At 69.5% G+C, this 56,138-nt stretch carries 53 protein-coding genes (1 of these 53 running past the window's edge); 22 read left to right on the top strand and 31 right to left on the bottom strand.

The window, feature by feature from the left end; genetic code table 11:
- Nucleotides 1-155, bottom strand: partial view of an MFS transporter gene (locus ACQKQD_RS10820; protein WP_427508341.1) — the beginning only. 2,380 nt of this gene lie to the left of the window's left edge; only the first 155 of its 2,535 coding nucleotides appear in the window; the start codon lies at nt 153-155; its stop codon lies beyond the left edge, outside the window.
- 317 nt (nt 156-472) lie between these two features.
- Here ACQKQD_RS10820 and ACQKQD_RS10815 point away from each other — a divergent pair, with 317 nt between their 5' ends.
- The 5 genes from ACQKQD_RS10815 to ACQKQD_RS10795 all read left to right on the top strand — a co-directional run bounded on the left by ACQKQD_RS10815 (nt 473) and on the right by ACQKQD_RS10795 (nt 3,672).
- Complete coding sequence (locus ACQKQD_RS10815) at nt 473-1,135, top strand: response regulator transcription factor (RefSeq protein WP_427508340.1); 663 nt, start codon at nt 473-475, stop codon at nt 1,133-1,135.
- Nucleotides 1,136-1,466: 331 nt separating this feature from the next.
- Nucleotides 1,467-1,838, top strand: coding sequence for a response regulator transcription factor (locus ACQKQD_RS10810; protein WP_056526640.1), 372 nt, complete (start codon nt 1,467-1,469; stop codon nt 1,836-1,838).
- Nucleotides 1,839-2,049: 211 nt separating this feature from the next.
- Complete coding sequence (locus ACQKQD_RS10805) at nt 2,050-2,787, top strand: sensor histidine kinase (RefSeq protein ID WP_427508339.1); 738 nt, start codon at nt 2,050-2,052, stop codon at nt 2,785-2,787.
- A gap of 271 nt (nt 2,788-3,058) precedes the next feature.
- Nucleotides 3,059-3,325 carry a hypothetical protein gene (locus tag ACQKQD_RS10800; RefSeq protein ID WP_427508338.1) on the top strand — a complete coding sequence of 89 codons (267 nt, stop codon included), beginning with the start codon at nt 3,059-3,061 and terminating at the stop codon, nt 3,323-3,325.
- Nucleotides 3,326-3,396: 71 nt separating this feature from the next.
- Complete coding sequence (locus ACQKQD_RS10795) at nt 3,397-3,672, top strand: hypothetical protein (RefSeq protein WP_427508337.1); 276 nt, start codon at nt 3,397-3,399, stop codon at nt 3,670-3,672.
- 24 nt (nt 3,673-3,696) lie between these two features.
- On the opposite strand, the gene ACQKQD_RS10790 is transcribed toward ACQKQD_RS10795, so the two are convergent.
- The 3 genes from ACQKQD_RS10790 to ACQKQD_RS10780 form a co-directional block, all read right to left on the bottom strand.
- Nucleotides 3,697-3,909, bottom strand: a complete 213-nt coding sequence (locus ACQKQD_RS10790; protein ID WP_427508336.1) for a hypothetical protein — start codon at nt 3,907-3,909, stop codon at nt 3,697-3,699.
- A 65-nt stretch (nt 3,910-3,974) separates the two neighbouring features.
- Nucleotides 3,975-4,823 (bottom strand): methyltransferase domain-containing protein, encoded by an 849-nt coding sequence (locus ACQKQD_RS10785; protein ID WP_427508335.1) that lies wholly within the window; start codon nt 4,821-4,823, stop codon nt 3,975-3,977.
- Between the two features lie 185 nt (nt 4,824-5,008).
- Nucleotides 5,009-5,350: a hypothetical protein gene (locus tag ACQKQD_RS10780; protein WP_427508334.1), complete on the bottom strand. Its 342-nt coding sequence runs from the start codon at nt 5,348-5,350 to the stop codon at nt 5,009-5,011.
- Nucleotides 5,351-5,414: 64 nt separating this feature from the next.
- Between ACQKQD_RS10780 and ACQKQD_RS10775 the strand changes: the two genes are divergently transcribed.
- Nucleotides 5,415-5,747 (top strand): hypothetical protein, encoded by a 333-nt coding sequence (locus tag ACQKQD_RS10775; RefSeq protein WP_205833488.1) that lies wholly within the window; start codon nt 5,415-5,417, stop codon nt 5,745-5,747.
- Here ACQKQD_RS10775 and ACQKQD_RS10770 read toward each other — a convergent pair.
- From ACQKQD_RS10770 to ACQKQD_RS10730, 9 genes are all read right to left on the bottom strand, one after another.
- Nucleotides 5,732-6,178 carry a hypothetical protein gene (locus ACQKQD_RS10770; RefSeq protein ID WP_427508333.1) on the bottom strand — a complete coding sequence of 149 codons (447 nt, stop codon included), beginning with the start codon at nt 6,176-6,178 and terminating at the stop codon, nt 5,732-5,734. The genes ACQKQD_RS10775 and ACQKQD_RS10770 overlap by 16 nt on opposite strands.
- Nucleotides 6,179-6,304: 126 nt before the next feature.
- Complete coding sequence (locus ACQKQD_RS10765) at nt 6,305-6,637, bottom strand: hydroxyisourate hydrolase (protein WP_354454994.1); 333 nt, start codon at nt 6,635-6,637, stop codon at nt 6,305-6,307.
- Nucleotides 6,634-8,067 carry an amidase gene (locus tag ACQKQD_RS10760; RefSeq protein ID WP_427508332.1) on the bottom strand — a complete coding sequence of 478 codons (1,434 nt, stop codon included), beginning with the start codon at nt 8,065-8,067 and terminating at the stop codon, nt 6,634-6,636. The genes ACQKQD_RS10765 and ACQKQD_RS10760 overlap by 4 nt, the downstream gene beginning before the upstream one ends.
- Nucleotides 8,064-8,816 (bottom strand): aspartate/glutamate racemase family protein, encoded by a 753-nt coding sequence (locus ACQKQD_RS10755; protein WP_427508331.1) that lies wholly within the window; start codon nt 8,814-8,816, stop codon nt 8,064-8,066. Before ACQKQD_RS10755 ends, ACQKQD_RS10760 begins: the two co-directional genes overlap by 4 nt.
- An 18-nt stretch (nt 8,817-8,834) precedes the next feature.
- Nucleotides 8,835-9,653, bottom strand: a complete 819-nt coding sequence (locus ACQKQD_RS10750; protein WP_427508330.1) for an ABC transporter permease — start codon at nt 9,651-9,653, stop codon at nt 8,835-8,837.
- 29 nt (nt 9,654-9,682) lie between these two features.
- Complete coding sequence (locus ACQKQD_RS10745) at nt 9,683-10,582, bottom strand: ABC transporter permease (protein WP_427508329.1); 900 nt, start codon at nt 10,580-10,582, stop codon at nt 9,683-9,685.
- Entirely contained in the window at nt 10,579-11,622 is a 1,044-nt protein-coding gene (locus ACQKQD_RS10740) for an ABC transporter substrate-binding protein (protein ID WP_427508328.1), read from the bottom strand. The genes ACQKQD_RS10745 and ACQKQD_RS10740 overlap by 4 nt, the downstream gene beginning before the upstream one ends.
- A gap of 37 nt (nt 11,623-11,659) precedes the next feature.
- Entirely contained in the window at nt 11,660-12,754 is a 1,095-nt protein-coding gene (locus ACQKQD_RS10735; RefSeq protein WP_427508327.1) for an ABC transporter ATP-binding protein, read from the bottom strand.
- Nucleotides 12,751-13,509 (bottom strand): maleate cis-trans isomerase family protein, encoded by a 759-nt coding sequence (locus ACQKQD_RS10730; RefSeq protein WP_427508326.1) that lies wholly within the window; start codon nt 13,507-13,509, stop codon nt 12,751-12,753. The genes ACQKQD_RS10735 and ACQKQD_RS10730 overlap by 4 nt, the downstream gene beginning before the upstream one ends.
- 167 nt (nt 13,510-13,676) lie before the next feature.
- Here ACQKQD_RS10730 and ACQKQD_RS10725 point away from each other — a divergent pair, with 167 nt between their 5' ends.
- Nucleotides 13,677-14,405 carry a GntR family transcriptional regulator gene (locus tag ACQKQD_RS10725; protein ID WP_427508325.1) on the top strand — a complete coding sequence of 243 codons (729 nt, stop codon included), beginning with the start codon at nt 13,677-13,679 and terminating at the stop codon, nt 14,403-14,405.
- A 114-nt stretch (nt 14,406-14,519) separates the two neighbouring features.
- Here the strand turns inward: ACQKQD_RS10725 and ACQKQD_RS10720 are convergent, their stop codons facing one another.
- Together ACQKQD_RS10720 and ACQKQD_RS10715 are read right to left on the bottom strand one after the other, a co-directional pair.
- Nucleotides 14,520-14,768 (bottom strand): PilZ domain-containing protein, encoded by a 249-nt coding sequence (locus tag ACQKQD_RS10720; RefSeq protein WP_091981398.1) that lies wholly within the window; start codon nt 14,766-14,768, stop codon nt 14,520-14,522.
- Nucleotides 14,769-14,973: 205 nt separating this feature from the next.
- On the bottom strand, nt 14,974-16,506 hold the full coding sequence (locus tag ACQKQD_RS10715) for a diguanylate cyclase (protein ID WP_427508324.1): 1,533 nt from the start codon (nt 16,504-16,506) through the stop codon (nt 14,974-14,976).
- Between the two features lie 174 nt (nt 16,507-16,680).
- On the opposite strand from ACQKQD_RS10715, the gene ACQKQD_RS10710 reads away from it, so the two are divergent.
- Nucleotides 16,681-16,941: a hypothetical protein gene (locus tag ACQKQD_RS10710; protein ID WP_427508323.1), complete on the top strand. Its 261-nt coding sequence runs from the start codon at nt 16,681-16,683 to the stop codon at nt 16,939-16,941.
- 55 nt (nt 16,942-16,996) lie between these two features.
- Nucleotides 16,997-17,224 (top strand): hypothetical protein, encoded by a 228-nt coding sequence (locus tag ACQKQD_RS10705; protein WP_042675635.1) that lies wholly within the window; start codon nt 16,997-16,999, stop codon nt 17,222-17,224.
- Nucleotides 17,225-17,244: 20 nt separating this feature from the next.
- On the opposite strand, the gene ACQKQD_RS10700 is transcribed toward ACQKQD_RS10705, so the two are convergent.
- Nucleotides 17,245-17,520: a hypothetical protein gene (locus tag ACQKQD_RS10700; protein WP_354455014.1), complete on the bottom strand. Its 276-nt coding sequence runs from the start codon at nt 17,518-17,520 to the stop codon at nt 17,245-17,247.
- A gap of 207 nt (nt 17,521-17,727) precedes the next feature.
- Here ACQKQD_RS10700 and ACQKQD_RS10695 point away from each other — a divergent pair, with 207 nt between their 5' ends.
- A complete protein-coding gene (locus tag ACQKQD_RS10695) occupies nt 17,728-18,018 on the top strand; it encodes a hypothetical protein (protein WP_427508322.1) in 291 nt (96 codons plus the stop codon).
- A 114-nt stretch (nt 18,019-18,132) separates the two neighbouring features.
- Here the strand turns inward: ACQKQD_RS10695 and ACQKQD_RS10690 are convergent, their stop codons facing one another.
- Nucleotides 18,133-19,542, bottom strand: a complete 1,410-nt coding sequence (locus ACQKQD_RS10690; protein WP_427508321.1) for a phosphomannomutase — start codon at nt 19,540-19,542, stop codon at nt 18,133-18,135.
- Nucleotides 19,543-19,904: 362 nt separating this feature from the next.
- Between ACQKQD_RS10690 and ACQKQD_RS10685 the strand changes: the two genes are divergently transcribed.
- The 5 genes from ACQKQD_RS10685 to ACQKQD_RS10665 all read left to right on the top strand — a co-directional run bounded on the left by ACQKQD_RS10685 (nt 19,905) and on the right by ACQKQD_RS10665 (nt 24,506).
- Nucleotides 19,905-20,333, top strand: a complete 429-nt coding sequence (locus ACQKQD_RS10685) for a DUF4214 domain-containing protein (RefSeq protein ID WP_427508320.1) — start codon at nt 19,905-19,907, stop codon at nt 20,331-20,333.
- 258 nt (nt 20,334-20,591) lie between these two features.
- Nucleotides 20,592-21,593 carry a GHMP kinase gene (locus ACQKQD_RS10680; RefSeq protein WP_427508319.1) on the top strand — a complete coding sequence of 334 codons (1,002 nt, stop codon included), beginning with the start codon at nt 20,592-20,594 and terminating at the stop codon, nt 21,591-21,593.
- Nucleotides 21,594-21,660: 67 nt separating this feature from the next.
- The gene (locus ACQKQD_RS10675; RefSeq protein WP_427508318.1) at nt 21,661-22,593 is read left to right on the top strand and encodes an NAD-dependent epimerase/dehydratase family protein; all 933 of its coding nucleotides are present in this window, start codon (nt 21,661-21,663) and stop codon (nt 22,591-22,593) included.
- A gap of 82 nt (nt 22,594-22,675) precedes the next feature.
- On the top strand, nt 22,676-23,263 hold the full coding sequence (locus ACQKQD_RS10670; protein WP_427508317.1) for a D-sedoheptulose 7-phosphate isomerase: 588 nt from the start codon (nt 22,676-22,678) through the stop codon (nt 23,261-23,263).
- A gap of 10 nt (nt 23,264-23,273) precedes the next feature.
- Nucleotides 23,274-24,506, top strand: coding sequence for an HAD-IIIA family hydrolase (locus ACQKQD_RS10665; protein ID WP_427508316.1), 1,233 nt, complete (start codon nt 23,274-23,276; stop codon nt 24,504-24,506).
- A 122-nt stretch (nt 24,507-24,628) separates the two neighbouring features.
- Here the strand turns inward: ACQKQD_RS10665 and ACQKQD_RS10660 are convergent, their stop codons facing one another.
- Nucleotides 24,629-24,778, bottom strand: coding sequence for a hypothetical protein (locus tag ACQKQD_RS10660; protein ID WP_331291329.1), 150 nt, complete (start codon nt 24,776-24,778; stop codon nt 24,629-24,631).
- A gap of 86 nt (nt 24,779-24,864) precedes the next feature.
- Nucleotides 24,865-25,407, bottom strand: a complete 543-nt coding sequence (locus tag ACQKQD_RS10655) for an NUDIX hydrolase (protein WP_427508315.1) — start codon at nt 25,405-25,407, stop codon at nt 24,865-24,867.
- A gap of 236 nt (nt 25,408-25,643) precedes the next feature.
- Here ACQKQD_RS10655 and ACQKQD_RS10650 point away from each other — a divergent pair, with 236 nt between their 5' ends.
- The 5 genes from ACQKQD_RS10650 (at nt 25,644) to ACQKQD_RS10630 (ending at nt 33,870) form a co-directional block, all read left to right on the top strand.
- Nucleotides 25,644-26,882, top strand: coding sequence for a class I SAM-dependent methyltransferase (locus ACQKQD_RS10650; RefSeq protein WP_427508314.1), 1,239 nt, complete (start codon nt 25,644-25,646; stop codon nt 26,880-26,882).
- A gap of 26 nt (nt 26,883-26,908) precedes the next feature.
- On the top strand, nt 26,909-27,862 hold the full coding sequence (locus tag ACQKQD_RS10645; protein ID WP_427508313.1) for an NAD-dependent epimerase/dehydratase family protein: 954 nt from the start codon (nt 26,909-26,911) through the stop codon (nt 27,860-27,862).
- Nucleotides 27,849-28,775 (top strand): NAD-dependent epimerase/dehydratase family protein, encoded by a 927-nt coding sequence (locus ACQKQD_RS10640; RefSeq protein ID WP_427508312.1) that lies wholly within the window; start codon nt 27,849-27,851, stop codon nt 28,773-28,775. Before ACQKQD_RS10645 ends, ACQKQD_RS10640 begins: the two co-directional genes overlap by 14 nt.
- Nucleotides 28,776-28,812: 37 nt before the next feature.
- Nucleotides 28,813-29,583 (top strand): hypothetical protein, encoded by a 771-nt coding sequence (locus tag ACQKQD_RS10635; protein ID WP_427508311.1) that lies wholly within the window; start codon nt 28,813-28,815, stop codon nt 29,581-29,583.
- A 132-nt stretch (nt 29,584-29,715) separates the two neighbouring features.
- Entirely contained in the window at nt 29,716-33,870 is a 4,155-nt protein-coding gene (locus tag ACQKQD_RS10630) for a glycosyltransferase (RefSeq protein WP_427508310.1), read from the top strand.
- Between the two features lie 126 nt (nt 33,871-33,996).
- On the opposite strand, the gene ACQKQD_RS10625 is transcribed toward ACQKQD_RS10630, so the two are convergent.
- From ACQKQD_RS10625 to ACQKQD_RS10610, 4 genes are read right to left on the bottom strand one after another with little or no spacing between them, the layout of a single operon-like run.
- Nucleotides 33,997-34,872, bottom strand: a complete 876-nt coding sequence (locus ACQKQD_RS10625) for a hypothetical protein (protein ID WP_427508309.1) — start codon at nt 34,870-34,872, stop codon at nt 33,997-33,999.
- Nucleotides 34,869-36,914 carry a glycosyltransferase gene (locus ACQKQD_RS10620; RefSeq protein ID WP_427508308.1) on the bottom strand — a complete coding sequence of 682 codons (2,046 nt, stop codon included), beginning with the start codon at nt 36,912-36,914 and terminating at the stop codon, nt 34,869-34,871. The genes ACQKQD_RS10625 and ACQKQD_RS10620 overlap by 4 nt, the downstream gene beginning before the upstream one ends.
- The gene (locus tag ACQKQD_RS10615) at nt 36,914-38,821 is read right to left on the bottom strand and encodes a glycosyltransferase (protein WP_427508307.1); all 1,908 of its coding nucleotides are present in this window, start codon (nt 38,819-38,821) and stop codon (nt 36,914-36,916) included. Before ACQKQD_RS10615 ends, ACQKQD_RS10620 begins: the two co-directional genes overlap by 1 nt.
- 4 nt (nt 38,822-38,825) lie before the next feature.
- Entirely contained in the window at nt 38,826-39,515 is a 690-nt protein-coding gene (locus ACQKQD_RS10610) for a hypothetical protein (protein ID WP_427508306.1), read from the bottom strand.
- 572 nt (nt 39,516-40,087) lie between these two features.
- On the opposite strand from ACQKQD_RS10610, the gene ACQKQD_RS10605 reads away from it, so the two are divergent.
- Both ACQKQD_RS10605 and ACQKQD_RS10600 read left to right on the top strand, forming a co-directional pair.
- Nucleotides 40,088-41,494: an FkbM family methyltransferase gene (locus ACQKQD_RS10605; protein WP_427508305.1), complete on the top strand. Its 1,407-nt coding sequence runs from the start codon at nt 40,088-40,090 to the stop codon at nt 41,492-41,494.
- A gap of 959 nt (nt 41,495-42,453) precedes the next feature.
- Entirely contained in the window at nt 42,454-45,399 is a 2,946-nt protein-coding gene (locus ACQKQD_RS10600) for a hypothetical protein (RefSeq protein WP_427508304.1), read from the top strand.
- Between the two features lie 120 nt (nt 45,400-45,519).
- On the opposite strand, the gene ACQKQD_RS10595 is transcribed toward ACQKQD_RS10600, so the two are convergent.
- The 8 genes from ACQKQD_RS10595 to ACQKQD_RS10560 all read right to left on the bottom strand — a co-directional run.
- Nucleotides 45,520-46,689: a glycosyltransferase gene (locus ACQKQD_RS10595; protein WP_427508303.1), complete on the bottom strand. Its 1,170-nt coding sequence runs from the start codon at nt 46,687-46,689 to the stop codon at nt 45,520-45,522.
- The gene (locus ACQKQD_RS10590) at nt 46,686-49,751 is read right to left on the bottom strand and encodes a hypothetical protein (RefSeq protein WP_427508302.1); all 3,066 of its coding nucleotides are present in this window, start codon (nt 49,749-49,751) and stop codon (nt 46,686-46,688) included. Before ACQKQD_RS10590 ends, ACQKQD_RS10595 begins: the two co-directional genes overlap by 4 nt.
- 362 nt (nt 49,752-50,113) lie before the next feature.
- A complete protein-coding gene (gene wecB / locus ACQKQD_RS10585) occupies nt 50,114-51,253 on the bottom strand; it encodes a non-hydrolyzing UDP-N-acetylglucosamine 2-epimerase (protein ID WP_427508301.1) in 1,140 nt (379 codons plus the stop codon).
- A 1,014-nt stretch (nt 51,254-52,267) separates the two neighbouring features.
- Nucleotides 52,268-52,588 (bottom strand): hypothetical protein, encoded by a 321-nt coding sequence (locus tag ACQKQD_RS10580; protein ID WP_427508300.1) that lies wholly within the window; start codon nt 52,586-52,588, stop codon nt 52,268-52,270.
- A gap of 12 nt (nt 52,589-52,600) precedes the next feature.
- Nucleotides 52,601-53,353 carry an FkbM family methyltransferase gene (locus tag ACQKQD_RS10575; RefSeq protein ID WP_427508299.1) on the bottom strand — a complete coding sequence of 251 codons (753 nt, stop codon included), beginning with the start codon at nt 53,351-53,353 and terminating at the stop codon, nt 52,601-52,603.
- A 64-nt stretch (nt 53,354-53,417) separates the two neighbouring features.
- Nucleotides 53,418-53,753: a hypothetical protein gene (locus ACQKQD_RS10570; protein ID WP_427508298.1), complete on the bottom strand. Its 336-nt coding sequence runs from the start codon at nt 53,751-53,753 to the stop codon at nt 53,418-53,420.
- A 198-nt stretch (nt 53,754-53,951) separates the two neighbouring features.
- Entirely contained in the window at nt 53,952-54,746 is a 795-nt protein-coding gene (locus ACQKQD_RS10565; protein ID WP_427508297.1) for an ABC transporter permease, read from the bottom strand.
- 81 nt (nt 54,747-54,827) lie between these two features.
- A partial coding sequence (locus ACQKQD_RS10560; RefSeq protein ID WP_427508296.1) for a glycosyltransferase occupies nt 54,828-56,138 on the bottom strand: 1,311 nt, incomplete at its 5' end.

Raw genomic sequence — 56,138 nt, 5'->3', positions numbered from 1 at the left:
TGCAGCGCCGCCGGGAAGAACAGCGGCCCGAAGATCAGGCTCGCCGCCGTGGCGTAGATGTAGAAGTCGTAGAACTCGACCGTCGTGCCGATCAGGCTCGCGAGGAGGACCCGCGCCGTCGTCTGCCTGGGACGCGCGTCGCCCACCGCACTCATCTCCGCGCCTCGCTGCACAGCCTGTCGGACGGGCGCGCGGCCGGAGGAGGCGGGCGGCCGCGAATTCTGGGCCGGGAGGCGCTGACCTCGCCGGAGGTTGAGCCGGTCCCGGGGACAGTGCAACCGCTCATAGCCACAAGCTTGGCCGCGAGTCGATAGGTGCGTCGGGGGCGGTCCAGCGAGCGATCACTCGTGGCGACCCGTGCCGGCGGTCCGCGCCGTCCACAGACGGTCGGCTTGATCGGGCGCGGATACAACCTGTAAGCACTGCCAGTGCGGGCAGCCTGTCAGAGGCGCGCGGGGACTCGTCGATCACGATGTCAGGCAACGTCCGGGGTGGCGCGGCGAAGCCCGGCGCCGACACGGCCTCACCGCTGGTGGTCATCGTCGAGGATGACGAGGGCGTCCGCGAAGGTCTGCAGGACCTCCTGCACTCCGTCGGGCTCGACACCCTCGCCTACGGCGCGACGCGCGACCTCCTCGCGGCGACGCTGCCGGACCGCCCGGGCTGCCTGATCCTCGATGTGCGGCTGCCGGGATCCAGCGGCCTCGACCTGCAGGCGAAGCTCGCCGCGATGGGCAACCGCATGCCGATCATCTTCATGACCGGCCACGGCGACATCCCCATGACCGTCCAGGCCATGAAGGCGGGCGCGCTCGATTTCCTGACCAAGCCGTTCCGCGATCAGGACATGCTCGACGCCATCGCAGTCGCGATCGAGCGGGACAGGACCCGGCGGGCGTCGAGCGCGGGGGTCGCCCAGCTCGAGGCGCTGGCCGCGACCCTGACGGCGCGGGAGGCCGAGGTGATGGCACAGGTCGTCAAGGGGCTGCTCAACAAGCAGATCGCCCACGCCCTCGGCATCAGCGAGATCACGGTCAAGATCCACCGGGGCAACGTCATGCGGAAGATGGCGGCCGGCTCCGTGGCCGACCTCGTGCGCAAGACCGAGCTGCTCAAGGCCCGGGCCGCCGTCTGAGCCCACCCATCGCCCCGTCGCTTCCGCAGACCCGGCCCGGGCCGATCGGCGCGGAACGATGCCGGACATCGCCGCGTTGGCACCCGCACTGGACAGATTCGTCGCGGCGATCGGATCGGGGATCGGCGAAGAAGTCCTGCCTCAACTCGTGAAATCCATGTCTACCGGGTCGCGTCGCGGCGCCCCGGGTCCTGCGTTGCTGTGGCAGGACTCGGTTCATCGGGATGTGAGTCCGTCGCGCGCATCAAACCATCGTATAATTTCGTCGAAGCCGCCGCCGGCCCACAGAGGTGGGATCGATGCGCCTTCGAGAGGCTCCGGAGGGAGATTCGTGCCGGTCGGGAAGAAAGCGGTCGCGGTCGTGGACGACGACGAGGCGGTTCTGGACGCGACGTCCAGCTTCCTCGAGGCGTTGGGCTACGACGCGCGGGCCTTCAACTCGGGCGAGGCCTTCCTGGCCGCGATGGCCGGCAGCGACGTGTCGTGCCTGCTGACGGACGTGAACATGCCGGGGATCAGCGGCATCGAATTGCAGGACCGCGTCCGGGAGCAGCGCCCTGCCCTGCCGGTCATCATGATGACCGCGCTGACCGACGACGCACTCCGGCGCCGGGCCCTCGCCGGGGGCGCCCGCGATCTCCTGCGCAAGCCGCTCGTGGCCGACGAGCTGATCCGCTGCCTGGAAGAGACGATCGGGGCCTGACTCCAGGGCCTGACTCCAGTGCCTTTCCATCCGTGACGGGATCGCCGGCCGGCTCCGGACCGGCATCGCGCGCGTGCGCCGCTGGCACGCCGATCCGAGGCCGGTCCGGTTAGGACATCAAACCTCCGTATGATTCCGGCGCGAACGGCCACGGTCCAAGGTCGCGCCATGGAAGCGGCGCGCCGTCGGCGGGCCGGACGAGGAGGCGGGGATGGGACTGACGATGGCGAGCCCGGGGGCGGCGCCCGACGAGGCCCTGCTGCGCGCGGAGACCGCCCGCAGCGCCATGGCCCGGCTGCTCGCCGTGGCCGGACACGACCTGAAGCAACCCCTGCAGGTGGCCCTCATGGCCATCGACCGCGCGGTCTCGGACGGCGTCGGTCCCCGGGCCGCGGCCCGGCTCGGCCTCGCCAGCGACGCGCTGGTGCGGCTCGGCCGCGAGCTCGACGATCTGGCCCGCTCCTCCCAGGCCGGCAGCGTGGCGCCCCGGCTCGGTCCCGTCGCGGTCGCCCCGCTCCTGGAGGCGGTGGCAGCCGAGTGGGGACCCTACGCCGACGCGGTCGGGGTGCGTGTCCGGGTCTGCGCCACGGCGCTGACGGTCACGAGCGAGGTCGCCATGCTGACGACCATCCTGCGCAACCTCGTCGGGAACGCCGTGAAGTATGCGGGCCCGGGCGGCCGCGTCGTCGTCGGATGCCGCCGCCGGCAGGGGCGCGTCGCGATCGAGGTGCACGACGGCGGTCCCGGCATCGCGCCCGAACGGCTGATGGGCATCTTCGACGCCTTCGACCGCGCCGGACGCCGGGACGGGGCCGGTCTCGGGCTCGGCCTCCATATCGTCCGGCAAACCGCCGCGGCGCTCGATCACCCGGTCGCCGTGCGATCCCGGCGCGACTGGGGCTCGGTCTTCGGCGTGACCGCGCCCCGCCACCGTCCGGCATCCGCGTAGACGCCCCGGGACGATCCCGACGGCACCGCCGCCGTGGAGCAGGTCCGCCGTCCCGGTACCGGAGGCCGCGAAACGCCCGGACCGCGCGCAGGCCGCCGAAATCCGCGGCGTCCACGGCCACGCAGGCGTGCCGCGGCCACACGGCTTGCTCGCCAGGGTTGCTTGTGGAACCGTGTCGGCCTGAGACCCCGAAGAGGCGACGGATGCTCCGCACCGTGCTTTCGCAGACGGAGCGCGACCTGACATGACGGCTGGTGATCCGCCCAACAAAATGGCCGAAGTTGCCGGCCTTGCGGCCGCGATCGCCGATCACATCCTCGCGCAGCACGAGGCCGGGACCACGATCCCGCCGGACCAGTTCCGGATGCTGGTAAGCGCCGCCCGGATGCTCCTGGACAACGGCGTGGCTTGGCCGCCGTCGGTGACCTACCTCGTCATGGAAGTCGCTCGACGGGTCGAGGAGGCCGAGCCGCCGCCCAAGGGCGACGAGGTCGTGACGCACCTGGAGCAGGCGCTCGACGCGGCGAAACCCACCTGAGACACCTTAGACCGACCGTCACGCGGCGGGCGCGCCGACTTCCCGCGGGATCGGCGCCCTATATGGGCCCTATGCCCACACTCGGTCTCAAGCTCCCGCTCCGGATCTGCGTCCTCGAGAACGCCGCCTGCGTCGAGGATGCCGGTGGCCGGCGCACCGGCTACGTCTACTGGGACGAGGGCCGCGGAGGATGCGGTGACAGGCCTTTCACCCGCGCCGAGGCCATCGAGCAGGTCCGGATCATCGCGGGCGCCTGGGCCGGCGCCCTGGTCCACAGCGGCACCCTCGACACCGGCCCGTCGCCCGAGCCGGGTGCCGCCGCCGCCGAGCCGTCTCCGGAAGGCTGACCGCGCCCGGCCGAGCGGGATCCGCTACAGGCCGGTGCCGCTCACGTACGAGACCGGCGCGCCCGGACCCGAACTCGTCGCGGAGGCCGCGACGGTGGCGGCGATCCAGTCGCCGTCGCTGGTCCCGGATGCCCGGCACTCCCGCGCCATGGCCCGCACTCGGCGGCGCCAGAGCCAGAGGCGGAGGGTGTGGATGAGGTCGTACATGGTCGGCCCCGCGCTGTCGCTCCCGTCCATGTGGGGCGCGCGGGCGGACCGCTCAAGCCTGCGGCGCCCGACCGGTCGAGCTCGGAAGCCCCGCCTCAAGCGGAGCGGTGCTTCATCACGAAGTGGAAGCCGAGCTCGGGATTCTTGCTGAAATCGGCGTCGTAGAACGCGTTCTCGTTGCCGGAGCCTCGGCAGAAATCCTTGAACTGAAACATGGTCATCGGGACAAATTCCAGCCCGTGCTGCCGGACAAGCTCGCGCCACCACGTCTCCGGCTTGACCGTCGGGTGGTAGCTCACGCCGTTGGCGACATCGTCGTATGTCGCGGCGGAGCCCACGAAAAGACCGCCGTCCGCCAAGTGGGATTTCACGTTCGCGAACAGCTGAGGAAGCAGCGGTTCCTCAATGTGCTCGAGGACCTCCCACATCGTGATGACGTCAAATTTCGCTTTCGTCCCTGACCTCTGATCCATCAGGGAGAAGGGCTTGGTGATATCGCAGGTCTTCAGATAGTCCGGGATGATGGACCACTCGGCGCGCTGCGCGCGAAGGGAGTAATCGCTCCCCTCGATCCCGAAAGCCGCGTTGCCTCGGATGAGGAAATCGAAGACGAGGCCGCCCCCCGCGCAGCCGAGGTCCAGGGCCCTGACCTTTCGGCCGAAATGGCTCTCGATCGCGTGGCAGAACCGCTGATTGCGCGTATTGTCATCCTTTGTTCCGCGCGGAACCGTGTGATCGTTGCTCTCGTAGGCGATCGGATGATCCGTCACGAGGCAGAAATCGTTCTTCGGCGCGAGCTGAACCACGGCGAGGCGCCGGACATCTTGCATCTGCGCCAGCTGCTGCGCGTGAGCCGTCATGATCTTGCTGTCGAGGGCGGCATAGAGCTGGCGGCCGACGTCGAGGATCTGCTGCGTGATAAATTGCTTGTCCTGGTCGTCCATCACAAATTCCCGACGAGCGATCTCGAGCTGACGCGGTGTGGCCAGCGCCGAATTTATCCGAGATCCTGTATCAAATCTTTACGCGGCGACCCGAATTCGGATCGTGACGCGTCGGCGCGCTGCCCCGACGGCGCACTGCGTTCCGGATCTGCCGCCAGCTCGATCCGGCGAGCCGGCAGGACGCCTCACGCCCCTCCCCCGGGCAGACCCGACCAGGCCTCGCGGACGAGCGCGAGGCGCCGCTCGGCCCGGGCCGCGTCGGCATCCGCGACTTGGTCGAGCACGGCCTCCAGCGCCTCGGATCCGCCGAGCGCGGCGGCCGCCTCGCCCTGGCGGCGCATGGCGGAGCGGTGCGCCCGCATCGCCGGCCCGGCCTTCTGCCCGGCCTCGATCGCCTCCAGGGTGGCGATCAGGGCGGCCGCGAACGGGGCGACGTCGCGCCACGAGGCCGCCGCGGGCGCCGGCTCGGGCGGGTGGGCACGCTCCGGCGGCGGTGCGGAGAAGTTGGTGGTGAGTGGGCGCTTCATGACGAACCTCCACGGGCGCGGTATCAGGGGGCCATCGGCCGGAGCGGAGCTGTACGAGGAGCGCATGGCCGAAAGGCGGAAGGGCACCGGGTCCGGCGAGGATAGCCTGTCGCGCCACATCCTCCCCAATGCCGGCACGATGGTCGGCGTCTGCACCACGCTGATCGGCCTCGTGAAGATCGCCGAGGGCTGGATCGGGCCGAGCCACGTCGACGAGGCCGCCGCCCTGACGGCGATCCTGTTCCTGGTCAGCGCGATCGCGTCCTACCTGTCGATCCGCCTGGACGACGGCGGCGATCTCTCGGTCACCCTGGAGCGCTGCGCCGACATCTGCTTCGTCATCGGGCTGGTCGGCCTGACGCTGATCTCGGTCCTGTTCGCCTACGAGACGATCTGACGGCGCGCGGCGCGGAGCCGGTCGGGCAGGGCCTCGCGGTCGGTCAGCGCCGCCGCCAGGACCGCGAACAGGCCGAGATGCAGGCCGAGCGCCGCCAACCCGGGATCGCGCAGGGACCACAGGCCGGCCGCCCCGAGCGCCATGAGCGGCGGTCCGGCCACGTAGACGGCGCTCCGCCACCCGGCGGGCCGGCCGAGACGCCAGAAGCAGCCGGCCAGCGCCGCCAGGGCGAAGCCGCCCTTGAGCAGTGCCATGAAGCGGATCACCCGCACGAGGTCGGGATCGACGGGCGCCGCGGGGACCCGCGCGGCCGCGACGAAGGCGAGCGGAAGCGCGAGGATCGTCAGCGCGGCGAGCAGCAGGCGCGCCCGTGGGGTGCCGCGCGTCGCGGGCGCGGCCGCGGCCGGGATCGTCATCGCCTGAACCCGCATCGGCTTCCTCCTGCGCGCGCCGCGATCGGGGGCGAGTCTAGGCTCTCCGGAGGCTCCGGTCACCTCGCGGGGGAGGGCGGCCGGGCCGGGCCGTCGCGGGCCGGGTCCGAGGGCGGCGCGTGCGGCTCAACAGCCGCGGAACAGCGCCACCCCGAAGGCGGTGAACTTCAGCGGCAGGTGGCAGTGGCGGTCGGGGTCGTCGATCCGGAAGCGGATCGCGGCCTCCTCCAGGAACCCCTCCCCCGCGGCCCCGACGAAGTCCCCGATGACGAACACGACCTCGTAGAGGCCGGCGGCGAGCCGCGTCCGCACGACCGGATGGTCGAGGGTCCCGTCCGCCCCGAGGCGGCCCTCGGCGATCACCCGCCGCTTTCCCCCGGCGCTCAGGACGCGCACGCGCATCCCCTCGGCCGGCCGGCCCGTGGCGGCGTCGACGGCGTGGAGCGACAGGCCGGTCACGGGGTCCCGTCCTCCCAGACCATCCGCCAGGGATGGGCCGCCTCGTAGGCCGCCGCCATCGCCACCAGGGTCTCGTCGCCGCCCCAGGGCGCCACGAGCTGGAACCCGATCGGAAGCCCGGCGCCCGAGGGTCGGCAGGGGATCGAGATCCCTGGGCAGCCGGCGGCGTTGACGAAGCCCGTGAAGGTCGCCGAGCCGCGGGGGCCCACCGGCACCCCGGCGATGCGCGGCGGATGGGTGTCCTCCGCCGGCCAGGGCAGCGCCGCGGCCGCGGGGGTCATGAGGACGTCGTGGTCGGCGAACAGGGCGGCGAGGTCCCGGCGCAGCGCCAGCGCCATCCGCTGCACGTCGAACAGGTCGGCCGCCGACAGGGCCGCCCCGGCCTCCGCCAGGGCGCGGATGTCCGGGCCTAGGTCGCCGAGCCGGCCGGGATGCGCGCGCATCAGCCACGCGATGCCCGCCTGGCCGAGGACCGGCCACGCCTCCGTGATGGCGCTCGCCGCGTCGAAGCGGCCGGTCTCGACCCGGTGGCCGAGGCCGGCGAGGCGCCCGGCCGCCTCGGCGACGCTGTCGGCGGTCTCGGGATCGACCGGGGCCGTCCCGAAGGCCGGGACGTGGAGGATCCGCAGCGGGCGCTCCGACACCGCGGTGGTCCCGAACGGGCCGAAACCGTGCGACGCAACGGAATCCGGGTCGGCCGCCCCGAGGACACGCATGGCCGCCGCGAGGTCGTCGACGGTGCGCGCCATCGGCCCGACCACCTCGAGGTCGAGCATGATCGGCGGCAGCCCGCCTGTCCGCGGCACCCGGCCGGCGGTGGGTTTCAGGCCGACGAGGCCGGTATGGGAGGCGGGGCGGCGGATCGAGCCACCCGCGTCGGTACCGAGGGCCAGGGGCCCGATCCCGGACGCCACGGCCGCCACGGCGCCGCCGCTGGAGCCCCCCGGCGTCAGCGCCGGATCCCACGGGTTCCGGGTGACGCCGTGGACCGGGTTGCCGGTGTAGCCCTGGACGGTCAGCTCCGGGACGTTGGTCTTGCCCAGGATCACCGCCCCGGCCGCGCGCAGGCGCGCCACCGGCGTCTCGTCGCGGTCGATGGCCTGCCCGGCCCCCTCCCCCCCGTAGAGCCGGCTGCCCCAGCCGGTCGCGAACCCGGTGACGTTCAGGCTGTCCTTGACGGTCAGCGGCACGCCGTCGAGGGGCCCGAGCGGCCGTCCCGCCCGCCAGCGCGCCGTGCTCGCCGCGGCGGCGCGCTCCGCGCCCTCGGGATCGACGGCGGCGAGGGCGTTGAGCACGGGGTTCACCGCCTCGGCCCGCTCCAGGCAGGCGCGGGCGGCCGCGACCGGGCTCGCCGTCCCGGCGGCGTAGCGGCGGCCGAGGGCGGCGGCCGAGAGGGTCCAGAGCGGGCCGTCCGCGTCGATCCGGGTCATGACTCCTCCTCGCGATGGGCGATCCAGCGGGCGAGCGGCCCGGCGAGGCCGGTGGCCGGCTTCGCGGGCGGCCGGGCGAAGCGGCCGGCCCGCGGCGGCCGCGTCCCGAGCCGCACCAGGGCCTGCGCCTGGCCCAGGGCTGCCGCCAGCGGATCGACGAGCGGCACCGGCACCGCGTCCCGCAGGGTCGTGGCGAGGCCGGCGAGCGGCGCGCCGGCCAGGATCACGACGTCGGCCCCCTCCCCCACCGCCCGCTCGGCCAGGGCCAGGATCTCGGGCCGCAGCTCGTCCTGCACCTCGGTCACGGCCTGGAACGGCCGGCGCACCGCGTGGAGGCCGGCGCAGCGCGCCGACAGCCCGGCCAGCGCCACCGCGTCCTCGTACCAGGGCAGCAGGGCGGGCGCGAAGGTGACGACCGCGAACCGCGCCCCGAGCTGGCAGGCGGTCAGCATCGCGGCCTCGGCCATGCCGACCACCGGCAGGTCGAACAGCTCCCGCGCGGCGACCAGCCCGGGATCGCCGTAGGCGGCGATCACCGCGGCGTCGTGGCCGGAATGGTGGGCGGCGAGCGTCTCCAGCACGGCCGCGCCGGCGAGCTGCGCCTCGGCCCGGCTGGCGATGTAGGGCAGGCCCGTCGTGGCGGTGAGCGCGGTGATCCGCGCGTCGGGCGCGAGCGCCGCCTCGGCGGCCCGCGCCATGCGCGCGGTCATCGCCGCCGAGGTGTTGGGATTGAGGAGCAGGATGCGCATGCGAGGGTTCCGGGCGCTTCAGCCCGCCATCCGGCGGGACAGGCCGGCGGCCCGCTCCATCACGGCGGCGAGCACCACGGTCACGAGGATCAGCAGGCTGGAGGCCGCCGCCACCGTGACGTCGAGGCGGCCCTCCAGGTCCTGCCACATGCGGATCGGCAGCATGTCGGTGGCGGCGTCGCGCAGGAACAGCGAGACCGGGACGTTGTCGAAGCTCGCCATGAAGGCGATGAAGCCCCCGGCCAGGATCCCGGGCCGGATCAGCGGCAGGGTCACCCGGCGGAACGTGTAGAGGCGCGAGGCGCCGAGCGAGGTCGAGCTCTCGAGGAGCACCGGATCCATCTGCGACAGGGCCGCCACGGTGGTGCGGACCACGTAGGGCACGCAGACCACGGTGTGGCCGAGGACGAGGGTCAGCGGCGAGACCGGGATGCCGGCGAGGCTGAACAGCATCAGCGCCGCGAGCCCGAAGGCCAGGGCCGGCAGGACCAGCGGCGACAGGAACAGGCTGTCGAGGAGCCGCGCGGAGACTCGCGGCGACCGGGCGATGGCGAGCGCCGCGGCGGTGCCCAGCGCCACCGACAGCAGGGTCGTCCAGCCCGCCACCACGAGGCTGTTCCAGGCGGCGGCCCGGAGCTGCTCGGCCTCCGCGAGCGCCGCGTACCAGCGCAGCGAGTAGCCCGGCGGCGGGAAGCGCAGAGAGAAGCCGCTGGTGAACGACACCACCACGACGATCACGGTGGGCGCCGCCAGCAGGACGAGGCAGAGCCCGGCCAGCAGCAGCACCGCGCCGTGGAAGCTGAACCAGTCGAGATCGCGCCGCAGGCTCGTCCGCATGGTGACCTCCCGGTGATCTCCCGTTGACCTCAGGCGCCTGCGCGGCCGCCCGACAGGCGGCCCGCGAGGTTGAGGAGCGTGACGCAGGCGAGCACCGCCACGAGGAAGACGATCGCGATCGCCGCCGCGAACGGCCAGTTGTTGAGCGAGGAGGCCTGCTGGTACAGGTACATAGGCATGAACAGCATCTGCCCGCCGCCGATCAGCGACTGGGTGATGAAGGCGGTGATCGCCGCCGCGAAGGTCAGCAGGCAGCCCGCCACGATGCCGGGCAGGCAGAGCGGCAGCGTCACCCGGAGGAAGGTGCGCCACGCCCCCGCCCCGAGCGCCGCCGAGGCGTCGGCGAGGTTCGGGTCGATCCGCGACAGGGCGGTGACCAGGGGCAGGACCATCAGCGGCAGTTGCACCTGCGCCAGCGCCAGGACGAGGCCGCCCTCGGTGTAGAGCAGCTTCAGGGGCGCGTCGGTGAGGCCGAGGCCGAGGAGCGCGGCGTTGACGATGCCCTGGCGCCCGAGGATCACGATCCACGCGAAGGTCCGGACCACCACGCTCGTGAGCAGCGGCAGCAGCACGATCAGGGTCAGCAGGCCGCGCAGCCGGCCGGGCGCCCAGGTCAGGAGCAGCGCCAGCGGCAGGCCGAGCAGGAGGGTCAGCGCCGTGACCTCGACGCCGAGCCACAGGGTCGCGCCGAGCACCCGCAGGGAGAACGGGTCGAGCAGGAACCGGGCGTACTGGTCGAGGCCGAACCGGGTCATGGCCGGATCGGCGTAGAAGCTCACGAGCAGCAGCAGCGCCAGCGGCGCCAGGAAGAAGACGAGGAAGAACGCCCCGAGCGGCAGCGCGAGGCGGATGTCGTAGGCCGCCGTCCAGGCGCGGCCCGGGCGGAGGGGCGCCGCGACCGGGCCCGCCGTGGCCGGGCCGGCGCTCACACCCGGATCTCGCGGTTGAAGCGCTCGATCCAGGCCGGCCGGCCGCGGTTGATCGCGGCCCAGTCCTGGAACACCGACTTGCGCTTCAGCTCGTCCGCGTCCTTCGCCAGGACCTTCGCGACCTCGCCCTCGATGGCGACCTTCCGATTGGTCGGCACGATCAGGTAGGGGCTCTGCATCAGCTTGGCCTGCACCTCCGGCGACAGCGCGGCCTCGATCAGCTTGAAGGCCAGCTCCTTCGACGGCGTGTTCTTGACGATGTGGATCGTCGTCTTGAAGGCGATGATGCCTTCCTTCGGCGCCGCGAACTCCACCGGCACGCCCCGGGCCTTCAGGATCTGGATCGCGTTGAAATTGCCCGGCCCGATGTCGACCTGCTCCTGCTGGTAGAGGGCCGCCAGGGCGCCCGGGTTGGCCGCGACGGCGGCGAGGTTCGGCTTGAGCGCCTCCAGCGCCTTGAAGCCCGGCTCGACGTCGGTCTCCGAGCCGCCGTGCATCCGGGCGATCTCCACGAGGAAGCCGGTGCCCAGCGTCGAGTTGAGGTTGGTGATGCCGACCCGGCCCTTGAATTCGGGCTTCCACAGGTCCGCCCAGGAGGTCGGCGGGGTCTTCACCTTCTCGGGGTTGTAGGTCAGCCCGACGATCTGGAAGAACGGCGCCGGACCCATCGGCTCCTGCGCGTCGGCGATCAGGTCGCCGTAATGGGCGGACTGGGCCACCGGGTAGGGCTCGACGAGGTCCTGGGCGATGGCCGTGAGGGCTGGCCCCGGATCGTGCAGCATCACGTCGATCGGCGGGTTGGCGCGGGCCGCCTGGACCTTGGCGATCTGGTCGACCGAGAGCATCGGATCGAGGATCACGTCGCCGCCCGAGCTCTTGCGGAAGGCCGGCACCAGCACGGCCCGGTGCGCCTCCTCCCAGCTGCCCGTGAAGGTCGCGAAGACGAGCTTGCGCGCCTGCGCGCGGGACAGGCCCGGGAAGGCCTGCGCGGCCCCGAGGGTCAGGGCGCCGGCGAGGAGGGTGCGGCGGTGCAGGGGCATGGTCGGTTCTCCTGGCTCGGTGTCGGGCGGCTCGGCCTCAGTGTCGCGGATCGGGAAAGACGCCGACCCGCTCGGGTGCTGTCGGGCGCAGGCGCACGCGGGTGCCGGGCGGCCGGGGCCGGGCGCCCGCCGCGCGCGGCTCGGCGGTCTTGAGACGGGCGCCGCCGTCGAGGCGGATCTCGTGGACCAGGGTGGCGCCCAGCGGCAGGCCGACCTCGACCGCGCCGTCGAGGCCGTCCGCGGCCCCTGCCCCCGCCCCCTCCTCCGCGAAGGCGACGTGCTCGGGCCGAAGGCAGGCGGCGACCCGGGTCCCGTCCGGCAGGGACGTGGCGGCGGGGAGCAGGCCGCCCGCCTCCAGGGCCACCACGCGGGCGCCGCCCGGCTCCGTCGCGAGCCGCCCGTGCAGGACGTTGGCCGTGCCCACGAAGGTGTTGACGAACAGCGTCTCGGGGCGGTCGTAGACATCGGTCGGGGGGGCGAACTGCTCCAGGCGGCCGGCATTGAGCACGGCGACCCGGTCGGCCATCGACAGCGCCTCCTCCTGGTCGTGCGTGACGATCAGCGTGGTGGTGCCGGCGCTGCGCTGGATGCGCTTGATCTCGATCTGCATGTCGAGGCGCAGGTTCTTGTCGAGGGCCGCGAAGGGCTCGTCGAGGAGCAGGATCGAGGGGCGCACGGCCAGCGCCCGGGCCAGCGCCACCCGCTGCTGCTGGCCGCCCGACATCTCCCGCGGGAAGCGCCCGGCGAGGTGCTCCAGGCGCACCAGCGCCAGCATCTCGGCGACCCGCGCCCTCTGCTCGGCCCGCCCGACACCCCGGGCCGCGAGGCCGTAGGCGACGTTGTCGGCGACGCTCATGTGCGGGAACAGGGCGTAGTTCTGGAACACGATGCCGACGGTGCGCCGGTTCGGCGGCAGGTGGTCGACCGCTTGGCCGCCGATGATGACGCGCCCCTCCGTGGGCTTCAGGAAGCCCGCCACCGCGCGCAGCAGGGTGGTCTTGCCGCAGCCCGAGGGCCCGAGCAGCGCGACGAGCTCCCCGCCCCTGATGTCGAGGGTCACGGTGTCGACGGCGAGCGCCGTCCCGTAGCGCTGGGTGATCCCGTCGAGGATCAGGGTGGTCCCGGCGCTCACGAGCGGCCCTCCCCGCCCGCCGCGAAGGCGCGGCCGTGCGCGGCGAGATACGCCGTCGGGCAGCCCGCCAGCTCCAGGCCCTTCCACAGGGTGACGGCCACCGAATCGATCACCGGCACGCCGAGTTCGGCCTCCAGGGCCGGGGCGAGCGCGGCGCCCGCGAGGTTCGTGCAGACGATCGCCACCGCGTCGACGCCCTCGGCCGCCACCGCCCGGACCATGCCGGCGATGGCCTCCGGGCCGGTCTCGGCGAAGGCGAAGTTTTCCGACAGGCCGAGGTGGCGCTCGGCGGCGCAGTCGAAGCCGGCCGCGCCCCAGTTGGCCTGGATCCGGCGCTGCACGTCGCCGGTATAGGGCGTGACGAGGCCGATCCGCCGGAAATCCCGGGCGCGGAACAGGTCGCGGAAGGCGAGCGCGGCGGTGGAGGCCGGGCACCCGGTCCGGTCGGTGATCGCGGCGCTCAGGCGCTCGTCCGCGTCGAAGCCGAGCCACGCGCCGGAGGTCCCGTTCCACAGGATCGCGGCGACGCGGGCATCGGCGAGCAGTTCGGCCGCCGCCAGGATCGGTTCGGGGTCGAACTGGTCCAGGGCCGCCGCCGACAGGCCGATCTCCGTCACGCGGAAGCGGGCGAAGTGGGCGCTCACGCCCGCGACGCCGGCCAGGAGATGCGCCGTGGCCGGCTCGAGGACGCTGTTCGACGAGGGCGTCAGCATGCCCAGACGCGTCGTGCCGTTCGCTCGTTCCATGGAATCCATCCCCGATCCATGAAGCATCCGACAGGCCGGGACGGGCGACAAGGCATTTTCTGCATGCTGCATGCAATTTGCGCAAATGCATGATATGGCAGCGCAAGAGGCCGAAAAATGGGTCATCGATCGGGCGGCCGGACGCGCTAGGCTGGCGCGGGAGAAGGGGAGGATCGATGGACGTCGTCGCACGCCGCCGGGGCCGGCCCCGCAAGGCGCCGGTCGTCCCGGCCGCGCAGGTGCCGCGGACCGGCCTGCACGAGCATGCGGCGGGCCGGCTCAGGGACATGATCGTGCGCGGCGTGCTGCCGGCCGGCGCGTCCCTCGTGGAGACGGACCTGTCCGTCGCCCTCGGGGTCAGCCGGACACCGTTGCGGGAAGCGCTCAAGCTCCTGGCCGCGGAGGGGCTGGTCGAGCTGCACCAGAACCGCAGCGCCCGCGTCCCGGACTGGACGCCGGAGGAGATCCTCGAACTGTTCGAGGCCCTGGCCGGGATCGAGCGGCTGACCGCGGAACTCGCGGCGCCGCGGATCTCCGAAGCCCTGATGGACGCGCTGCGCGACAAGCAGGCGCGGCTCGACCGGATGCATCGGAACCAAGTGCTCGACGCCTATTTCGCCCTGAACCAGGAGATCCACCGGACGATCGTCGAGGCCGCCCGGAACCGTCCGCTGGCGGAGGCCCATGCGGCGCTTCAGGCCCGGGCCCAGTGGGCGCGCCTGCGCGCGCTCTCCAGTGGCAGTCGCTGGGAGGAATCGGCCCGCGAGCACCGGGATCTGTTCGAGGCGCTCGCCGCGCGGGACGCCGCCGCGGCCGGGACCGTCGCCCATCGCCACGTGCTGCGGACCGGCGTGGTGATCGCCGAGACGCTCCAGGCCCGGCGCGCGGACCCCGCGGCGCGGTAACGAAGCGTTAACCCGGTCGTCGCATCGGTGGGTCACCAGCCGGACGCTGGCCTTCCACGCCCATCCGATCCGCCCCTCAACACGGGTGGGCGTGGAAGCCTCGGCCGCCGTCCGTCAGGCGTCGCCGAACGCGACCCCGAGCTCGGTCTCCTGGCGCCACGTGACCCGTGCCGGCCGGCGCCGGCCGCCGACCCCGTAGGCCAACACGAAGGCGTCGGGCACGCCGATCACGCTGACGACCTTCAGGCGGGCGCCCCCGTCCGACATGTTGCGGATCGTGCAGTCGATCACGCCGCCGCCGGCGAGTTCGATATGGCCCTCGAGCAGGGTCCGTCTGCGGGGCGCGGCGCGTCTGTCGTCCATCCTCGTTACCCTATGGTTGCGGGCCGGATCCCTCCGGATCCGCGCGCGCTCCGCCGGCCCGGGGCACGGATGATCGATCCCGCCCGCCCCGTCCCGACGCGACGCCGTCGGGCCCGATCCGAGCCGTCCGCCATCGCGCCCAGGAGACCACAGCGTTCGTGTCGATTCCGTCAAGGCGCTCCGCGAAAGCGCGGCGGCGCGCCGGTCAGGACGTCCGCACGAGCTGCAGGGCGCCCCGCGGGGGCGGCGGCGCGACGCTGCGGGTCTGGTTGCGACCGCCGTTCTTGGCCTCGTACAGGGCGCCGTCCGCCAAGCGGTAGGGATCCGGCAGCGGCGCGCTCCGGTCGGCGCCCGGCCGGACGGAGGCGAGCCCGATGCTCACCGTCACGGCGCCGGCCCCGATCCCGGCCGACGGGACGGTCAGCTTGGCCACCTCGGCGTGGACCGTGTCGGCGACGCGCAGGGCGCCGGCCTCGTCCGTCTCGGGCAGGAGCAGGGTGAACTCCTCGCCGCCGATGCGGCTGACGAGATCCTGGGGGCGGTGCACGCTCGCCGCGAGGCAGCGGGCCAAGCCCTGCAGGATCTGGTCGCCCACCGGGTGCCCGTAGCGATCGTTGAAGCGCTTGAAATGGTCCGCGTCGACGATGAGCAGCGATAGGGGGAGGCCGTCGCGCCGGGCCGCGTCCAGGTTCCGCCGGAGGGCGTCCTCGAAGCAGCGGCGGTTCGGCAGGCCGGTCAGGGCGTCGGTGCGCGACAGCGCCGCCATCTCGGCCCGCAGCGCCTCGCGGCGGCGCAGCTCCCGCCCGAACAGGAGCGACAGCGCGATCGTGAGGCCGCACAGTGCTAGCACGATGCCGCCGATGATCGTCGCCTTCGCGGCCCACTCCGCCTCCACGTCCTTGGTGGACAGGGCGACGTTCAGGATCAGCGGAAGGGTTCCGATCCGCGTGAACGTGTAGTTCCGCTCGACGCCGTCGCGCACGGAGGTGCTGACGAAGTTGCCGCGCCCCTCGCGCAGGAACCGTTTGAAGATCGCGGTCTGCCCGATATTCGCCCCGAGATCCGCCTCCACGTAGGGGTAGCGCATCAGGCGAGTGCCGTCGGTCAGGTACAGGTTGATGGCCCCGCCCGGTCCGAGATCGATCTCGCTGAACAGGTGGGTGAAGTAGGACAGCTTCACGGTGCCCAGGACCACGCCGCCGAAGCTGCCGTCGGGCCGGTCGATGCGGCGGCTGAACGGGAGCATCCGCTCTCCGTTGAGCCGCGACACGATCGGGCGCCCGACATGGAGGCCGAGCCCGGTGCTCGCCCGGTGGACCTGGAAGTACTCGCGGTCCGCGTAGTTGCCCGGGCGCGGCGGCACGGCCGCGATGTCGCCGACGGCGTCGCCCCGCTCGTCCAGGATCAGCATCACGCCCATGTCGCGGGCGGTGGCGGCGCGGTCGAACAGGATGAGCTGGCGCAGGTGCGGGTCGGCCTGGGCCAAGCCCGGCACCTTCAGGTTGTCGACCGCCGCGTGGATCGAGAGATCGTACATCTCGATGTTGCGCGCGATGTCGCGCTCGAGGACCTGCAGGAGGTTCCAGGAGGTCTGCTCGGCGCTGGTCCAGGCGTCGCGGCGCAGGTCGGCCAGCATGAGACCGGACGTCACGACCATGCCCAGCGGGGCCAGGATCCCGAGGACGATCCAGGTGCGGGCCGAGCCGAGCCACGGGGCGACGCGTCGCCAGACGTTCATCGGCCCCCCGCGGACGGCGCTTCGTTGCCGCGCTCTGGCACGCCGAGCCTTAACCGCCGCTTTCACGGCGGCGGGCCGGTCTTACATCCCGGCGGCTCTTTCCACGATCCGAGAGACCGCGTTGATCGCGCCGCGCGGCCTTCCGGGTCCGCGCCGGTCGGCGGAACGTGCTGCGTGACGCGGGCAGTTGCCGCCCGCCGCCTCCGCGATCGTGACGGCCGCGCCGTGGTGATCGGCGGCCTCGTCTCCGCAACCCCGCTCACCCTGGTCGTGCTGCCGACGGTCGATCCCGCCGTTGCCGGCCTGCACCCGCCCATCGACCGGTCCCGGCCGACCTCCGGGATACGGGCCCGAAGCGCGGCGGCGCGCGGCGAGCGATCCGAGAACGCGACAAAGTATCCGCAATCGGTATGTGGATACGCAATTCTGTGCTGATGCCCGGACGATGCGTGGGCGACTATGCTGGACTGCCACGGAGCGGGAGTCCGGCATGTTGGACGGCGACGCCTTTGCCCACGAGATCGCGGCGCTCCTGATCGCCGACATCAAGACCTCCGGCGCGCGCACGCGCGGCGAGATCGAGGAGGCCTGCCGGATCTCCCTCGAGAGCCTGCTCGGCGGCACCGCGGTGCCGCCGCAGATCGCCGTGCTGATGCCGATCGGCCTAGAGCGGTGGCCGCGGGTGGTCGTGAAGGGGCGGCCCCTGCCGGACGTGTAGGCCGGCGCCGCCCGCCTTCATCAGCGGCCGATGACGCCGGTGCCCCCGGTCGGGCCGATGGCGTTCGGCCCGGTATTCGGAGCGGGCGTCGCGGCCTGGTTCCGCTGCATGTCCATTCGCAGCGTATTGCTCTGGGTCGTCTGCTCCTGTCGCAGAGCGCGCATCTGGCCGCTGGTCTCCATGGATTGATTGGCGGCGTTCGGATTGTTCTGCTGCACCTGGGCCAGGGCGGGTGTCGCGGCGGCCGCGGCCAGACCGAGGCTCGCGGCGGTGAGCGTGGCGATGAGAAGGCGCATGGAAAGACTCTCGCGCTGAGGGATCCTACGGCATTGACCCGCTCAGGGCCCGCCAAGTTCCAGCGTGGCCGCGGCCGAGCGATCGCTCCTCAGGCCCCGCTCAAGGGTTAGCCGGGCCTTTCGGGCCGCCTGCGGCCTTCACCTTCCGTTAACGCGTCGCGGCAAGTCTGGCGGCGGCGTCGGAGGTGGGACATTGAGAGGGGCGTGATGCGGGCCTTGTCGGCGGAGGATGAGCAGGCAGTCGAGCGGCTGACGCTCCAGCTGCTCCACGACGCCTATTGCGACCTCGCGGCGGTCCTGCGCGGCGCCCAGCCCCAGGCGGCCGCGGCGATCCTCGGCGTCATGGAGCAGCGCGTGACCGACGTCCTCACCCGGATCTGCCGGCAGGGTTCGGAAGGGGCGGCCTCGGTGGAGATCGCCGTCGCCGTCGGCGAGCGGATCGGCGAGATCATGGATCAGGCGTACGGACGGGGCGTCGCCGGGACGCGAGCCGCCTGACGCTGCGCGGCCGCAGGGGCCGGCACACGATGGCGTGCAGAGCGCGGGCACGGCGCGCAGGGCGGTGGCCGCGACCTCCGTCGGCGCCGGTGGTCCCGGCGTCGCGCCGCAGCGTCACGGATGTTGAGCCATGTCGGCGGCCGCCGCCGCGAGGCCCCAGCGCACCAAGTCCTGCGCCTCATGCCCGGATGGCGCTTCCGCGTAGCATCGCAGTTCCGGCGCATTGCCCGAGGCCCGGAAGTGGATCGACCGCCCGCCGTCCAGACCGATCCGGACACCGTCTTGCTGGTCCACGGCCTGCGGCGAACCGACCGGCTGAAGGAAGGCGCTCCGGAATGCGGTGTCGCAGAGCCGGGCGAGAAAGGCGTCGCTGCGCTCCGACGGTGTCTCGGGCAGCCGGTCGCTCGCCATCTCCCCGGCCTTGAGCGCGGTCACGAGTTCCGCGAGGGACGTGTCGCCGCTTCGCAGAGCGGCCAGCGTGGCCAGAATCGGCAATACGGCATCGCGCGTCGGCAGCGCGGCCAGGACGCCGCCGGCGAGCGTGACATCGGACCCGAGCAGGAAACCGCCATTCGCCTCGAACCCGACGATGGCGCCCGCCCCGGCGCGCGGCGCCTGCTCCATCCCGGCGATGACGAAGGGCGAGCCCACCTTGGTGCGCACAACCGCGCGGAAGCCCCCCGACTTCTCCAGCGCCGAGCCGGCCGTGACCGGCACCACGACCGTGTCCGCGCCGAGAAAGCGGGCGGTGATCAACCCGAGCACATCGCCCCGGACGATGCCGCCGGCGCCGTCCGCGACCAGGGGACGGTCGGCATCGCCGTCGGTGGTCACGAGCGCGTCGAAGTCACCGGAGGCCATTACGTCGCGGATGAAGGCGACGTCCTCTGGACGATGCGCCTCGGTGTCGATGGGCACGAAGGTCGCCGAACGCCCGATCGGCGTGACCTGTGCACCTAGGTCCGCGAGCAGGTCGGTCAGGAGATCGCGGGCGACGGAACTCTGCTGGTAGACGGCGACGCGCAGGCCCGACAGCGACCCAGACGGGAAGGCGTCGCCGTAGCGCTTGCGATAGCGCGCGATGGCATCGGGCTCGGGCTCGGGCTCGGCGGTCGGCAGCGCGGCGCTCGCGCAGTTGTCCAGAGCGGCGAGGATGGCCGCCTCGTCGGCCTTGGTGATCTCGCCCTCCGGCCGGTAGAACTTCAGCCCGTTGCGATCCTCGGGGATGTGGCTACCCGTGACCATGACGGCGAAGGCGCCCCGTCGCATCGCCTCGAGGGCGAGAGCCGGGGTCGGCAGGGCGCCACACTCGATGGCCGCGAAACCGTTCGCCGCCGCGGCCTGCGCCACTGTCGCGGCGAGACCGGGGCTGCTGTCGCGCAGGTCCCGCCCGATCACGACCACCCGGGGGCCGTCCCCCGAGACGGCGCGGAAGAAGGCGCTGGCGTAGGCGTAGCACGGGCCGCCGACGAGGTCTGTCACGAGGCCCCGCAGGCCGCTCGTCCCGAATTTCAGACTGCTCACGGCGCTTCCGTAGGCCCCGAATGTGATCCCTTCGGGAACTGATGCCGCGAATCGCGGGGCTTCACAACGCTTGATCTCAGCCTGACCCCGGCCTTGTTCCGGGCTGATCCCGGCCACGTCCGGACGGACGCGCGGGCCGGCACGCGGCCGCCGAGCGCCGTTTCCCTGGCGATTGCCCGGCCCTTATGAGACAGTTCGACGGGGCGGCCTCGTGCGGTCTCCCACACCGAATCCTATGTCTGGCAGACGACGTTTACACTCCCTTAACCATAATCTAACCAACTGGTAGCAGTCGCGATTCTCGTTTCGCAGTCGCAACCGTAGTCAGCATGTACGGACACAGCGTCAATTTCTCGGATGTGGTGAGTCTGACGATCGCTCTGTCGGAGCGCGTCGCCGATACGTGGCGGCAGGGACGACCTGTGCCGGGCGAGGAGGTGGAGACCATCGGGAACGTCGCCGCGTTCCTCCGCGAGCACCTGTCCGAGTGGCCGCCGCAGCTGAGTCGGGCGATCGGCGACGTCATCACGAGTTCGCCGAAGGGTCGGGAGCGCTCGCTGCTGCTGATCGAGTACATCCAGTCCGGCGCCTTCGATCAGCAGCAATCCGGCAAGCTCACGATGCCGTTCGTGATGGACCTGTACCGCATCGTCCTCGGACGGGACGCGGAGGAGGATGCGGTCCGGCACTGGTCCGCGCAGCTGAACGCCGGGAAGATCACGCGCAAGCAACTGCTCGGCACGGTCATCAGCTCCGACGAGTTCCGCGCCTCTCTGAAGACCGCCGCGTGATCCTGCGCCTGGAAGGCCGATCGGCGGCGCGAACCGGCTCACGCGTGACGGTAGCGTCCGCCCCGCCAAGCCGGCCCGTCGTGGGCGAAGGTGTCCAAATCCCGACACCTTCGCGCGCCAGACTTGCGTCGCGTATGGTGTATCAAACTCGTCGCTGCTAAGCACACCGCGTCGGCGGGGTCGCAGCCTGCAAGCTTGGTCGCAAAGTATCCGCTTCGTGCGAGCGGATAGTTGAGCGCGAGATCTGGAAACTATTGAATGCTGACGGTTACACGGACGCCGCTGCGGGTCAGCCTGTTCGGCGGCGGTACGGATTATCCTGAATATTTCGAGCGCGCGCCCGGTGCCGTGGTCGGGATGGCGATCGATAAGTATATCATCATCGCCGCCCTCGACCTGATCGGCTGCCAAGACTATAATTACAGATTGAGCTACTCGAAACTTGAGCACTGTGACAACATCGCCGAGATCGAGCATCCTGTGGTGCGTGAAGTGCTGAAGCATTTCGAGGTCGACCGCCGGCTGGATATCAGCATCATCTCCGACCTGCCGGCCGCGGGCAGCGGTCTCGGCTCGTCGTCAGCCTTCACGGTCGGGTTCCTGCGCACGGTCTACGCCCTACGCGAGCAGAAGCCCACCAAGATCGAGCTGTCGAAGAAGGCCATCGAGGTCGAGCGCGAGATCCTGCGCGAGAATGTCGGCGTCCAGGACCAGCTCCACGCGGCGTTCGGCGGGATCAACCGCTTCGATTTCAGCGGCTCAGCCATCCGGATCTCGCCGCTGCAGATGAGCTCCGCCGCGATGCAGCAGCTCAACGCGTCGATGGTGCTCGTCCATACCGGCATCGCCCGCCGCGCGACCACGACGGTCGCCGCGCAGATCGCCGTCACGCGGGCCCGGGCGATCGACAAGGAGCTGTCCGAACTCTATCGGCTCGTGGAAGAGTGCGTCTCCCTGCTGGAAGGCGGCACCACCGGCTGGCTCACGCAGCTCGGCGAGATGCTGTCGGCCTCGTGGAAGATCAAGCGGACGCTCTCGCGCGACGTCTCCAACACCGTGCTCGACGACCTGTTCGAGACCATCGTGGCGTCGGGCGCCTACGGGGCGAAGCTCTGCGGCGCGGGCGGCGGCGGCTTCTTCCTCGCGCTGATCGATCCGGAGAAGATCCCGGCCCTGACGGAGCGGGTCGCGCCCCTCTCGGTCGTGCCGATCGGCATCGACGTCGACGGCTCGACGCTCATCTACCGCCAGACCCGCTGAGCGGTAGCTTCACACAGACCGGCGCGGCTGTTACGAGGCCGCCGGCTCACCTGGACGAGATGCAGGCATGCGAATTCTGATCACCGGCGGCGCGGGCTACATCGGGACGATTCTGGTGCCGATGCTGCTGGAGCGCGGGCACCACGTCACGGTGCTCGACACGTTCAAGTCCGGAACGCCGGACCTCTCCTCGGCCTGCCAGTACGACACGTTTGAGCCCATCAAGGGCGACGCGCGCGACACGCGCATCCTGGACGAGCTGATCCCGAAGCACGACGTGCTCATCCCCCTCGCGGCCCTGGTCGGCGCGCCCCTGTGCAAGGAGGACGCGATCGGCGCCACGACGCTGAACCGCGACGCCGTGGTCGCGCTGGCGCAGCGCGCGAGCGGCGAGCAGAGGATCGTCTACCCGACGACCAACTCGGGCTACGGCGTCGGCGAGGCCGGCAAGTTCTGCACCGAGGAATCGCCCCTGCGGCCGATCTCGCTCTACGGCACCACCAAGGTGGAGGCCGAGAAGGCCGTGCTCGACACCGGGCGCGGCGTCAGCCTGCGGCTCGCGACGGTGTTCGGCATGGCGCCGCGCATGCGGCTCGACCTCCTCGTCAACGACTTCACGCACCGGGCCGTGACCGACCGGGCGCTCCTGGTCTTCGAGGGCCACTTCAAGCGCAACTACATCCACATCCGCGACGTCGCCAAAGGGTTCATCCACGCGATGGACAATTTCGACCGGATGCGCGGCGAGGCGTACAATCTCGGCCTGTCGAGCGCCAACCTGTCGAAGCTGGAACTCTGCGAGCGCATCAAGGCGCACGTTCCGAACTTCGTCTACGTCGAGGCCCCGATCGGCGAGGATCCCGACAAGCGCGACTACATCGTGTCCAACGAGAAGCTGGAGGCGACCGGCTGGTTCCCCGATTTCGACCTCGACCGGGGCATCAAGGAGCTGATCAAGGGCTTCCGGATGATCCGCAACTCGCGGTTCGCCAACGTCTGATCCGGACGTCCAGGGCCCAGCAGCGATCGCCCCGCCGGGCGGCCCGACAGGCCGGCCGGCGCGGGAACGGACCGAGGTGATCATGAGCGCGATCGTCGATTTTCTCACGCAGACCCGTGACACCTTCCAGGCCGCTCTCGATGATCGGGGCTTCCACGCGACCCTCGCCGAGATCGCCGATCTCGTGACGGCGTCCCTGCGCGACGGCGGCAAGCTCCTGACGATCGGCAACGGCGGCAGCGCCGGCGACGCGCAGCACATCGCGGGCGAGTTCGTCTCGCGGCTCAACTACGACCGGCCGCCGGCCGCGGCCGTGGCGCTGACCACCGACACCTCGGTGATCACCGCGATCGGCAACGATTACGGCTACGAGCACGTGTTCGAGCGGCAGGTTCTGGCCCTCGGACGGCCGGGCGATGTCCTGCTCGCCCTCTCCACGTCGGGGCGGTCGCCGAGCGTGCTGAAGGCGATGGACGCGGCCCGCGGCCTGGGTCTGCGGGTCGTCGCCTTCACGGGCGCCACGGGCGGGGCGATGCCCGAGCGGGCGGATGTCTGCCTGCACGCGCCGTCGGACGCCACGCCGCTGATCCAGCAGGTCCACATCACCGCCGCGCACATCGTGTGCGGCCTCGTCGAGGAGAACCTGTTCCCGCGCGGGACGGCCTCTTGAGGACCGTCCGGTGAGCGGCGCGGCGGGCGGGGGCACCGTCCGGCAGGCCATGATCCTGTGCGGGGGCTTCGGCACCCGGCTCGGGGCGCTGACGGCGGAAACCCCGAAGCCGCTTCTGGCGGTCGCCGAGGAGCCGTTCCTGGACGTGCTGCTGTTCGAGCTCGGCCGCCACGGCTTCACGGACGTGGTGTTGCTGGCCTCTTTCGTCAGCGAGAAGATCCGCGCCTACGCGACCGACAACCCGGTCGCCCGCCGTTTCGGCATGAAACTGCGGGTCTCGATCGAGCCCGAGCAGGCCGGGACCGGCGGCGCCGTCGTGCACGCCCTCGCGGAGGCGGACGAGACCTTCCTGCTCCTGAACGGCGATTCGTGGTTCGACTTCAACCTGCTGTCACTCGCCGAGATGGCCGCGCGCCATCCGGAGGCCGCGATGGTCCTGTCGCTCCGGCGCGTTCCGGACGCCGCGCGCTACGGCGTCGCGATCCTCGACGGTGCGCGGATCACGGCGTTCCTCGAGCGGCCGCCCGAGCCCGGCCCGGGTCTCGTCAATGCGGGGGTCTATCTGGTCCGCCGCGACGCGTTGGCCGGCCTGCCGGCGACCTGCTCGCTCGAGCGGGACGTCCTGCCCGCCCTCGTCGCCGAGGGGCGCGTGGCGGGCGTGGCGCACGAGGGCTACTTCCTCGATATCGGGGTACCCGAGAGCTATGCCCGGGCCCAGACCGAGATCCCGGCCCAGCGCCGGAGGCCCGCCGCCTTCCTCGATCGCGACGGCGTCCTCAACCACGATCACGGCTATGTCGGGTCCGTCGACCGGTTCGACTGGGTCGACGGTGCGCGCGAGACGGTGCGCGCGCTGAACGAGGCCGGATTTTTCGTGTTCGTCATCACGAATCAGGCCGGCATCGCCCGCGGCTTCTACGCCGAGGCGGACCTCGCGCACCTGACGGCCTGGATGCAGGAGGATCTACGCCGGGTCGGGGCGCATTTCGACGATCTGCGCTACTGTCCCTATCATCCGGACGGGACGGTCGAGGCCTACAGGATGGTCCACGACTGGCGGAAGCCGAAACCCGGCATGATCCTCGACCTCATGGACAAGTGGCCGGTCGACCGGGACCGCAGCTTCCTCGTCGGCGATCAGGAGACCGACATCGCGGCCGGACAGGCGGCCGGCCTGCCGGCCCACCGGTTCTCCGCCGGGAACCTCCTCGACTTCGTCCGCGACGCCGGGCTCCTGACCTGACGCGCTCCTGATACGACGCCGGAACTCGGATCGACGGCGAGCCGCGACGCGCCCGGCCCGGGCACGGTCGTGATCGCTGCAACGGCGTGCGGTGGAGGCTTCGTGACGTCCGGTCGACGCGCTCAGTCGGCGGATTTGACGAGCTGCTCGGCCTGCGCGGCCTCGCGCATCGCGCGGTCCCAGTCGAGCTTGCGCCCACGCGGCGCCGCGTCCTTGCGTCCGGCCGCCTTCTGGTCGCGCGGCTCGACAAGTTTAATGTCGTAGTTCGCCATCTCGAAACCATCTCCCGCTCTGCCGGAGGCAACGCGGGAAAACAGTTTCGGTTCAAGGCCCGCGAAGGGATTTCAGTCGAGTCCGATCAATCGGCGCCCGATAGACCGATCAGGATCATGGCCGCGTGCGCGGCGCCGATCACGGCGCCGGAGCGCGCGAGTCTCAGGGCCTCGGCCCGCGAGACGCGCAGGACCTCGATATCCTCGCCGGGATCCGGGTGCGCCGGTCCGGCGGCGACCGCCCGCCCGCGCACGAGATGCATGCGGTTGGCGTAGCGGGCCGGATCCGCGTTGAGGGTGACGACGAGCTCGGCATCGGCGCAGCGGTAGCCGGTCTCCTCGCGCAACTCGCGGTCCGCGGCCGACAGGATGTCGGCGTCGGTGGCATCGATCACCCCGCCCGGCAGTTCCAGGCTGATGCCGCCGTGGGCGTGCCGGTAGTGCCGCACGAGGATGACGCGATCGTCCGCGTCGATTGCCAGAACGAGGGCGATGTCGGGCGCTTCCAGGACGTAGTAGGGCGCGACCGCGTGGCCGGACGGCGTCACGCAGTCGTCGGCGCGCAGCCCGAGCCACCGGTCCTTCAGGACCTGCCGGGACCCGCAAACCGTCCATTCGCGTGCCGACATGCGCGTCTCCTGAGCCTGGACCTGAGCGCTTCATCCGACGCCGACGCGGCGTCGGCAAGCGCCCGCCGCTGGGACGCGCGCCGCGGACCTTCGGCCTCGAAGCCGACGGGCGCTTTTTCGGCCCGGCCGCGCGGCTCCGATTGCGTCCCCGGACCCCAGCCGGTAAGCGTCGCCCGGTCGGAAGAGCCTCATCGCAGGCCGCCATAGGGGTTACGATGACGGGAACGAAACTCGCCATGGCATGCCGCGTCTGCGACGGACGCGATGTCGAGATGTTCCTCGACCTGACCGATCAGCCGCACTGCAACCGCCTGATCCCGCCGGAGCTCGCCGACCGGCGCGAGCCGCATTTCCCCCTACGCGCCGGCTTCTGCCACGACTGCACGCTCGTCCAGATCGATCACACGATCCCGAAGGAGAGCATGTTCAGCGACTACCCCTACGTCTCGGGCACGACGAAGACGCTGGTGGAGCATTTCCGCCAGACGGCGGCCCGGCTCGTGGAGCGGTACGGCCTCGGGCCTCAGGACCTCGTCGTCGATATCGGCAGCAACGACGGCACGTGGCTGCGGCAGTACGAGCCCTTCGGCCTGCGCCGCTGCGGTGTCGAGCCCGCCTCCAACGTCGTGGAACTCGCCCGCGCCGCGGGCGTGCCGACGCTGAACCGCTTCTTCAACGCGGAGACCGCCGAGATCGTCCGCGCGCAGGACGGGCCGGCGAGCCTGATCACCGCCGCGGGTGTCTTCTTCCACCTGGAGGAACTGCACAGCGTCGTGAAAGGCATCGTCACGCTGCTCAAGCCGGACGGCGTCTTCGTCGTGCAGGCGATCTACCTGGGCGGCATGATCGAGAACACCGCCTTCGATCAGATCTACCACGAGCACCTGTGCTACTACACGCTCCGTTCCCTGGAGCAGCTGTTCGCGCGCCACGGCCTGGAGGTCTTCGACGTCAGCGTGGTGCCGGTCCACGGCGGCTCCCTCGAGGCGCATGTCGGCTTCCCCGGCGCCCACCCGGTCAGCGACGCGGTCAAGCGCATGCGCGCCGACGAGGAGGCCCGCGGCTACGGCAAGTTCGAGACCTATGTCGGCTTCGCCGAGAACGTCCGGCGCCTGCAGGCGGCGCTGCTCGATCTTCTGGAGCGCATGCACGCCGAGGGGAAGACGGTCCACGCCTACGGTGCCCCGGCCAAGGGCGCGACGCTGCTCAACGCCTTCGGCATCGGCCCGCGTCTGGTCCAATACGCGGCCGAGAAGAATCCGCTGAAGTTCGGCCGGCTGATCCCCGGCGCCCGCATCCCGATCGTCGAGGAGGGCAGCGTGCCCGCGCCCGACGCCTACCTGGTGCTCGCCTGGAACTTCATCGACGAGTTCCTGGCGCGCGAGCGCCGCTACCTCGAGAACGGCGGCGCCTTCATCGTTCCGGTGCCGGAACTCAAGGTGATCACCGCCGCCGACCTGCCGAAGGCGGTCTGAGCGTGGCTGCCGTCTCCCGATCCTCCTTGCCCGAGACCGTCGTCGTCGTCGGTGCGACCGGGTTCGTCGGCCGCAACCTCGTCGCGCATCTCGCCGACCGCGTGCCGCGGCTGATCGCGGTCAGCCCCTCCGGCCGCGCGGTGCCGGGGGCGCATGAGGCCGCGCGCTTCGATGCCCTGGAGGCGCTGTCGGTTCCCGCCGACGCCATCGTCGTCAACGTCGCCGCGCAGCGCTACGACGCCGACAAGTTCGAGACGGCGCAGAGCGACCTGCTGACCGGCAATGCCGAGATCGCCAACCGCCTCTACCGGTTCTGCCTGACGAAGGGCATCCGCGAGGTGCGCGCGGCCTCGAGCGTCGCGGTCTACCCGGCGGCCCTCGATCCCCTCGACGACGCGCAGGCTGTCGACCTCAACGCACCGCCCAACCGGAACGAGGCCTTCTACGCCTGGTCGAAGCGCTGGGCCGAGGTGGTCGCCGACCTCCACGCCGAGCGCTACGGGATCCACACGATCAGCTTCCGCCTGAGCAACCCCTACGGTCCCCACGACTCGACGGATCCGCGCAAGGCGCACGTCCTGCCGGCCTTCGTGATGCGCGCGCTGGCACCGGGGGAGCGCTTCGAGATCAAGGGCAACCCGCTGGTCGAGCGCGACTTCATCTATGTCGGCGACGTCGTCGACGTGTTCGCCCGCTCCCTGGAGATGCGGGAGACGAGCGACGCGCTCAATCTCTGCCGCGGCGAGACCACGACCCTGCTCGACCTCGCCCGCACCATCCTGGAGGTGGCCGGGGAGGACCGTCCGGTGCACGCCCCCGACACGGCGACCCACGGCGTGCTCGCCCGCCGCTCGACCAACCGGCGGCTGCGCGAGCGCTTCGGGATGTCGAGCTTCACGGGCCTCGCGGACGGGCTGCGGCCGACGATCGCGTGGTATCGCGAGGCCTACCGCGACGGGGCTCACCATGCCGGGGCCTGAGCGCGACATCGTCATCGGGGCGGACGGCTTCCTCGGGCGCAACCTCGTCCCGCGGCTCCGGGCCGAGGGCCGCGAGGTCGTCGAGATCGGTCGCGCGGCGGGCGACCTCTCCGACTGGGCGAATGTGGAGCACGCGCTGCGCGCGGCGCCCCCGGCCGGCCGGATCTTCCACGTCGTGACCCGCCAGCGCACCGGCGCGGTGCAGTACGACATCCAGGGCGAGCTCCTGGCGATCAACGCCCGGGTCCACCTGAACGTCCTCGAGGCGTGGCGCCTGTTCCAGCCGCAGGCCAAGCTCGTCTCCACGGGCTCGTCCTGTACCTATCCGGAATCGGCGGAGCCGCTCCCCGAGGCGCGGTTCGGGCAGGGACCCACGCATCCCTCGGTGATCGGCTACGGGCTCGCCAAGCAGGTCCTGGCGACGGGCTCGGCGGCCTACGCGCACCAGTACGGCCTGAGCTTCCTGCACTGCGTGCTGGCGACCCTGTACGGGCCGCACGACAACAAGGCCTCCGACCGCAGCCACTTCGTCGGCGCCCTGCTCGACCGGGCCGTGCGGGAGAAGGCGGCGGGCGCTGCGCAGTTCGAGGTCTGGGGCAACCCGCAGACCGTCCGCGAGGTGCTGTACGTCGACGACCAGATCGACGCGATCCTGGCGGCGGACCGGGCGTTCGACAACGAGATCCTCAACTGCGCCGCCAACACGCCCGTCACCGTCGAGGCGGTGGCGCGGGCGGCCCTGGCGGCCCTCGACTGGTCCGTCCCCCTGGTCAGCCCGCCCGGCTCGTTCCAGGGCGCGGCCTACAAGATGCTCGACTCGTCGCGGTTCCTCGACCGGACCGGCTGGCGGCCGCGCATCGCTCTCGAGGCGGGCCTGCGCAGGCTCGTCACGGCGGAGTACGCCGACCGTTGAGACCACCCCCCGCGCTCGCCGTGCCCCTGACCGCCCCATGACGGATGCCGCCGAGAGCCTCGAGGACACGCCGTCCCTCCACGCGCGCAGCGTCCACGCCGCCAACGCGGCCGTGCAGGGCGGCGACCTCGCGGCGGCGAAGGCGCATTACGGGGCCGCGTGGCGGAGCGCCGATGTCGGCACGCTCGTGATCGGCGACAGCCACGTCTTCACGTTCCTCGAGGCCGGGCACGTCCTGCCGGTCTGGCTCGGCGCCGTGACCATGCACCGTGTCGGCCGCGACGGTCCGGCCTTCCTCGCCCTCAGCGAGTTGCAGGTCGAGCGCGGCCTCGACGTGGTGTTCTGCTTCGGCGAGATCGACGTGCGGGCCCACGTGGCGCGGCAGGCCGAGACGCGGGCCATCCCCGTCGAGGCGGTGGTCACCGACCTCGTGGATCGCTACCTCGATGCCCTCGACCGCGTCTGCGACCGCCCGGGCGCGCGCGTGTTCGTGGCGACGGCGGTGCCGCCGCAGGAGATCGCGGCGGGATCGCCGCACGCGGCGCCCGATCTCGCGCCGCTTCCGGACCGGATCGCCATCGCCCGGATCCTCGCCGAGACGCTGGCGGCCGGTGTCCGAGCGCGCGGTCTCGGGCTGATCGACCTGCACGCGGCGCTCCGCGACCCGAACGGGCTGATGCGGCCCGCTTGCGGCTCGGACGGGATTCACGCCTATACACCGGAGGGCCGGCGCGTTGCCGCGGACCTGCTCCTGGCGGCGCAGGGCGGGACCTGGACCCGCTCGCCGCTGAGCGGCGGGGCGGCGTGAGCAGGGCCGCGCCGCGCGCGCCGCGGCCTCGATCCGTCGCCGAGGCGACCGGCCGCGCCCCGCGCCTCTCCACCATGCGCGAGGCGCGTCGCCCTGCGCGCGCGACCCTGCCGTCCAGGAGACCGACGTTCCATGACGCGTGAGCGCTTCATCGTTGTCGAGCAGAGCGCGCTGGCCGTGGGCGGGCATTACAGCCAGTACACCACGGCGATCGCGCGCGCCGCGCGGGAGTCCGGCCTGGAGCCGCTGGTCCTCAGCAACCGGCGCGCCGAGCCGGACGCGTTCCCGGACGATCTCGCGATCCGGCCGACCTTCTCGCTGACCTGGGGCGAGGCCGAGTACGGCACGCCCGACGGTGCGCCGGTCGAGTTCGGCCGGGAACTCAGGGGCGCCCTGGCGGACCTGCGGGCGGGTCCGCGCGACATCGTCCTCGTGCACACGCTGGGCTTCCGGGAACTGCTCGATCTCCTCGCCTTCGTCTGCGCGCGGGAGCCCGACGCGGCGCACCCGACTCTCCACGTGCTGCTGCGCTACGATCCCGCCCCCCTCGCGGCCGTGATCGGCACCTATCGCCCGTATTTCGACCGGATCCGAACGTCGCCGACGCTCGCCCGCAGCGTCCGGTTCCACGCCGACACGGAGCGGCTCGCCGCGACCTTCTCGCACCTGACCGGGATCGCGTTCCTGCACGCGCCGATCCCGTTCGACCAGGCGCATCTGCGAGCGGCCCTGGCGGACCCCACACCGCCCGCGGGCGATACCCTGAGGGTCCTGTATCTCGGGGATGCCCGCCTGGAGAAGGGCTACACCGACCTGCCGGCGGCCGTGGCCTCCCTCTGGGCCGACCTCGTCGGGCCCGGCCGCATCCGCTTCGTCATCCAGTCGAACTTCAACACCCCCGGCGGTGAGCCGGGCGTCCTGTCCGCCCAGCAGCAGCTCGCGGCCTACGGCGAACGGCGCGTCCGGCTGCTCCCCGAGGCCCTGGATGCCCCCGCCTATTACCGCCACCTCGCCGAGGCCGACATCGCCCTGATCCCCTACGATGCCGCGCGCTACCGGGAGCGCAGCTCGGGTGTGCTGGTCGAGGCGATGGCGGCGGGCCTCCCCGTCGTCACGTCCGCGGGATCATGGATGGAGACGCAGGTCGGCCCCGACAACGCCGTCCTGTTCGATGCGCCGGACGCGCTCGCCGACGCGCTGCGCCGCGCCGTGGCGGATTACCCGAGGCTGCGGGCGGGCGCACAGGCCCGGCAGGCGGCGGCCCTGGAGCGCGCGTCCCCCGGCAACTTCATCCGGCACATCGTCGCGGCCACGCCGGAGCCCGTCGCGGGCGAGCGCCCCTCGGTCCTGCTCGTCATGAACGGCGATGCCATGGTCCTGCGCAACGGCTCGAGCCGGATCGCGCGGTCGCAGCTGCAGTACCTCGCCGCTGCCGGCTACGCGGTCACCGGCCTGTTCCTGTCCCATCGCCGGCTGGACGGCGCCGCGTACCGTGACTGGCACGGGGCGCTGCTCGGCGTTCTGCACGATTTCGCGTTCGAGCGGGTGTTCGTCGCGACGCCCGGCCGCTCCGCGGGCGACGCGCCGACCGCCGGCACCCCGACGCTCGCGGACGAGTTCGTGGCCGCGGCGGCCTACGCGGTTCCGGCATCCCTCGCCGGCGCCCTGCGGACGAGGCCGCCGGATCTGATCCTCCTGAACTACATCACCGCCCTGCCGCTGGTCGACGCGCTCGGGGTCGACGCGCCGATCGTGTGCGAGATGCACGATCTCCAGGCCGTGCAGCGGGCGATCTACGCCCGCCGGCCGGTCGACCCGGACGAGCTCGCCCTCGAGACCACGCATCTCGCGCGCTGCCAGCACGTCATCTCGCTCAACCCGCGCGAGACGGCCTTCGTCCGGGACAATCTTCCGAGCGTCCCGGTCACCACGGTCGGTGTGCAGATCGCGCCGTCTCCCGCCCGCCTCGCCGACCTCGCCGGCCTGCGCGACCTCGCCGACGTGATCGCCGCCTGCGGCCCGCAACGCCCCGCCCTGCGTCCCGCCCGGAAGCCCGCCTCCCAGCGCGTCGCGCTCTTCGACGCGACCGGCATCGACGTCCTCTTCGTCAGTTCGGCGCACGTGTCGAACGTCTCGGGCCTGCGCTGGTTTCTCGACGCGGTGCGCGCGCGCCACCTGCCCGATCTCCGCGTGGTCGTCGCCGGCAGCATCTGCGATCTCGGCCCGTGGCCGGACGAGCCCGGCCTGCACTTCGTGGGCCAGCTCGACGATCTCGCGCCCCTGTACGCCGCGGCCCGGATCGTCGTCCTGCCGATCCGGGAAGGGGCGGGCAGCGCCGTCAAGACCTACGAGGCGCTCGCCCACGGCAAGCCGATCGTCGCGACCTCCCTGGCGTTCCGCGGCCTCGACGGTGCCGAGGGTCTGGTCGCGCACGACGAGCCCGAGGATTTCGCGGCCGCGCTCGAGGCCCTGCTCGCCGCGCCGGACCTGCGCGCGAGCCACGCCGCCGCGGCGCGCGCCGCCGCGCTCCGCCTCGGCGATGTCGGGAGCTACCGCGCGGCCCTGAACGGGGTGTTCGGCGCCGTCCTCGGATCGCGCGCCCGGCCCGCGCCGGCCCCCGAGCCGATCCGGGCCGACGCGGACCTCGTCGAGTGGAGCCCCCTGCTCGGGGCGGTGAACCGTCTCTGCCGCGCCGTGATCGCCGGGTACCCGCCCGATCCCGTCCTGCGGAGCGAACTCGCGGGCTTCGACGCCGCGGCCGCCCTCGCCCTGGTCGAGACGGTCGCGCGCACGATCCTGGAAGAGCGGCCCGTCTCCTTGCTGAGATCCGACGATGCGATCGCGGCCGAGATCGTGCGCTTCGCCATGCGCGAGCCCGTCGACACGGTCGTCGCGGCCGCGCGGATCGTGCTGGGCAGCCAAGCGAGCGAGGCGGCACATCGGGTTCTCTTCGACGGGCGCAGCCCGATCCGCATCTCGAATCCGGGCGCCGGAGCCGGGCAGGCCCAGGTCCGGGCGGGCCGGAATGCTCTCGGCGCGAAGCCGAACCCGCAGGGCGGCCTCGTCTGGACCTATCGGCCGGATCCCGAGGCCCATCCGCATCTCGGCCTCAGCCTCGAGCCGCGGCACGATGCCCGTTGGACGGCCGCGCAGACCCTGTCGGCCGCCGAGCGCGCGGCCGCCGTGCTGGCGATGCCCGCCGCGGAGGGCCTCGCCATCACGCTCCTGCCGCCGATCTGCGCGACCGGCACCGCGTGGATCGAGATCGACCTTCCGGAGCGGGACGCCGCCGAAGCTGCGCTCCGACTCGACGACGGCGCGGTCCCGACGATCCGGCTTCGGATCGGCGGTCGGCTGCGGCTCCGGGCGGCCATCCCGCCCGCGCATCGCGGCGGTCCCTTCACTCCGGTGACGATCCGCCTGCACGGGGTCTCGGATCCGGCGCTCGTGCGCGACGTCAGCGTCGGCTGGTCGTCCCAGGCCCTGGAGGCCTTCCTCGCGGGCGATCCGCAGGTCCCTGCCCTGCCCGCCGAGGTCGCCCCGGCGGCGGGCGGTTCGGGCCTGTCCAGGCTCTTCTCGGGCGCGCTGCGCCAAGCCCTGCGCCCGCGGACCGTGCGCCCGCTCTGCGTCGCGCCGGAACTGAGCCTCGTGATCGCCGTCGATCCGTCGCCCGGCGCCGACAAGACGCCGGTGCGCTGCTTCGCGGACGGCGTCGAACTGGTGCGCACCGACGCTGCAGACCGGGTCGCGTTCCTCAGGCCGGGTTCCGTCGAGCCGCGATCGTGGTGTCCGCGGATCCAGCTCGTCGGCGCCGGCTCGGATCCCCATTCCGGCACCGTGACGCTCACGCTCGATGGTCTCAGGGACGCCGTCACCGGGGATCGCGGCTTCATTCGGACCAATCTGCACGAACCCGAATACATCGAGGGCCGGATCTCGCACCGCTGGTCCGGGGCCGATCCGGTCACGGTCATCGATGTGCCGGTGTGGTCGGATCAGCCGGGCCGCCTGGAGGTCGTTCTCGTCGCCCTGGGCCGCAACACGGACCCGGACGACGTGGCGGTCGCGATCGGCGGTGAGGTGGCCGCGATCGAGCGGACCGATCGCGACGGAATCGTCACGCTCACGGCCGCGATCCCGCCGCGGTCGGAGGCCGGCTCGACGCGTGTCGAAGTCGCCGTGCGGACGAGCTTCCATCCGGAGGGCGACACCCGGACGCTCGGCGTCGCGTTCGGATCGATGCGCTTCGTCTACCCCTTCAGTGCCGCGGTCGATCGTCCGTCCTGATCGACGCGGCCGCGTTCCCGATGACGGGCGCGGCCGCCCGCGCCCGCGGGCCCGCTCACCGTGCGGGCATCCGAGACGCATCCTGCGCGCAACGGCAGCGACGCGGGCCGCCTCGCGGTGCCTGTCCTAGATCCGGAACTCCACGGCACCGGCCGGGAAGATCTCCGCGACCCGGGCTTCCTGTTCGCGGAGATCCCAGAGCCGGAATTCGGCGTACCGGATCCGGAGGCTGTCGCCCTGCGCGGCCACGTAGCAATGCTCGAAGGCGAAGAGCACCGTGTCGAGCTTCGGTCGCGCGTCGCGGGGCTCCACCTCGCCGCGTGCCTCCGCGTCGGCCGAGACGTCCAGCGTGATCGCGGCGTGGCCGCTGGTGGGCATCGTGTCGAACGCGCTCACGAGCAGAGCGATCTCGTCATGGGTCAGCTTGAGGAGGAAGCAGAAGCGCTTCACCGACACGAACGTGTCCCCGGCCGGGAACGCGCGCAGCAGCGTGATCGAGAAGGGACGCCCCTCCTCCGGCAGGCTGCGCAGGTGCCGGGACGGCACCGCGCGCAGGGCCGAGATGTTCATGGTCTTGGCCGCCGACGGCTGGGCCACGCGGCCCTCGCGCCGGCCGTTCGTCCGGTAGTGCAGAAGCGGGTTGACGCCCGAGGCCGTCACGTCGGGGTAGCGGATCAGGTAGGAGGTGCTGCTGAAGCCGGGATGCGGGTCGAGCCCGGCGGCGGACCCGAACCGCAGGTAATGCCGCACCGGATCGAGGCGGGTCTTGCCGCTCTGGTTGCGGAAGAAGGCCGTGTCGAAATCCTCGGCGGGATCGCGATTCTCGGCGGCGCCGCGCCAGACGTAGTGGAGGTACGGGTCGATCCCCGAGGCCGCGACGTCGCCGTTGTGCCTCAGGTAATAGGCCGCGTCGAACAATCCCGGCACGCGGCCGATGACGACGCGCCGGAACACCTTCGAGATCGTCCGGATCGCGGCCCGCTTGAGGGATGGCTGACTCATGCGAAGACCGGCGCCTCGCAGAGGGACCGGAGCTTCTCCGCGTAGGCCACGGGCGAGCAATCCTGCGCCACCTGCGCCAGCCCGGCGCGCTGCAGCCGCCGCCAGGCCTCGGCATCCTCGTGGAGCTCGATCAGCCCGGCGATGAAGGCATCCGGGTCGCGCCAGTCCCGCGTCAGGTATCCGGAGCCCTCGGGCCAGCCGAGCTGCTCCGCCAGGATCGGCGTGAGCAGGCAGGGGAGCCCCTGCGCGACGGCGGCGTGGACCTTGTGGGGCATCCCGGCGGCGAAGCGTGTGGGGGCGACGAAGACGCGCGCCCGGTCGAGGAGCGGCGTCGGGTCCGGGACCCGGCCCATCACGGCGACGTTCGGTGCCGACAGGCGCGCGCGCAGATCCGGGGTGACCTGCCCGATAATGGTGAACGGCACGCGCGGCAGGGCGCGATGGACCTCCGGCCAGACGGTCTCGAGGAACCAGATCAGCGAATCGACGTTCGGCGAGTTCTCGTGCTCCAGCGACCCGATGAACACGAAGCCGCTGCGGCCGTCCAGATCGGCCGCGCCCTCCGGCTGCGACGCGAAGGCGTGGCCGAGCACCGCGGTGTTGCGCACGCCGTGGAACTGAAGCAGGCGCGCTTCCGCCTCCGAGACGCAGACGACATGGTCGGCCTGCGCGAAGTTGCGGGTTTCCCGTCGTGCGGAGGCCGCCAGGTGCGCGCCGAATCCGTAACCGTCCCGAAGGGTCCCCTCGAGGAAGGCGCGCAGGCAGAACAGGGCCTCCGAATCGAAGATGACGCGGCTCCTCGCGAAATCGCGCAGCGCCATGTCCCGGTTCTGGAAGATCTGGCAGACCAGATCGATGTTGTGCGGGCGGCTGACCCAGAGCACGTCGTAGTGGTCCTGCCGCTCGTCGATCAGCCGCGCGAGTCCCGCCCCCTCCTCGGCATCGAGGATCTCGACGGTGTCGGGGAGGTCGCGGTACCGCTGCGCGATCTCCGGATCCGCGCGGTAGACCGGATAGACGGTCACCTGATAGCCGAGCCGAGCCAGGGTGGCGACGATGAAGTTCGCCCGCGGCATGCCCGCACCGAGGTCGATATGGGGCACGCCGTCGTCGATGTAGAGCACCTTGAGCGCCCAGGCGTTGTGCGTGCGGTCGCCGAAACGCGGTCCCGCATGCGGGAACAGCCATGACCGGTGCCGCTCGAGGAAGCGGACCCGGTTGCGGTCGATCAGCGCTTCGACCTCGGCCCGGACCGGCGTCGTGGCGTTCTCGAAGTGGATCGCGCTCGCCCGCGGCTGATAGATGACGCGCCGCCCGGCCTGGTGACAGCGGACGCACAGGTCCGTGTCCTCGAAATAGGCCGGGGCGAAGAGGTCGTCGAAGCCGCCCAGCTCCTCGAAGAGCGCGCGCTCGACCATGAGCACGGCACCCGATACGTAGCCGACCTCACGCTGGAACGTGCCCTCCGCCTGGAGCGGGTTCGCGTTCCCCCGGCCGTAGGGGTGCGTGATCTGCGCGTCGTCGCGGAAGAACGCGCCGCTCTCCTGCAGGTAGCCGCCGGGGAAGACGAGGTGGGCGCCGACGATGCCGACGGTCGCCTCCGAGAACGGGGCCACCAGGGCGCCGAGCGCGCCGGGCATCAGTTCCACATCGGGGTTGAGGAACAGGAGGTAGCGTCCGCGGGCTGCCGCGGCCCCCTGGTTGCAGGCCGGGCCATACCCGACATTCTCCGTGTTGCGGATGACCGTGGCCCCGTCGAGCAGGTCGAGGACGGTCAGGGTCTCCGCGTCGGAGGCGTTGTCGACGACGATCAGCTCGAAGGACGCGCCCGCGAAAGCCTGCTGCGTGGCGAGCCGATAGAGCGTCAGCGTCAGCAGATCGCGGGCATTGAGCGAGACGACGACGATCGAGACGAGCGGCGCCGCGACCGCCGGGAAGGCGATCCGGAGCCCGTTGCGCGCGATGGCGTTCCCGATCAGGCGCGCCTCCGCGATCGCCGCGAGCCGCCCGTAATGTGGATCAACCGCCTCGATCTTCTTCATCACTGGACTTCGAGGCGGGTGTTGCCCGCCGGAGTGAGGCGGATCAGGCCCACGAGGTCATCGCTGAGAAACAGCACCGCCTTCGGCCGGGACGGCGTCTCGCGCGCTGCCGGGATCGGTGCGGCAGATCCGTCGATCTCCAGCGGCTCGAAGGTGAGACTGGCGGGCACGGGGGTCAGCTCGCCGCGTGTCGCGGCGAAGGCGAGGCCGGGAGAGCGCGCCAGAGCCGCCGTACCGGTCAGCCGCAACTCCCGTGCCGCCTCCCCGTCCCCGAGCAGGAAGGCCGCGGTCGCCCGCGTCCGCGCGACGAGGAAACTCGGGACGCAGGTCACCACCGTCAGCCCATCGGCCTCGTACCCGATCAGGCGGCCGTCCGCTCTCCAGTCGGCCTGGGCCTCGCCGAGAGACCCGGCGATCGCCTCCCGGGCCGCTCGCGGAAGAGCGCGGCGGTGGATCCATTCCGGGGAGAGGCTGACCGGACCTCCGTGCAGCGCCGGGCGTGCGCCCGCAGGCGGCACACCCCCGTCCGGCTCCGGGCTCACGAACCAGCGCCGCCGCTCCGGCGCGTAGCCCGCCTCGCGGGCGGTCGCGGGCGAGGGATTCTCGGTCGCGACGAGAATGCCTCCGTCCTCGTCCACGACCGGCAGGGAGCGCAGGGAGCGCTCCTCCCTGACGACGATTCCCGCTCCCGCCGTGGTCGACACGTCCGGCGCGCGCGCTGCGGGCAAACTCGCGCGTCGCGCCGAGCGGCGCGGGATCGCGTCCAGCCACGCGGCCTCGCAGGTCGCGGCCCTGGCGTTGTAGCGCGCGAGCAGATCCGCGCAGGCCGCGGTCAGGGTCGCGAGGGCGTCCGGATCGTCGTGAAGGCTCAGGACCGCCGCGACGGTGTCGGCCACCCCCTCCAGTCGGTGAGCCGGATGGTCGGTGTCGAATCCCTCGAACGCGATTCGCGTGCCGATCACCGGCCGACCCAGCGACAGCGCTTCGGCGACCTTCATCTTGAGACCGCTTCCCATCAGCATCGGCGCGACCACCGCGTCGACGCCCGCGTAGAAGGTTTCGACGGCGTCGACATAGCCCGCCAGCTCGACGCCGGGTAGGTCCAGCCCGTTCAGGCTCGCGCAGATCTCGCCGGCGATGACGAGAACGGGCAGGCCCGGCCGCCAGGACGCCGCCCAGCCGTGGGCGAATTTGCTGATCGAGAAGAGATTGGGATCGTTCCCGTGGCCGATGAAGCCGAACCGGGTCAGCCGGCCGGGTGCCCGAAACTTCGCGCGCTCGGCGAAGACCGGCGGGAGCAGGTACACGTCTCGATCGACGAGGCCGCGGAAATAGTCCGCCTCCGCCGATTGGATCGCGAGAACCATGTCCGCGCGCGACAGGCCGACGGCTTCCGACGCGCGGTCCGTATAGAAGAAATTCGGCTCGGCACGGAAAGGCCGGTACTGGAGATGCCGGTCCGCGAAACGGTCATGCGTGTCGATGATACGCAGCACCCCGTCCGGAACCGCGTCGAGGCACCGCGACAGGAACACGTAGTTGACGACGATCGCGCACGTGTCGGCATGCCTCTCGAAATACCAGGCCACGAACGCGTCGAGTTCGGGCGGGCACCAGGCGTCGATCGTGAAGCCGCCCGTCCAGGTCTTCAACGGGATCGGCGTCGCGGCGGGGATGGAGAAGACGCGATCGAAGGCAGCCGCCATCGCGGCCGCATCCGTCGGTGGATGCTGCCCGAAGCGGCGATAGACTTGGTCTTCGTGCTGGAGATAGGCGAGATCGATCGCGAACCCGCCCCGTCGGAGCGCCTCGCAGGTCGCCGAGAGCCGCCGCCGATTGCCGGCGCTCGTCGGTGCCGCGGGCATGGGTGTCACGACCAGGACGGTCGGCTTCCCCTCGGTCGCCATGCGCTCACAACGCTCCGATCACGCGAGCCGCCACGTATCGGCCATTTCCGCTCAGGATGGCCCCGTCGGCGCGCTGCGTGTTCAGCGGAATGTTCGTCGTGAGCGACACCGCACCTCGGCGCGCCGCATGGAATCGAACGGCTGTGAGCGGGCTGCAGGCGTAACCGGTCGATGACCGCACGATCATGCAATCCGGTACGAAGTCGATCTTGTGCGCCAACCAAGTTTCAGCCGTATCGCCGCACCGGACATCCGGATTTCCGGCCTCGTCCTCGGCGAGGATTGCGTCCAGTCCCGCTCTCAGGAACGGGATCAGCGGACCAAAATGCGCGAGGTTGCCCGGTGTCAACGCGGATACGAGCGCCTTCGCGACGGTGGAAGTTTCCTCGTCCGACATGGGCGTCATCGTCGAAGTCATCGCGACGCGCCGATCGCCGAAATGCGTGCGGATCGTGACAGATGAGAGACTGGAGAAGGTACTCTCCTCCTCACAGGCCAGGACAAGGAAGCAGCTCGGATCCCGGACCCGCTGTCCGGTAAATCCGGAGAACGACCAAGCGATGAGGTCAACAGATGTCGGGCTTAAGACCCCGAGCGGCACCGCGCAAGATCCGCGCATCGGAATCTTGAGGACGGCGGTTCGGCGGTCAATATAAACAACGGCTCCAGAAGTTGAGATGTCCTGCACTTGCATCAGGGTGGCAGACTCAATGGTCGATGAGCGGACAAATTTCAACGTGATAGGCTTGTACTTGTCGAAATGCGGACCGCTTGCCCTCGAAAACCCATTGCCGGGACGGGACTCCCCGTCTATGAACCTGCGTATCACATACAATGCGAGCCGACGGCAACAGGTTTAATTTCCTTCTGCGCGCGCCGCGGCAGGCATGGCAGGCCGAAGCGAGGATGGCGAGGGTTATTGCGCGAGTGCCGAATTCCCCTCCGGAAAAGGCATGCCGGGGACGCCCGCCACGCTGCGAGGCGCCCCAGGGACGGCAGGCGCGTGGCCATCAGGGCGCCGCACGGCCCGATTCCGAGACGCGCGGCCCGGCCGCAGTGTCCAGCGCCGCGATTCAGCGATCGGCCTATCCCGTCATCGCATCGCGGGCGCTTGGGGAATCGGCCCCACCGCGCTCCGGCGCATCAATTGCGCCGCAACGGACGCATCGTCCCAGCGGTCAACGTCATTCCGCGTCGGCTCCATTCTTGACGCTGTGCTACAGTTTGCCAAAGCAGGCAGTCCGTTAATCAGAGGTCCGCACCCGCATGTCCGGTCCACCCATCTCCGTCGCCGAGCAGCATGTCCAACTCGCAGCGCGGCATTTCATAAGGCGCGGCGACGCCGTCTATGATGTCGGTGCAAATCGTGGTTGGCTGACGACCTCGTTCTGGAAGCTGGTCGGCTCCGCAGGGCAGGTCTCGTGCTTCGAAGCGAGCCCGAGGAACATTCAGATCCTGGAGGCGCTCGTTTCCGCCAACGCCATGAGCAGCGCGGAAGTCATCGGCGCGGCGGTCTATACGGAAAGCGGCATCGAGGTCGAGCTGTTCGAGAATTCATTCTCTAATACGGACAGCATCTATTTCGCCGACGATCGTGCGAAGAGTATAAAAGTACCGACGATATCTTTGGACGATTATCTATTCTGCACGCAGCGTCCGCCGCGCTTGGTGAAGATGGACATCGAGGGTGCGGAATACGACGCTTTGCTCGGGGCCGAAACGCTCGTCGAGAAACACCGGCCGGTCCTCCTGCTGGAGATGCGCAAGGAAGATGTTCGGCCCTACGATTTTCTGACCGCGAGAGGCTATCGGGCCTATAATCTCAAGAATTTCGATCTCGTACGAGATGCCGCCGACTTCGAAGGCGGCGGCATGGTCGAAGACATTCTCTTCGTGCACGAGGCCGAGCTTGATCGGCCGGAAAATTCCTTCCTCAAGGTCGCGAATGATCAAGCCTTCGAGCGGGTCGACCATGAGGTTGAGCAGTTCGGCAAGACGACACTGTGCCATATCCCGGTGAAGCCAGGGATATCGTGTGTCAAAGTATTCACGCGCGGACGTAACCGGACCGGCCTCTCCTGCTCGGTGATCGCCGGGGGTCGATGCATCGTCCGGAGCGATGCCGATTACTATCTGATTTGTGAGCCGAATTTTTCCTTCACAAGCTATAGTTCAACTGTCAATACGGTGACGTTGTGCATGCAGGTGCTCAATGACGATCCTCTGATCGAAATCGTCGGCGTCGACGTGAAGACGATTCCGCTCGACGCGGGGGCCGCACGGCATCTCGACGTTCTCGACATCATTGATCCATTCGGAGCGCCGATCGCAGAGATCTTTCCTGTGCTCGATGAATGCATTAATCAGAACCGGGCTGATATCTTTGACAGGCTCGCTGGTCCGATTATCAGAGTCGAGCCCAACAATCCGCGCCTCGCGTATCTCTCCGGCATGTCGGCTGCCGCACAGGGTAGACTGGACGACGCGTCAGCATTGTTCGACCGTGCATTGAGCCTCGGCTTCGACGCCTTCTGGGGACAGTTCCGGCGCGCCCACGTCCTGAACGCCCTCGGTCGAAAATCGGAGGCCCGGGAGGCTGCGCTCGCCGCGCAGCGCGCCAGTCCGCACCATCCCGACAACAACGCCTTGCTTGACAGTCTGGCGGGGTCGTGAGGCCTCGGCCCGTGAACGGGATCGAGGTGCCATGACCGCTGTCCAGATCCGGAGCACCGGGTGAACCTGCTCGGCGGTTCCGCGTCGCGGATCGGCCGAAGCCGGTCCGCTCTCATCTCGGGGTCGGTCGTTTCCCTGCTGCGCGCTTACCCGACATAGGTCGACCGGCACAGTGGCTCGAACGGCGTCACGACAATCGGCGCGCTGAACGCGAGCGGAGTTGAGCGGAACGCGATGCTGACCGGCGATCATGGGTCGCCAAACGCTCCCGCGGCGGCAACCGCGGTCGCCGAAGGCACCTGAGCGGCGCACGCTCTGATCGGCCGGCACCTCGGCGAGGTCATCTCTTCACCGTCCGAGGACGCCGACAAGACTCGCTTCGATCGCCACCGCCCGGCGAACGCCGGACCGTCGGATCGCGATCGTCTCGTCCCGGTTGAAGCGAGACGTGGCGCGCACGTTCTGAAGACGGCACGGCCATGTGGGTCGAAGGCCTCTGTTCCCGCCCGCCGCCTCTGCGTCGTCCGGAAACGGGCAGGGATGACACCGTGATGCACCGCTTCGACGACCCGGTCTCGTCTGTCTCTCATTGACCAACGCGCCTGACGCGCGTTCCTGTTCGAGAACGGCCACGAGCACCGGTACGTCGCGGACTTGCGCGTGGCCGCCACGTTCGGTTGCGTCCTCGGTGCGGTTCCCATCCCGGCCGCCCGGTTCGACCGACGGCGCCGGCGCGCTCCGAACACGTCGGCTCGTCGAAGCGAGATCGACAGGACCGGCTGCAGCGCGCATGGTTCCCTCGAGGGGCTCTGACAAAAATGCCGCCCTTCGATCGCATCGGATACCGTACCGCAAAATCACCGCGGTATAATGTGACCGGAAGACACCCGCTTCGCCACCGTATTGCCCGCTGAATACCTGGTTGGCCGCGGCCTCGCAGTCTGAGGAATTTCCAAGACGTGAAAGACAGACTTCCTATCGAGTGCTTCCTCCGCCAAGAGCAGGGCGGTCTTCTCCTTTTGCCCGGCGAGAGAGTCACTCCTGACATCGACCCCTTCATCTGCGCCGCGCAGTCCACCGACGGTCTCTCGGGCGTCGCGAGGCAGGTCGTACCCGGAAACCCCGCAGCGTTCATCCTGAGCCTGCTCCAGCGACACGTCCGCCAGATCCTCATGACGTTGCTCAACGGCCATGATCTCGGATTCGATGGACGACCGCCACGGTCAGACGGGAGAATGGACCGCTACGCACTCCGTATCGACGATATGCGCGCGATGCTGAGAAGCCTCCGCGAATCTGGCATTTCCGCGGGCGCACCCGTGGAGCGGGCCCTCGCCGAACTCGCACAGGAGCCCGGCGACCCTACGATCGAAGACTTAGCCCGGTTCGTCAGCGCGCATTATCGCCATCTCGGCGATCTCGTGCGGGCGGTACGACCTCAAGTCCGACGTGTCACCGTTACGCTGCCGCGGACACTGCAGCCCGATAAGTATGCCCGGAAGGACGAAGCCTATCGCTCAGCCGTCGCGGAACTCACCCTATGGGCACGGTCGGATCTGGCATGGGCCTTCGAGCACCTGAGCGTCTTCGGGAGCATGGCGACGTTGGACTACGTGCGAGGTTCGTCCGACATCGATCTGTTCGGTATTCTCAAGCGTGAAGTGGTCGATTCGCCTGATGCCATCTTGAGACTGCGAAAATCTTTGAAAAATCTGTGGCCGTTTCTGTACAGGACGGATCCACTTCAGCACCATGGAATTTTGATCTTCGGTCCAGCCGATATCGATTTCTACTCCCAGGCTGATTTCCCCCTCGTCGTTCTGAAATACGCCCTGACTATGGTCGGTGAGGGAGGCCGGAAGATCGTCGTCTCAGAGCGCGACTCCGCGTTCGAGCGTCTTTATGCTTACAATACCGTGCGCCAATATTTTCGCTCTCTCGCTTTCCATGGTGTGCCCCATACCGCCTTTCACTACAAACTCTTTGTCAATACGTTCTTGCTTTTTCCAGCATTCGCTCTTCAGATTGACGGAAAATATCGATACAAGAAATACACATTCGGGCCGTTTCTCCGCGCGCTTCCGCGCGACTGCGCCGATGTGCTTCGCAGGGCGATGGCCGTTTGGTCCCAGAATCTCTACGGGAACGCGGAGCATCTCGGAGACGGAGAGGACGGTCTGGCCTTCCATCTCCGCGCCCGGGCCCAACAGCCCTCCCCTCAATTGCTGGAACATCTCGGGCCGGATTTCGCCGGACAAGTCTTGAACGTTTGCGAAGCCTTCGAGGTGAAGCGGTCGGGCGAATCGAGTTGGCGGGCGTGCATGGCCCGCCGGGCCGGGTCGACTTGGCTCTGGCGAAATCCACCACAGGCGCACAGCCGCGGAGAATATGACGAGGCCCGATCGAATTTGGCGCGCTCGGTCGAGGCACGGCTACCGAATGCCGAACTCATCGAGTTCGGATCGGTCAGGAACCCTGGCATCTCGGATATCGACGTCATCCTCGCCGTCGGCAGGCACGATGCGCTCTCCCCGCTGGAGGATCTCGAGGATTATCCAGGTCAATCGCCGCAACCCCCGAACACGCTGTTCTTCCATCCGCCGTCGATTATCGTGTCCAGAGACGAAGTTGATGGACTAAAGGATCTCTATCCAATCTTTCCGAGAAGCGCACCTGGAGCAGGGAGCGGAGATCTCACGCTCAGCCCGCCGGACAACGATCTGCTGATCGTCAGTCTGGCTGAAATGGCGTGCCATTATTTCTGGACCTGGAACAGGATTTCTTTGATATCGCGGAACGTCGATGTCCGTCTGATGTTGTTGACGCTCGGAGGGCTCAAGCACTCGTTCCGATGCTTGCGGGCATCGGGATTGTCCGACCGGTCGTGGGACTCGTTCGAGCTCGCCATCGACGATCTTCGGGAGAGCTGGTTCGCGTCGGAGGAAACGAATCGACGGACGCGGCTCCTGCAGCTTACGATCGATAGTTTGACCGTTACGGGCAGTATTCTGGCGGCGTTGGCCGCACAGCTCCCAGAACTCGTCGACGCGACGACGGCGCTGCCGGAGGATCTTCCGTCGGGGAGCGTGGTCGCGGCACTCTATCGAAACCATTATTTCGTAACTGGGTGGTGCCCCACCACCGCGTTGCGTGTCGGCATGCTGCGCGAAGCTCGCACTGCCGAGCGGGCGCTCATCTTGCCCGCCGAGTTCGCCGCTCTCCTGGCTTACTATCAGAATTTCGACACGCCGTTGGGCCGATTCTTGCGCGCTAATTTTCAGCACAAATTTGTCGCCGGAAAAATAAAGGTTGCGGGAAAAGTTGAGCGGCGACGCGTCAAACTCGAGGGTCATCTGCAATGGTTGGCTGATCGAGGAGCCACCTGGGGTGGGGTTCCACATTGGCCGATCAATCCATCGAGGCCGGAGGTTGAGAGCGCGAACATCAGTCCCGAGCGCATAGTCTCGAACATGGTCGGGCATGGTGGAATGTGGTTCGATATCTCTGATGCATTCAGGACTATCGATCAAGCAAGGATCGTCCGCGCGAACGCGAGCGCGTTGTATGAGCGCGGAGATTACGCCGGCGTCCTGGCTTTGACCGAGAGTGGCGCGCCGGAGTACCGATGTGACGGTCAGCTCAACTATCTTCGCAGCCTGTCGTTGAGCCGACTCGGCCACGCCCTGCCTGAATGTATCGATGTCATGGATCGCGCGATCGCGCTCGGGAGTGACCCGTTCTGGTCACATTATCAGCGCGCATGCCTGAAGGTTAAAGTCGACGACATCGACGGAGCCATTGAGGATCTGATGCGGGCGGACGCGCTCTCTCCGGATGTCCCGATCGTTCAGGATCTGCTTCAATCCCTGCGTCAGCCCCCGTCGCCGACCGTCCTCCCGACCTGAGCGGCGGACGCCTCGGCCCGCCTCCCGGAGGTCGGGGCGCCTCTCTCGACCATCGGATCGCCGCTGCCTATCGCTTCAGTCGCGCGAGCCGCGGCGACAATGCTCCCGGCCAGCGCAAGCCTATGTCGCATGTCCGGCGCGGCTATGAAGGAACGCCTCCACTTTCGCGAACTGCGCCGGCCAGTTCAATTCCGCTTCCGTCGCGGCCCGGCATCGCTCGACCATCGCCTCGTACGCGCTCGAACCGTAGAGATCCTGCGCTCGAAGAAGCGCTGCCGTGAACGCAGCCGGCGTCCAGTCCTCCATGAGAATCCCGCAGCCGTACTTGCGGATGATGCGGGCGCATTGAGGGTGTGGCGCCGCGATGGGCGGAACGCCGCGGGCGATGCTTTGGAAAAATTTGTTCGGTGACGCGTATATCTGATTGATATTGCTCGGGCGCCACATGACGAGCGAGTAGGCGTAATCGTTGTAGATCGCGTCCAGGTCGGACATCGTCAGAACGCCGCGATAGGCGACCGAACTGCCGCTGAGCCCCACAAACAGGTCGCGCATTGCCTGAGTCGCGAGGATGCCGAATGCATCCACTTTGATCGCCAACTTGGACGCGTCCGCGAGGTAGTGCGAGAGCGTGTCCTCGCAGATCGACCCGGCGTGAAGAATCCGGAAGTCGCTCGCCGCGCGCGGGCGCGAGAACCGTTCGAGGGAAACGTTCAGCAATTCCAGCGTCGGAACAGTCTCCCAACCGAGCCACTTGAGATCGAACCCGGCGCGATCGATCTCGGGCACACAGATGAGGTCGATCCATGGATGAAACATGCGGTTCAACTGGATCAGCGACCCGCCGCTGGCCGAGCGTTGATACTCGATGTTCTCGAGCATGTAGTAAATGACGAGGGGGGGCTTCCGGGGGAGCCGTAGCACGGCAGGCAGGCTCGACCCGCTCGTCACGATGACGATGTCCGGATCGTAATCGCGAAGCCATCGATGATTTTGGATATTGTAATCGATGTGGTGCAACTCGCCATGGGCGGGCATCCTGGTGGCGGTTCGCCGGATCTTCAGCCCCTCGCGCTCCAGCAGGCCGCGCTTGCCTTTGACGTCCGGTTCGATGAGCCAGCACTCGTCGGCCCGGTAGAATTGCGCCAGTGAGGTTGTCAGATACTCCAGCTGGGGCGAACCGTAGCCGACCGAGGTGTCGAACACGGCGGCGATCCGTGGCGGCCGGCCCGGAAAAGTCTGGTCCCCCGCGCTCGGGCCGGACTCGAATGGTGTTGCCATCTGATTCACCAATCGGCTCCTGTAAAGCGCGCGTGGTCGGAAGGCTCGGTTGCGGGGAACGGGAGTTCCAACAATTCGATCAGTCGCTGCGGATCGTGCCGCTGCGCCCAGATCGGCTGGATCGCTTCAGCGCTGGCGGCGTAGGTCCCGTAATCGCGCTTCAACCTGAGCACCGCAGCCGCCAACTCGTTCCTGGACGCCGCTTCATCATCGGAGGAGAAGTAGACGACGCCGCCGGCGGTCTCCGGGAGCGGACGGCCGCCCCGCCGGACGAAGGTGATGGTGAAGTCTCGCAACTCGTGGTGCTCGAAGCCGAACGCGTTGTAGATCCCGAACCAGATGGCGCGCGCGGCCCGTGGGACACGGGCGAGCAGCGAGAAGGTCGAAGCCGTGCTTCCTCCGAGAACCCGCTTGACCATCGCGATCTCGCGTCCGTTCTCGAAGTTGTCTTGGTACGAGATGTCGAACTGCGTGAAAACGTGCCGGAAATTCGGGTCCGGCCGATAGGTGATCCAGATATAGTCGGACTCGTCGGGAATCTCGAAATGCGCGCAAGCGAGTGCGCCGCGCGAGATCGGCACGCGGCCGGAAGGCGCCGACATCGGCGCGGTCTGATTGCCGATCAGGCGGTGGAAGGCGGGCTGCGCCATCGCGGTGCGGTCCGTTCGCGCGATGAGCGTCTCGTGCTGACCGTACGTGAGGGCGTCGCACTCGGCGGACATCCACGTCCCGGTCGGAACGATCACCGGGATACCCCCCGCCAACGCCTCGCTGAAGATGCCCGACGACCGGGCGATGTAGTCGGCACGGCGATAGGGGATCAGGATCGCGTCCGACTTGAGCAACTCGCGCGCGTAATCCCGGGAATTGAGCGGCCCCTCGATCAGGGTCACACGGTCGCGCGACGCGCTGCGCAGGCGGGCTGCCGCCGTCAAGCAGGCCGGTTCCGGGTAGTCCGAGGTGTAATAGACCTGCGATTTCAGGATCAGGGCCGGCGCGGTGCGGTCCGCCTCGGTCGCGCGCATCAGGTCCGGGAGATGGTGGAAGCCCTTTTCCTCGCGGGCGTCCCCGAGATAGGCGAGCACGAGTGGCCGATCCGGCGGAAGGATCCTCTTGCGGAGCTCGAGAGGTTCCAGATGTTCGGCCGCGCTGCGGGCGTAGCTGGCATAGGCGGCCTCGATGTTCCGAAGCGGCGTGATCCAGGAATGGCGAAAGTCGCCGACGAGCTCCGGCAAGATCAGACCACCTGGCAGAGCGGGGACGGTGCGACCCGCCTTCAGCCAGACGGCTTCCGCCGCGCGGATCTCGATGGCCGCCGGCTGGCTGAAATTGCACAGCGACAGCGACAGGCGCGCGGCTCCCGCAGGCACGGGCAGCACGACGGACAGGTCCTCGTCTTCGCCACCGACCAGAGCGAGATCGTGGCGTCCCTCCGAATGTCCCGACGCTTCGCCCGACGTGAAGAACGCGATCAGGTGCAGCGGTCCCTCGGAATTGACGCCGGGTGACCGCCGCATGACGAGGCGCACCGTGTCGGCCCCGGTCGCGACGGCGAGATCGACGGTCGTCGCCGCCCCGTCCTCGACGACCAGTCGATCCGACGCCGCGACCGCTGCCGACACGCCGGTCGCGAAATCGTATCGGTTCCACGACGCGGCGGGCAATGCCGCCCGCGATAGGGTTCTCGCGTCGGAGAGCGCCTGATCGTGGAAGTTGCGGGCGTCCCGTGTGCGGATCCGGGCAAGCCAGCTGTTGGCTGTGACGACGACGGGGCGGCCGCGTTCACCGGCCTGGAGGGCCAAGCGGACGTAGTTGTCGCGCCACGTGCCGAAGACGATGGTCGAGAACCGGTCCGCATCGATGCGGTCGACCTGATCGGGGAGTATGAACTGGACCTCGACGGCTCCGTGGTGATCGTCGAGACCTGAGACTTCGAACTCGTACAGGCACTGCTCGCCGCGAATGACCACATTGACGACGACGGGTACCGACAGATCCTGCGCGGCCGCGCGAAGCTGCTCTAGGAACAGGCGGGCCTGCTGCACGTCGTGCGCTTCGTAGATGATCAGCGTCGGACGCCGGTCTCCATCTTCGGAGGGCGCGTCGCCGGACCGGGTGCGGCCGACCATATCGACCGGCACTGGCCCGGTCAGGAAATCCGTGCTGCCCAGAAGATTGTACTGATGCGTCAGCGCCGGCGTGTCCGTGTAGAACCGGATGCGGGTGCGCCGACGCGCGTCTCCCAGGAGAGCGAGAGCCGTGCGGCTCGCGTGGATGTCCCATTCCTGGCTGTCGAAATTGCCCGGATAGCCGGAGTAGACATTGCGACGGAGAATGACGTGGTGGCTGGGCGCCGCTGCGCCGGACTCCCTGTCGAGGACGCTCTTCAGGCCGCGCAACTCGAAATAGTTGATCGTCGGGTAGAGGAAGAGGTCGTTCTCCGTCGGCCGGACGGATTCCATGACCCGGCACAGCGCCTGGTCGAACGCCGCGGCCTTGTGCGCCATATCGGTCAGGTCATGCAACGCTCCGACATCGCGGGCCTGCCGGTCGGACAGGATGGCGTTTCGCGCCGCCGCGCTGGCGAGCGCGCGCTCGAGGGGAGCTTTCCCCTTGAGGGATGTGAGCGCCGCGCGGATGGCTTCCCGAAGCGCGGTATAGGATTGCGCGCGCTCCTCCGCCGACCAATCTTCCGGGGGCGTCGTGCTGTTCCGCCGGGCGAGATCCTCGCGCAGGTAGAGATCGACCAGAGGCCTGATCTCCGACAGGGACTTGATGCGATCCAGTGCGCGGCCCGTGGGCGGGTAGGAGCGATTGTAGTGCTGGAACTCCCCGAGATCTCCGGCCGCGGCCCACAGGAGACCGAGCGAAGAATATTTGAGTCTTAGATAACTACGGTCGTCCTCGGTGAAGGTCGGAGCCGACGACTCCTCCCCCCGGAGCTTGCGGCCCCAGAAGCCGTATTGAAAGACCGGGAGAACGTCCCAGCCCTCGGGAATGTCCGCGCGGCACGCCTCATTGACGGCGAGGATCGGCTGAAAGCCGCGCTGCGCCGCCGCGTTGAGAACCATCCTGGCATATTCGAGGTAGTGGCCGCCGTCTCTGACGATGTTGGGATCGCATAGGACAAGTCGATTCGCCATGGCGGACCTTTGAGTCGGAGATTCTGGTGCTTCCGCTGCGCTACGCGGCGGCCGCGAGGTGTTTCGCCAGCGATCGTGACGGTGAAGGATGCCGCCAGGCGCCCGATCGGGAGCGATTGCGCCGACACGATCATCGGGCTGCAATCTGCGCCTGTCGCGCGATCGTAGCTGCCCGCGCAGTGCCGGCCGCGCTACCTTGCTCACTTCGTTCGTCGGCGCATCGAGAGCGCCACCGCTGCACGATCAATCCGGTCGGTCCCTGGCGTGTCTCGGCTCCGATGTCGGGCGCGCTAGAGGTGGCCTTCTGGGCGCTCGCCGCCTCGCGCGCTCCCGATCAAGAGGTCGCGCACCGCCTCGACGATGCGCGCCGACGCCTTGCCGTCCCCGTAGGGCGAGCCACCTCGGGCCATGGTCTCGTAGTGGCTCCGATCGTGGAGCAGCTGATCGGTTTCCGCCACGATCGCTTGCGTGTCCGTGCCGATCAGGCGGGCGACCCCCGCTTCGACCGCCTCCGGCCGCTCCGTCGCCTGTCTCAGGACAAGGACAGGCTTCGCGAGCGCGGGCGCCTCTTCTTGGACACCGCCGGAATCCGTGAGGATCAGGTAGGCTGCGTTCATGGCCTCGACGAAGGCGACATAGCCGAGCGGATCCACCAGCCGCACGCGCTCCTTGCCGCCGAACCGGCCCCGCACGATCTCGGTCACGTTGGGATTGGGGTGTACCGGCCAGAGCACTTCGACATCGGGATTGGTGTCGACGATCGTCTCGATAGCCGTGCAGATGTCACCGATGGGCTGTCCAAAATTCTCGCGCCGATGGACCGTGACGAGGATAAGTTTGCGCTGCGGTGAGTCCGCGTTCGGAGTGCGTTCTGTCTTCGCGGACGTGTGCAGGAGCGAATCGATAACGGTGTTTCCGGTTACGAAAATCCGGCCTTCGTCGACGCCCTCGCTGAGGAGATTCCGTCTCGCGCTCTCCGTCGGTGCGAAATGCAGCCGCGCGATCCTGCTCGTGACGACGCGGTTGAATTCTTCCGGAAACGGATTGTCCAGATCGAAGGTTCGTAGGCCCGCCTCGACGTGCCCGAACGGGATTCGCCGGTAGAACGCCGCCGTGGCGGCGGCCAGAACGGTCGTGGTGTCGCCTTGCGCCAGGAGAAAATCGGGTTGCGCGCGCACGATCTCGTCGTCGATGGCTGTCAGGGCCCGGGCGTTCAATTCGGAGAGCGTCTGGTTCGGCTTCATCAGGTTGAGGTCGCGATCCGGAACGACCCCGAACGCCGACAAGGTCTGGTCGAGCATCTCGCGATGTTGAGCCGTCGCCACGACATGTGTGGCGGCCCAGTCCTGGTTGCGCAGAGCGAGAATGACGGGAGCCATCTTGATGGCTTCCGGTCTCGTTCCGACAACGCACATGACGCGTTTCTGCATTCTCACGGACGTCTCTCTCGTCTTACAATCTGTTGCATTGCGATGCTATGAATTAAATTTTCAATCATTCTCACAAACGGACAACCGATCTACGATTCCGGTCATCGAAGCGTGTCATCAATATCGGCTGATGTGCTGAGACATTTCGGCTCGTGAGAGCATGGTCGATCTCCCCTTCAGGCTTCGGTTCACTCAGATCGATCGGTTCCAATGAATCGCAATTTTTGTCCGACGCTCGAGGAACATGCGCAGGCGCTTTGTTTATAGAGATCGATATTCTCGAGCGTGATTCAGCGTCGCATGGTCAGGTTGTCTCGAATTGATGCCGGATAGCTGCCAGGATGCTTAGGGCAACGGCGGACTGTCCACAACCGCTCAGCCGGAGCGGTGACGCAAGGCCCTCATCGGCGCTCACTCTTGGGGCGCCGCCGAAGTCCAGTCAATCATCTTGGTTCGAGCGTCCATGGCCGTGGTCGCGGAGCGCTGAGAGCCGGCCGGGGACAGGCGCGCGGTTCAGCGAGGGGGGCCGGTGCGGCGTCCCGATCGCGACCCCAGGACGGACTTCGGGAAGCATGGGCGCGCCTTTCCTGGGCGGACATCATCACCGCTGGGGGTGTCATGCGCCGCGTGCTCGGATGAGTCGGGCTTGGCCGTAAAAGACGACGGTTCGATGTCGGAGGCGGCCCGGGCCGGTCGATCGCTGGATCGCCCTTCGCAGGCGCAGCGCAGGGCATGACGGGTCAGCCCTTCGCGGAGGGGACGCGGGGCTGAACGAGCGCGACGGAGGCTCTCCGCCCTCGGCCTCCCGCCGATCCCGGCTGAACGACGACGCCGGAATGCGTGATCCACGAGCGGGCCCGGGGGCCTCTGCGTCCCTGGACATCGCGCGCCCCGCGCGCCGCCCGCCAATCGCGGGGACGCCCGGTCGCTGTCGGTCAGCGGGCCGGCCTCCAGTGGCCGGCCGGACAATGCTCGTGGGGGCGCTTCTTCCGCACCGACGGCCTCAGAGCCCGGCTAGCGCGCGGGCAGTTGCTGCTCCAGATGGGCGCGGAGCAGGGAATAGTGTCGGACGACCTCGTCGAGGTGGCGGGCCATGGCCGCATCGATCGGCTCCGGCCTGCTCGGACGCCGGTACGTGCCCGCGTAGAAGGCGGCATGCGCTTTCAGCTTCACGGCGATGAAGTCGAGGTCGGCCGACCACGCGGCTTCCGCCCGGACCCGTTGGAGCCGCTTCGCGATCTCGAGCCATTGCAGGTCGAGATCGATCCCGCTGCCCATCGCCTTGAACAGGTCGAACGTCGAGTCGAGGATCTCGATGGCGGTCTCTGCGGACATGGTCTGGAACCGTCAGGCCTGTGCCGCCGCGAGATCGGGGCGCACATACCAGTCATCGAACATCGAGAACTGTTGGAACCGGCGGCGGTATCCCAGGCCCGTCAGGAGATCGAAAATCTTCTCCCGCGTGTCGGCGAAATTGTGCTCGACGCTGATCAGCGCGATATCGTGACGCGAGAAATCGAAACTCTGGAGGACATCGAACTCGCCGCCTTCGACATCGATGCTCATGTAGTCGATGCACCGGGGCGCGCAGGCTTCGGACAGGAATCGATTCAAGGAGATCGTCTTCACCGGGTACTGGACACCCTGCTGGCGGAATCCGGCGTGGAAGTCGCCGTCGGCGAAGTCCTCGATGGCCGACAACTCCCCGATCTCGGTCTCGTTGAACAGCACCTCGACGCCGTCTGTCCGATAGACGCATTGGTCGCTGATGTAGCAGCTGCGATTGTTGTACAGGGCAGCGTGCCACGCGCGCGCGGGCTCCGCGAGGGCGCCCTGCCAGCCGAACGTCTTCTCCAGCAGCAGCGTGTTGCTGAGGCTCACGCCGTCGCAGGCGCCGAACTCGACGAAATACCCGTTCCGCTTCTCCTTCAGTTCGTACAGGACCCAGAGATCCTGAAGGAGCTGAGAGTTGGAGAAGAGGGCCATCTTGGTGGCGAACGACAGGAACTCGATCTCCGCGCTGACGATATGGGGCTTCGCACCCAGATTGTCCCGCAAGTTGGTCAGCGCGTTGAACACAGTCAGGAGTTCGACCGCCATCGCTCTCGGTTCCGCGTCTGTGATGTGAAGAGGAGGATACGGGAAGGCTGCGCGCAGCCTCGGATCAGCCGCGCTGCCGCTCGGAGGGGCCGCCTTTCAGGATCCGGTTCGACCCGTCGAACAGCACGGCGTGCTGGAGCGCGGCGGGCCCGTGATCCGGAACGGCGGCAGCGATCCGCCGAACGGCGAACAGGAACTGCTTGCGCCGAAACCCGTAGGGTCTCAGGCTCGTCAGCAACGCGTCGAAGAGTTTGTTCGTCGCCTCGGCGCGCGCCTCGGCCGCGGCGCGCGCCTGCACCGCTCTGTCGAGTTCGGCCCGCATGACGGCCAGCTGAATGTTCTGCTGCTGGATCTGGCGAATGTACTTCGTATCAATGTCGTGAACGAGGTTCTTCGTCATGCGGCGGCCTCGGATCCTGACGCTGGGTGGGCCGGTGACGCCGGCGGCGAACGGAGCGGAGCGCTGCGGGGCCCCGTTCCCGCTATGCCCCATGCCGGGCGCGGCGTCATCGGTCGGCCGCCGGCCGCGAGACCCGGTAGGATCGGCCCCGGGCGCGGGCGGCCGATCCGATGCGCCGAGACCGCCGGCACTCCGGCCTCACATCTGGATCTTGCTGACGACGTGCTTCACGAGGAACAGGCCGATGCTGGCCGCGGTGAGACCGAACATCAGGACGTAGAGCTGGTCGATCTGCAGTCCCGCGTAGGGGTAATAGGCCGAGCGTACCCATTCCGCCAGCTGAAGGGCCGGGTTGAATTTCATCCAGTAGTAGATCTTGTCCGGCATATAGCTCGGCAGGAACATCACGCCGCTGGAGATGTAGAGGATGATGCTGAAGAGCGCGTAGCCGATCAGCCAGCCCGGGAAGAAGCCGATGATCGCGACGTTGATCGTTCCGATGCCGATGCCCAGCACGATCGCCGCCAGATAGCCGCACATCGCCGTGAACGGGTCGGCCGGGATCGGATTGGTCCCGATCGCCACGAGGACGGAGGAGACGACGAGCAGGGCCAGAAAGCCGGTGACGATCTCGACGAGGATGCGGGCCAGGATCACGTCGAACAGTTTCACCTGCGGGTAATAGGTCAGAGGGCGGTTCATGATCACCGCCTTCATGACTTCGCGGGAGATGTACTGGAAGACCAGAACCGGCACCGCGCCCGTGGCGAAGAAGAGCGGCCGGCTGTCGCCGAGGGGGGCCGCCAGCTTCTGGAAGGTGTAGATCGCGATCAGCACGAACACGTGCACGCAGGGCCAGAGCACGACCACGCCGTAGCCCCAGATCGAGGCGCCGAAGCGCGTGCGCATGTCGCGCAGCATCAGCGCGTGCAGCACGTGCAGGTAGGACTCGACCGGGCCCTTCTGCGATTCGGGCTTCGGGAGGGCGGGCATCGATGGGACCTCTGCGTTGCGGCGCCTGTCTCGACGAGAAAATGGGCCAAAGTGCGTTGACCCGGCCCGCCCCCGGGCGCGTCAGACCGCCAGGCCGTAGTAGGCCCGCATGAGGTCAGCGGAGGCGGCGTCCGGGATCGGTTGCGCTCCAAGCCCGGATTCCGCGATGTCGATCGCCACGAGTCGGTCGTTGCAGGCGGCCGGATCGGTCATGAGCGCGCGGGGCAGGAGATGGCCGTTCGGCAGGCCGCGCAGCCGCTCGGCCGGCGCGCCGAGGTCGAAGGCCGCCACCGGCAGGCCGGTGCGCAGCGCCACGGTCAGCGCGTACGCGTAGGTCTCGGGCCAGATCGACGGCAGCAGCACGAGGTCGGCCGAGACCTGGGTGACGAGATCGACGGTCTCGTCGTCCTCCCAGTGGCGGCCGGTCTCGGCGATCTGGAGCGCCGCCCGGGCGACCCGGTCGAGGGTCGGATCGTCGGTGGAGTACCGCCCCGTCTCGGTCACGCCGGCGCGCGCCAGCCCGCCCGTCAGGGCCGGGTCCGAGTGGCCCACGATCGTGAAATGCAGCGGCAGGTCGCGGTCCCGCGCGTCGGTGGCCAAGGCCTGCAGCAGCAGGCCGCCTTCGGGGAGGCTGATGCCGCCGAGCACGGCGACGCGGCGGATTCGGCCGGGCCGCTGGAGGGCGGTCGAGCGCACCGACCGCTCCGGCTCGACATGCGGCCGCACCGTGACCGCGAGGTCCGGGTACACCGTCCGGATCCGGCCCGCCGTGTCGGAGGACGGCGCGAACACCCGCGCGGCGCCGGCCAGGAACGCCCCGAACGCCGCCCGCCGCTCGCCCGGATCCGGCTCCTCGAACCCGTCCGCGTCCACCGCCAGGCACGACCGGCACTCGGTGACCGGCGCCAGGCCGCAGTAGCGCCCGTCCGGCTGCACCAGGTGATTGCGGTGGCACACCGGCGAGTAGTCGTGCAGCGTCCACGCGTAGGGACGCCCCGACCCCGCCACCACCGCCATCAGCGCCCGCGCCGCGCCCCAGCGCAAGCCCGCCAGCGAGTGCACGTGGATCAGGACCGGCGCCAGCTGCCCGACGAACTCCGCGAGCTCCGCCGCGTCGCGCGGCAGGTACAGGCTGTCGAGGTTGGGCAGGTACAGGAACTCGGGGCCGCGATACGAGACGTGAACCTCCAGGTTGCGGGTCCGGTCGATCTGCAGCAGCACCACGCTCAGGCCCTCGGCCCGGGCCTGCGCGACCATGTCGTCGATGTGCCGCTGGATGCCCCCGCCCCAGCTGTGGGTCACGTACAGCAGCGCCCGGCCGGCGAAGTGCCGGGCCAGCCGCGCCCGGTCGAGCCGCGCCCGCCCGCGCCGGCCGGGATCGGCCTGGACGAA

The organism is Methylobacterium sp. NPDC080182, assembly GCF_050281105.1.
GTDB lineage: Bacteria > Pseudomonadota > Alphaproteobacteria > Rhizobiales > Beijerinckiaceae > Methylobacterium.
This window is presented reverse-complemented; position numbering and strand designations above follow the sequence as displayed.

What these genes read in the sequence shown, in the direction of transcription:
- ACQKQD_RS10590 (WP_427508302.1), bottom strand. Translation starts at nt 49,751, where the DNA reads ATGGTTCTCAACGCGGCGGCGCAGCGCGGCTTTCAGCCGATCCTCGCC.
- ACQKQD_RS10790 (WP_427508336.1), bottom strand. Translation starts at nt 3,909, where the DNA reads ATGGACGGGAGCGACAGCGCGGGGCCGACCATGTACGACCTCATCCAC.
- ACQKQD_RS10570 (WP_427508298.1), bottom strand. Translation starts at nt 53,753, where the DNA reads ATGACGAAGAACCTCGTTCACGACATTGATACGAAGTACATTCGCCAG.
- ACQKQD_RS10640 (WP_427508312.1), top strand. Translation starts at nt 27,849, where the DNA reads ATGCCGGGGCCTGAGCGCGACATCGTCATCGGGGCGGACGGCTTCCTC.
- ACQKQD_RS10770 (WP_427508333.1), bottom strand. Translation starts at nt 6,178, where the DNA reads ATGCGGGTTCAGGCGATGACGATCCCGGCCGCGGCCGCGCCCGCGACG.
- ACQKQD_RS10815 (WP_427508340.1), top strand. Translation starts at nt 473, where the DNA reads ATGTCAGGCAACGTCCGGGGTGGCGCGGCGAAGCCCGGCGCCGACACG.
- ACQKQD_RS10650 (WP_427508314.1), top strand. Translation starts at nt 25,644, where the DNA reads ATGGCATGCCGCGTCTGCGACGGACGCGATGTCGAGATGTTCCTCGAC.
- ACQKQD_RS10800 (WP_427508338.1), top strand. Translation starts at nt 3,059, where the DNA reads ATGGCCGAAGTTGCCGGCCTTGCGGCCGCGATCGCCGATCACATCCTC.
- ACQKQD_RS10630 (WP_427508310.1), top strand. Translation starts at nt 29,716, where the DNA reads ATGACGCGTGAGCGCTTCATCGTTGTCGAGCAGAGCGCGCTGGCCGTG.
- ACQKQD_RS10655 (WP_427508315.1), bottom strand. Translation starts at nt 25,407, where the DNA reads ATGTCGGCACGCGAATGGACGGTTTGCGGGTCCCGGCAGGTCCTGAAG.
- ACQKQD_RS10610 (WP_427508306.1), bottom strand. Translation starts at nt 39,515, where the DNA reads ATGCAAGTGCAGGACATCTCAACTTCTGGAGCCGTTGTTTATATTGAC.
- ACQKQD_RS10760 (WP_427508332.1), bottom strand. Translation starts at nt 8,067, where the DNA reads ATGACCCGGATCGACGCGGACGGCCCGCTCTGGACCCTCTCGGCCGCC.
- ACQKQD_RS10795 (WP_427508337.1), top strand. Translation starts at nt 3,397, where the DNA reads ATGCCCACACTCGGTCTCAAGCTCCCGCTCCGGATCTGCGTCCTCGAG.
- ACQKQD_RS10780 (WP_427508334.1), bottom strand. Translation starts at nt 5,350, where the DNA reads ATGAAGCGCCCACTCACCACCAACTTCTCCGCACCGCCGCCGGAGCGT.
- ACQKQD_RS10675 (WP_427508318.1), top strand. Translation starts at nt 21,661, where the DNA reads ATGCGAATTCTGATCACCGGCGGCGCGGGCTACATCGGGACGATTCTG.
- ACQKQD_RS10725 (WP_427508325.1), top strand. Translation starts at nt 13,677, where the DNA reads ATGGACGTCGTCGCACGCCGCCGGGGCCGGCCCCGCAAGGCGCCGGTC.
- ACQKQD_RS10680 (WP_427508319.1), top strand. Translation starts at nt 20,592, where the DNA reads ATGCTGACGGTTACACGGACGCCGCTGCGGGTCAGCCTGTTCGGCGGC.
- ACQKQD_RS10755 (WP_427508331.1), bottom strand. Translation starts at nt 8,816, where the DNA reads ATGCGCATCCTGCTCCTCAATCCCAACACCTCGGCGGCGATGACCGCG.
- ACQKQD_RS10720 (WP_091981398.1), bottom strand. Translation starts at nt 14,768, where the DNA reads ATGGACGACAGACGCGCCGCGCCCCGCAGACGGACCCTGCTCGAGGGC.
- ACQKQD_RS10660 (WP_331291329.1), bottom strand. Translation starts at nt 24,778, where the DNA reads ATGGCGAACTACGACATTAAACTTGTCGAGCCGCGCGACCAGAAGGCG.
- ACQKQD_RS10575 (WP_427508299.1), bottom strand. Translation starts at nt 53,353, where the DNA reads ATGGCGGTCGAACTCCTGACTGTGTTCAACGCGCTGACCAACTTGCGG.
- ACQKQD_RS10625 (WP_427508309.1), bottom strand. Translation starts at nt 34,872, where the DNA reads ATGAGTCAGCCATCCCTCAAGCGGGCCGCGATCCGGACGATCTCGAAG.
- ACQKQD_RS10805 (WP_427508339.1), top strand. Translation starts at nt 2,050, where the DNA reads ATGGGACTGACGATGGCGAGCCCGGGGGCGGCGCCCGACGAGGCCCTG.
- ACQKQD_RS10620 (WP_427508308.1), bottom strand. Translation starts at nt 36,914, where the DNA reads ATGAAGAAGATCGAGGCGGTTGATCCACATTACGGGCGGCTCGCGGCG.
- ACQKQD_RS10705 (WP_042675635.1), top strand. Translation starts at nt 16,997, where the DNA reads ATGTTGGACGGCGACGCCTTTGCCCACGAGATCGCGGCGCTCCTGATC.
- wecB (WP_427508301.1), bottom strand. Translation starts at nt 51,253, where the DNA reads ATGCAGAAACGCGTCATGTGCGTTGTCGGAACGAGACCGGAAGCCATC.
- ACQKQD_RS10730 (WP_427508326.1), bottom strand. Translation starts at nt 13,509, where the DNA reads ATGGATTCCATGGAACGAGCGAACGGCACGACGCGTCTGGGCATGCTG.
- ACQKQD_RS10580 (WP_427508300.1), bottom strand. Translation starts at nt 52,588, where the DNA reads ATGTCCGCAGAGACCGCCATCGAGATCCTCGACTCGACGTTCGACCTG.
- ACQKQD_RS10700 (WP_354455014.1), bottom strand. Translation starts at nt 17,520, where the DNA reads ATGCGCCTTCTCATCGCCACGCTCACCGCCGCGAGCCTCGGTCTGGCC.
- ACQKQD_RS10605 (WP_427508305.1), top strand. Translation starts at nt 40,088, where the DNA reads ATGTCCGGTCCACCCATCTCCGTCGCCGAGCAGCATGTCCAACTCGCA.
- ACQKQD_RS10750 (WP_427508330.1), bottom strand. Translation starts at nt 9,653, where the DNA reads ATGCGGACGAGCCTGCGGCGCGATCTCGACTGGTTCAGCTTCCACGGC.
- ACQKQD_RS10695 (WP_427508322.1), top strand. Translation starts at nt 17,728, where the DNA reads ATGCGGGCCTTGTCGGCGGAGGATGAGCAGGCAGTCGAGCGGCTGACG.
- ACQKQD_RS10775 (WP_205833488.1), top strand. Translation starts at nt 5,415, where the DNA reads ATGGCCGAAAGGCGGAAGGGCACCGGGTCCGGCGAGGATAGCCTGTCG.
- ACQKQD_RS10615 (WP_427508307.1), bottom strand. Translation starts at nt 38,821, where the DNA reads ATGGCGACCGAGGGGAAGCCGACCGTCCTGGTCGTGACACCCATGCCC.
- ACQKQD_RS10670 (WP_427508317.1), top strand. Translation starts at nt 22,676, where the DNA reads ATGAGCGCGATCGTCGATTTTCTCACGCAGACCCGTGACACCTTCCAG.
- ACQKQD_RS10715 (WP_427508324.1), bottom strand. Translation starts at nt 16,506, where the DNA reads ATGAACGTCTGGCGACGCGTCGCCCCGTGGCTCGGCTCGGCCCGCACC.
- ACQKQD_RS10740 (WP_427508328.1), bottom strand. Translation starts at nt 11,622, where the DNA reads ATGCCCCTGCACCGCCGCACCCTCCTCGCCGGCGCCCTGACCCTCGGG.
- ACQKQD_RS10785 (WP_427508335.1), bottom strand. Translation starts at nt 4,823, where the DNA reads ATGGACGACCAGGACAAGCAATTTATCACGCAGCAGATCCTCGACGTC.
- ACQKQD_RS10635 (WP_427508311.1), top strand. Translation starts at nt 28,813, where the DNA reads ATGACGGATGCCGCCGAGAGCCTCGAGGACACGCCGTCCCTCCACGCG.
- ACQKQD_RS10565 (WP_427508297.1), bottom strand. Translation starts at nt 54,746, where the DNA reads ATGCCCGCCCTCCCGAAGCCCGAATCGCAGAAGGGCCCGGTCGAGTCC.